The organism is Bradyrhizobium sp. 23AC (assembly GCF_054863025.1).
In genome coordinates, this window is sequence record NZ_JAVAYN010000013.1 from 1 (window position 1) to 55299 (window position 55299).

Sequence of the window (55299 nt, forward strand, 5' to 3'; positions counted from 1 at the left end):
GCCGACGGCAAGTGGAGCTTCCAGACGTCCGACCTGTCGGGCAAGAGCCACGCCTTTACCGCGGAGCAGGTTGACACCACGGGTCACGTGGTCGGAACCAGTTCGGGCGCGGCGATGATCGGCTCGGGCCGCAGCGACACGCTGACCGGCAGCACCGGCAACGACGTCATGGTGGGCAAGACGGGCGCGGATACGTTCACGTTTGCGTCCAACTTCGGCCAGGACGTCATCAAGGACTTCGCTGCCCGCGGACCCACGCACGACACGATCGAGTTCAGCAAGAGCGTGTTCGACAGCTTTGCGAGCGTTCTCTCCCACGCGGCCCAGTCAGGCCATGACGTCGTGATCGCGACGGGGAGCGACACCCTCACGCTGAAGAACACGCAGCTCGACAAGCTGAACAGCCACGACTTCCACTTCGCGTAGGAGACGGATCAGCCGCACAAGCTGGTACTCGACAAACTGCCTCGGAGGATCCCTTGGGGGATCCTCCGACAAGGCCACGACTGAAGTTCGATGGCGGGGTGATCCCCCGCCCACGGCTTCCTAAACCGTAGGTCGGAAGTTCGAATCTTCCCGGGATCCCCATTTTTCATGGGCCACCGTTACGGTTTGCCGCGCCATTCGGCGTGAAAATTGCTAGAAGCGAACGGCTTCCTTCCTCGCTGGCCCGGCTGCCATGCCGCCGCACCTCACTGCCTCATCCGGAGACGACGATGCCTTTCGACTTGATCCTGCGCGGGGGGCGGGTGATCGACCCCTCCCAGAAGCTCGATGCCGTGACCGACGTCGCCTTTGCCGGCGGCAAGGTGGCGGCGATCGGCGGCGCCCTCAAGGCCGATCCGGGCACGGAGGTGCGCGACGCCTCGCAGCTCATCGTGACACCGGGACTGATTGATCTGCACACCCATGTCTATTGGGGCGGCACCTCGCTCGGCATCGATGCCGAAGAATTCTGCCGGCTCTCCGGCGTCACCACAGCGGTCGACACCGGCAGCGCCGGGCCCGGTAATTTCGCCGGCTTCCGCAAGCATGTGATCGAGCCGAGCCAGGTCCGCATCCTCGCTTATTTGCACGTTTCCCATGCCGGCATCTTCGGCTTCTCGCACCGGATCATGGTCGGCGAGAGCGAGGAGTTGCGGCTGATGAATCCGATCGAGGCGGCCAAGGTGGCCGATGCCAACCGCGATCTCATCGTCGGCATCAAGGTGCGCGTCGGCTTGCACTCCTCGGGCACGTCGGGGGCGGTGCCGCTCGACATCGCGCTCGAGGTTGCCAACGAGGTCGGCATGCCCCTGATGGCGCATATCGACCATCCGCCGCCGAGCTATGAGGAGGTGCTGGCTCGTCTGCGTCCCGGCGACGTGCTGACCCATGCGTTCCGGCCCTTCCCGAACACGCCGGCGACCGCGCAAGGCACGGTGAAGAAGGCGGTGCTGGACGCGCGCGAACGCGGCGTGCTGTTCGACATCGGCCACGGCAAGGGCTCATTCGCGTTCAAAACCGCGCGCGCGATGCTCGCCAACGGCTTTTATCCGGACACCATCTCCTCCGACATCCACCAGCTCTGCATCGACGGCCCCGCCTTCGACCAGGTCACGACCATGTCGAAATTTCTGTGCATGGGCATGGAGCTATCCGACGTGATCGCGGCCTCGACGGTAAATGCGGCGATGGCGCTGCGGCGTCCTGAGCTCGGCAGCCTCAAGCCCGGCTGCGTCGGCGACGCCACGTTGATCTCGGTCGGCCGCGGCCAGTTCGACTACGAGGACGTCGTCGGCGAGCACCTGATCGGCGACCGCAAGATCGTGTCCGAGGGTGTCGTCATCGGCGGTCGCTGGTGGCATCCGAATTGAGGCGGCGTGCGTGCTCAATCGAAAGCTCGCCGTCTTCCGTGGCGCACGTTCAATGCGATGACTGACCAGACATCGTGGCGGTCGAGGCAGGCTTTTTTGATCCTCTAGAGCGCTATTTGAGCTTGTTCGCTATGCTGTCAAAGGTTGCGAATACAGGTTCGATAGCGTACCCGGCGAGAAATGACAGAGCAAAGGCAGACACCGAACTCTGCGATAAGACGCCGCCGAAGCCGATGGCAACGCCCGCCAAGGCTCCTAATGTCACCCGAACCAGATTACGAATTCCAGACGTGCTGGAATATGAGCTGCTTCTAATCTGTTCCGAGAGCATCCTCACGACGTAGGCACAGGAGCCGGTCAGTCCCAATAGGATCGGCAGGATAGTTGCTCTAATCATGCTTCCAACGTCTTGCGCGCGCTGTGTTATGGGTTGGGCTCGACGCGATAACAAGCGATAGTTGTCGACTGTCTCTTGTACGATGGAGAGTTTGGTAGGAATGCCGCCGTCGCCTTTCTCGTAACAGAATGACTTGCTCGAGTATTCGTTGTTCCCGCAGACGGGATAACGCTTCCAGTTCAAGTATGCGACCGAGTCCGTCTTGGAATAAAGTGTGTCTGCGTTGGAATACAATTTCGGCAATAGACTCGCTAGTTTGTCGGTAGCGGTTCGATACTCTGCATCCTTCTGCACTCCGGCATTTCCAGGAGCAGCAAAATCATCCTCTTTTGTAAGTCCTTTGCTCCTCAAAACGGAAAGCTGCCCCACGACATCGTCTGCTATCGGATCCGTAACCTTCACCAAGTTTATCACATCGTCGTTTATGGTCGTGGTGTTTGACGTGAGAAACATCAGCGTTGCCGAAACGATCAACAGCATGAAGAGAAGCGACATGTACCAAAACGCCGCGCGCTGCGGTGCCGTCGTCACCGTCCCGGCCGGGGCCAGCCAAAATCTCGACGGGATTTGGTCGGTGCTGGTAATGAGCGTGTCAGTGTTGACCGGACTTATAAGCGAGCAAAGCGAATTGAAACTGATCCAGAACTTCGCAGCTATCGCCGGCGTCCAACCATTGGCCGTTTGCGCGTCCACGCTTTCTTGAACCGTGGTTATAACTTCGGCCAGGGCTTTCTTTTTTTCGCTATCCGTTATCGTTTGGGCGGCAAACTTAATCAACGGACCACATTGTTTAAGAGTAGAGATCTCCAAGTCACTGGCATTCGCCATTGATGAAATCCTTTGATGTCGATGATCGCGTCATCCAAATGCGGTTTGGTACCAAGAATATCGATATGCGAGTATTTTACAAAAAGTAACCTTAGGTGCAAGTAGGGCGGCAGCTCGCGAGCGTTCGCAAACTTTGCATTGACCATACTGCCTGTTCGGCAGCGCCCGGCGGCTCCGCACGATCGCTGGGAGCGAGGCGTCATCGGCTGCCGCTGGTGGCGTCCGAATTGAGCGGCAACAGGATCACAGCGACCTCGCGATCAACAGCTTCATGATCTCGTTGGTGCCGCCATAGATCTTCTGGATGCGGGAATCGATGAAGATGCGCGAGATCGGGTATTCCTGCATGTAGCCGTAGCCGCCGAACAGCTGGAGGCATTCGTCGGCGGTCTCGACCTGCTTCTCCGAGCACCAGTATTTCGCCATCGACGCCGTCACGGTGTCGAGATCCCCGGCGACCAGGCGCTCGATGCACCAGTCGACGAAGACGCGCGCGATCATCGCTTCGGTCTTGCGCTCGGCGAGCTTGAAGGCGGTGTTCTGGAAATCCATCAGCGGCTTGCCGAACGCCTTCCGCTCCTTGGTGTAGTCGGTGGTGAGCTTGACCGCGCGCTCCATCGAGGCGACGGCGCCGACCGCGAGCGCAAGGCGCTCCTGCGGCAATTGCTGCATCAGCTGGACAAAACCTTGGCCTTCCTCCTTGCCGAGCAGGTTCTCGGGCGGCACGGTGACGTTGTCGAAGAACAGCTCGGAGGTGTCGGAGGCATGCAGGCCGATCTTGTCGAGATTGCGCCCGCGCTTGTAACCGCCCGCGCCCGCGGTCTCCACCACGATCAGCGAGATGCCCTTGGCGCCGACGTCGCCGGTGCGCGCGACCACGATGACGAGATCAGCGGCCTGGCCGTTGGTGATGAACGTCTTCTGGCCGTTGATGACGTAGGAATTGCCCTGTTTCTTGGCGGTGGTCTTGACGGCCTGCAGATCCGAGCCGGTGCCGGGCTCGGTCATGGCGATGGCGCCGACCATCTCGCCCGAGGCCATTTTGGGCAGCCAGCGCTTCTTCTGGTCCTCCGAGCCGTAATTGAGGATGTAATGCGCGACGATGGCGCTGTGCACGGAGACGCCGGTCGTCATCTCCGGCACCGTGCTTTCGAGGTCTTCCAGCACCGCTGCGTCATAGGCGAAGGTGGCGCCCAGGCCGCCATATTCCTCAGGCACGCTCGCCAGCAGCGCGCCCATCTCGCCGAGGCCGCGCCAGGCGAAGCGGTCGACCATCTTCTGCTCGCGCCATTTCTCGGCATGCGGGGCCAGGTCCTTGGCGAGGTATTTCCGGAACTGGTCGCGAAAGACGTCGAGCTCTTCGGTCATCCAGGAGGAGCGGTAGGACATGGTTACCTCGGTTGATGCGCAGTTCCGGCTTGGTAGGCTAGTCTGCGGCGGCAATTATTGTGTTTTCAGGCTGCGCCGGTGACGCTACCAAGGCGGCCGGAAACGCGTCTGTCGGGATGATCGATTGTGGCTGTCAAAACTCAAGAGCTCAAGCTCGACATCGAGCGCATCGGCACTGTCTCAGCGATCCTGACGCAGCCGGACCATGCGCGCGCCTGCTACGTGATGGCGCATGGCGCAGGCGCCGACATGCGTCATTCCTTCATGGAGAAAGTCGCGGAGGGTCTCGCGGGCCGCGGCATCGCGACGTTCCGCTTCAATTTCCTGTACATGGAGAAGAAGCTGGGGCGTCCGGACCAGCCGGCAGTCGCGCATGCCGCCATCCGCGCGGCCGTCGCGGAGGCGGCGCGGCTTTGTCCCGGGCTAAAGCTCGTCGCCGGCGGAAAGTCGTTCGGCGGCCGCATGACCTCGCAGGCGCAAGCGAAGGCGCCGCTGGCTGACGTGAAGGGGCTCGCCTTCCTCGGCTTTCCCCTGCATGCCGACAAGAAGCCGTCGTCCGAGCGTGCCGAACACCTCACCGGCATCGCGATCCCCATGCTGTTCCTGCAGGGAACGCGCGACGGGCTTGCCGATCTCGGCTACCTCAAGCCTGTCGTCGAGAAGCTTGGCGCGAAGGCGACTCTGCATGAGGTTGAAGGCGGCGATCATTCCTTCGCGGTGCTGAAGAAGTCCGGCCGGACGAATGAAGAGGCGCTCACAGAAGTGCTCGACACGCTCGCGGCCTGGATTGACCAACTTGCCTGAGCTTCACGCCGAGTAAAGCCCCTTGTCGCGCGCCTTCTGGATCGCGAGCGCGGCGATCAGGTCGAGCGTCGGCGTGGACAGGCCGGCGGTGCGCGCGAAGGCGGCGGGCGCCTTCACCAGCACGTCGATCTCCATGGCGCGGCCAAGCTCGTAATCCTGCAGCAGCGAGGGTTTGTGATTGGGGGCGGGTCCGCTCCGCGTCACGCGCTTGACCTCGGGGATGAAGTGCTGGGCGATGTCGTTGGCCTCGTTCAGCATGCGCGGAATGAGTTCGGTGAAAGCGGGGTCGTCGCGCACGCCGCGTGCGGTCTGGCCGGTCAGCAGGCACAGCACCGACAGCGACATGTTGGTCAGCAGCTTTGACCAGATCGCCTCGCGGATTTCCGCCACCGGCGGTGATTCCAGCCGGGCGTCGTTGAAGACGCCGCGCAGCTTGGTGATGCGCTCGCAATTGCGGTCGTCGCATTCGCCGATCAGCAGGCGGTTGCGGTCCGGCGTCAGGTTCTGCACCACTCCGGGCGCGGTCACCTCGTTGGAGGAGAAGACGACGCCGCCGATGATCCGCTCCTTCGGGATGCAAGCGCGCAGGCGTCCGCCGGGGTCGAGGAAGGAAATGTCCGGCGGTGTCGGGTGCCGCGGCGGCAGGCCGATTCCGTACCACCAGGGAATACCGTTCTGGGCAAAGACGATGGCGGTGTCGTCCTGAAGCAGCGGCTTGATGCTGGCGACCAGCCCCGGCAGCGCGGTGGCCTTCAACGTCGAGATCACGACGTCCTGCGGGCCGAGCTGGGCCGGATCGCCTGATGCGTTCACCTTGGCGGAAACCTCGGAATCGCCGACCCGCAGCTTAAGTCCGCCCGCGCGCACCGCCTCCAGATGCGCGCCCCGCATCACGCAAGAGACCTCATGGCCGGCGCGCGCCAGCCGTACCGCAATGTGGCTGCCGACGGCGCCCGCGCCGAAAATGCAGATGCGCATGTTGATCCCGTCCCTGATCCCTTGGTGCCATCAGGCGGCAGCATGACACAAGCCGCCATGCGATGGACGCGGCTGCCCTACGCCGGAAAGATATGGATCAAGGCGCGCGGCCTCGGCCATAGTGCGCGGCAAACAACCGGAGGATCGCCGATGACCGCCAACCCCGTCCTGTGGACCCTCGATGAGCGTGGGGTTGCGACCGTCACGTTGAACCGGCCGGAGGTCAACAACGCCTATGACGGCGCGCTAATCGCGGGCGTGCTGGCGGCGATGGACGATCTCGGCAAAAAGCCAAACCTTCGCGTCGTCGTGCTGAGGGGTAACGGCAAGCATTTCCAGGCCGGCGCCGACCTGAAATGGATCAATGGCGTGCGGCCGCAATCGGCTGATGCCAACGAGGCGGCCTCGCGCGCGACCTTCGAGGCCGTGCAACGGCTCAACACGCTGCCGATCCCGACCGTCGCGCTGGTGCAGGGCGGCTGCTTCGGCGGCGGCACCGGCGTGATCGCAGGCTGCGACGTCGTGATTGCCGCGGACAACGCCCTGTTCTCGATCACCGAGGTGCGCTGGGGCCTGACGGCGGCGATCATCATCCCGCAGCTTTGCGACGCCATCGGCGTGCGCCAGGTCCGCCGCTACGCGCTGACCGGCGAGCGTTTCGGCGCCGAGGACGCCCGCCGCATCGGCCTCGTCCACGAGGTGGTGCCGCTCGCGGATCTCGAAGCCGCCGGAGCCAAGGTGGTCGAGCAGCTGCTCGCCAACGGGCCGGAGGCAATGGCTGAAACCAAGAAGCTCGCGCTGGAGAGCTCGTTCGGCGGCATGGCGGTGGACGATGCCGCCTACACGCGGCTCGTGCAGCTGCATTCACTCAAGCGCCAGAGCGCGGAGGCTGCAGAAGGGCTGGCCTCGTTCGCCGAGAAGCGGGCGGGGAATTGGGGTGGGGGGAAAGGTTGAGCGTCAGCAGCCGCGGCAGATGTTGTTGATGCTGCGATAGACGGCGTCGTCGTCCTGCCGCATCTGGCGCAGCGTTTCGAGCGTCTGGCCGTCATGGGCGGGCGTAACGGGCTTGCGCTTCGCGGCGAGTTCGTCCTCCTGCCGCTTGTAGCAGGCCTCGCGCTCGGGCTTGGCCTGGATGAAGCGGCAGTTCTGCTCCACGGCTGCGGCGGGAGGCGCCGAGAGCGTGAGGGCGAGCAGCGCGGGGAGAGTGAATTTCAAAGCGATCGCATCCATTTATTGAACCAAGGTGCTTGTCGTCGCCCGGCTTGACCGGGCGACCCAGTACGCCGCGCCTTCTCCGCATACGTTTAGCGTCTCTGGAATACTGGATCGCCCGGTCAAGCCGGGCGACCAGCGGAGCTTGACGGCTCTTCGCTCAGGTCCGCCCTGCGAGAGCAACCGCCATCTTGTGACAGCGGCACGACCAGGCTCACAGCGACGGTGCGAGCGACGTTTTCAGCAGTGTCAGCAGCGCCTGCACTGCCGCCGCATTGCGCCGGCGCTCGGGGACCGCGGCTTTCACCCACAGCTCCGGAATCGGAAAGTCGCGCAGCACCGGCTTGAGCGTGCCGGCGCGCAAGGCATCGGCCACGAGATAATGCGAGAGCAGCGCGATGCCGTTGCCGGCGATCGCGCTGCGCGCCAGCACGTGTCCCTCGTTGGAGGAGAGCAGCGGGCTGACCTGGATGCTGATGCGGCCGCGCGGTCCGTCGAAGATCCATTCCGGGCCGGTCGGCAGAAAGCTGAGGCAGCGATGCTCGACGAGATCGCGCGGGTGCTTTGGCGTGCCGTGCTTCTTCAAATAAGCGGGCGAGGCGCAGAGCAGCCGCTTCAGCGCGCAAAGCGGCTCGTCGACCACGCCGCCGAACGAATGCGGGAAGGCGCCGATGGCAATGTCGAAGCCTTCGGTGACCGGATCGACCGGGCGATCGATCAGCACGATATCGAGCTTCAGCTTCGGGTTCTGAGTCTGGAACGAACTGAAGGCGTCGGCGAGCCGAGCGACGGTCAGCGAAGTCGGTGCCTTGATGCGCAGATGATCGACGAGATCGTGGCCTTTCTCGCCCATGCGTGAGAGCAGATCGGTCGCATCGGTCACCACGCCGCGTGCGCGATGCACATAGCGCTGTCCGGCCTCGGTCAGTCGCAATTGCCGGGTCGAGCGGTGAAACAGCGCCGTGCCGATCCGCGCCTCCAGCTGCGTGACGCGTTTTGCCACCACCGAGGTCGAGACGCCGAGCTTTCGCGCGGCGGCCGAGAAGCCGGCGGCGTCGGCGGTCGCCAGGAACGCTTGCAGGTTCACCAGGATATCCATGCCGACCTTTCTCGATTCGCGAAAGCTGATCGCGTATTCTGGTGGATTGTAGCTCGGTGCGCGCTAATTCATAGTCGCTCCCAAGCAAAGGTATTTGGGAAGGGACGCGCCATGCGGGCCATGACGATCGAAGAACCGGCACGGCAGGTGCCGCTTTATGGCGAATACGAAGTCGTCGTGCTCGGCGGCGGCCCCGCCGGCATCGTCGCCGCGGCCTCAGCCGCGCGCGCCGGGCGGAAGACGCTTCTGATCGAGCGCTACGGCTTCCTCGGCGGCATGGGCACCGCGGCCGGCGTCACAAATTTCTGCGGTCTGCATGGCAATGTCTACGGCCAGGCCCATCGCCTCGTGCAGGGCATGGCGTCCGAGCTACTGGCGCGGATCGATCGGCTCAATGGCCTGAACACGCCGCATTTGATCCTCGGCAAGGTTTTTGCGCAGGCCTACGACACTGCGGCCTACAAGATCGCGGCCGATCAACTTCTCGCAAGCCACAAGGTGCACATCCTCTTCCACGCGCTCGGCGCCGGCGTCGTGATGGGCGACAACAGCCGCATCGACGCGCTGATGGTCGAGACCAAGGCCGGCCGGCAGGCGGTGCGATCAGAGATTTTCATCGACTGCTCCGGCGACGGTGACCTCGCCGTCTGGGCCGGCGCGCCATTCGAGCTTGGCGATGAGCATGGCCATCCCATGTACCCCTCGATGATGCTCCGCCTCAACGGCATCGACCCTGACAAGGCCGGCGACGCCTGGCGCACTATCCCGCAATTGATGGAAGAGGCCATCGCGACCGGCACGCATAAATTTCCGCGGAAAAGCGCGATCGTGCGGCCGCAGAAATCCGGCATCGAATGGCGGGTGAACTTTACGCAAGTGGCGCGCGAGGACGGCCATGCCATCAACGGCGTCGAGCCCGACGATCTCACCCGCGGCGAGATCGAGGGCCGCAAGCAGGCGCTCGCCGCGTTCGAATTCCTGCGCACCGTGCCGGGCTTTGAAAAATCCTACATCGTCGATTTGCCGCCGCAGCTCGGCATCCGCGAGACCCGCCGCATCAGGGGTGGCTACCAGCTCAGCGGCGAGGACGTGCTCGGCTGCGCCTCCTTCGAGGATTCCATCGGCGTCAACGGCTGGCCGATCGAGGCCCATGTGCCCGGCGACGTCGTCTTCACCTTCCCGCCGATCCCGGAATCGCGCGGCTACAACGAGCTGCCCTACCGGATGTTGGTGCCCGAAGGCGTCGACAACCTCCTGGTCGCCGGCCGCTGCGCCTCCATGACCCATGAGGGCCAGTCCGCGGCACGGGTCTCCGGTGCCTGTTTCGTGATGGGCGAGGCGGCCGGTTCCGCCGCCGCGCTGGCGCTCTCCGGAAACCGGATCCCGCGTGACATCCCGGTTGAAAAATTGCAGGAAACGTTGAAACAACAGGGCGCCTTCATCGGACGGGACCAGCCGGTGCCCGAGGGCCTGTAACGGACTGCAAGATAAACGACGGCGGAGGAAACGGGATGATCGGAATTGCGCGGCTCGCGGCAGCCAGTCTTTTGGCGATCATGGCCATGGGTGCAGCCCACGCCGAGGATGCGCTGAAGGCCAGGATCGGCGTGCTCCGTCTGTCGTCCTCCGCGCCGGTTTTCATCGCGCAGGACAAGGGCTATTTCCGCGAGGCCGGCCTGGAGGTCGAGCTGAAATTCTTCGACGCGGCGCAGCCGATCGCGGTCGCCACCACCTCGGGCGACGTCGATTTCGGCATCACCGCTTTTACCGCCGGTCTCTATAATCTCGCCGGCAAGGGCGTGCTGAAGGTGATCGGCGGGATGAGCCGCGAGAAGGCCGGCTATCCCCTGATCGGCTATTTCGCCAGCAACAACGCCTACGCCGCCGGGCTGAAGACGCCGAAGGACCTCGCCGGCAAGCGCGTAGCGATGACGCAGGTCGGCTCCTCCTTCCACTATTCGCTCGGCTTGCTCGCCGACAAATACGGCTTCAAGCTTGCGGACGTGAAGATCGTACCGCTGCAATCGCTGTCGAACGCCGCCGCCGCGCTCAAGGGCGAGACCGTCGATGCGGCGCTGCTGCCGATCTCGACCGCGCGAAAGCTCACGGACGAAGGCGGCGCGAAATTCTTAGGCTGGGTCGGCGACGAGACGCCGTGGCAGCTGGGTGCGGTGTTCGCTTCGCCGAAGACACTGACCAACAAGGCGCTGGTGACAAAGCTGCTGGGCGCGCTCGCCAAGGCCGACCGCGAATATCACGACGTCATCCTCGCCGCGATGAAGGACGGCGTCGCCCCGATCAACGACAAGACCAAGCCACTGCTGGAGATCATCGCAAAATACACCAATCTCCCGGTCGAGCAGGTGGTCGGCAATTGCGCCTATATCGATCCCGACGGCAAGCTGGACGTGAAGAACGTCGACAACCAGATCAAATGGCTGCAGGAACAGGGCTTCGCCGACAAGGGCTTTGACGCGAATGCGATCATCGCCAAGGACTATGTGAAGGCGGATTGATGCTTCCGTCATTCCGGGGCTCGCGAAGCGAGAACTATGGTGCGCAGTTGCGCACCATAGAATCTCGAGGTTCCGGGTCTGATCCTTCGGATCATCCCGGAACGACGGAGAACGGGATAGACGAGACAGAATGGACCTGATCGCCAACCACATCTCCCACCGCTTCGGCGACCTCGCCGTGCTCGACGACGTCTCCTTCACCGTCAGCGCCGGCGAGGTGGTGGCGATCGTCGGGCCGTCCGGCTGCGGCAAGAGCACGCTGCTGTCCATCCTCGGCGGACTGCTGCAGCCGACCTCGGGCGCGCCCGAGCTGCGTGGCGCGCCGCCGGCGGACAGCCTCAATCCGCTCACCTTCGTGTTCCAGGATTTTGCGCTGCTGCCTTGGGCGAGCGTGGAGGAGAACGTCGAATTCCCGCTGCTGCACACCCAGCTCTCGGCCACGCAGCGCCGCGCGCTGGTCGACGATGCCTTGCGCCGCACGGGCCTGACCGATTTCCGCACAACCTACCCAAAGCAGCTGTCCGGCGGCATGCGCCAGCGCGTCGGAATTTCGCGCGCGCTCGCGGTGAAGCCCGCCATCCTGCTGATGGACGAGCCGCTGTCGGCACTGGATTCGCAGACCCGCGAACTCCTGATGGAGGATTTCGTCCGCCTGCTCGCCGATGGCGGCATGGGCGCGGTCTATGTCACCCATAATCTCGAAGAGGCCGCCCGGCTCGCCGATCGCATCGTGGTGTTGTCGCGGCGGCCCGGCCGCATCCGCGAGGTCGTGACGGTGCCGATGACGCGCACCGAACGCGGCGAAGCGGCGGCGCGCGAAAAGCTGCTGGCGCTGCAGAACGAGATCTGGTCGCTGATCCGCAACGAGGCCATCGATGCCGAGCGCGAGGTCCAGCATGCTTGATCGCGCGGCGGCTGACACTGCGAAGGATAGCGCGACGCGGCGCGTCCGCTTCCGCGGCGCCGGCTTCGTGCCTGCGTCGAGCCGTTTCGGCGGCTGGGTCGCGCTCGCCCTCGTCATCGCGATCTGGCAGGCGGCGGGCAGCACCGGCCTCGTCAATGCACTGTTTCTGCCGACGCCCGCTGCAATTGTACGCGCGATCTATCAGCTCGCGATCTCAGGCGCGCTCTGGCAGCACCTTTCCGCATCGCTGCTGCGCATCGGCGTCGGCTGGCTGTTGGGGACGGTGGCCGGCGTCGCCGTCGGCTTTGCCATCGGCCTGTCGCGGCTGGCGCGTAGCGTCGGCATCACCTTCATCTCGGCGCTGTTCCCGATCCCGAAGATCGCGCTGCTGCCGCTGTTGATCCTCTGGCTCGGCATCGGCGAAGAGCCGAAGATCGCGACCATTGCTTTGGGCGTGTTCTTCTCGACCGCGATCTCGGTCTATAGCGGCGTCGACGCGGTGCCGCGCAATCTCATCCGCATGGCGCAGAGTTTCAACGTTCCCTTCGCCACCATCGTGCGCAAGGTGGTCTGGCCGGGGGCGCTGCCCGCGATCCTCGCGGGCTTCCGCATCACCGCATCAGTGGCGCTGCTCCTCGTCGTCAGCGCCGAGATGATCGGCGCTCAATACGGCATCGGCGCCTTCGTGCTCCAGGCCGGCAATCTGATGCAGACCGATCAGCTGCTCGCGGGCGTGGTGATTTTGTCGGTGTTCGGGCTGGCGGTGGGGAAGGTGATCAATTGGCTGGAGCTTAGGCTGCTGCACTGGCGGTAGCCGCAGTCCGCGCTGCCGTAGGGTGGGCAAAGCGCAAGCGTGCCCACCATTCCGTCATGAGTCGCGAAGACGTGGGCACGGCGCTTCGCGCCTTTGCCCACCCTACGAGACCTGTGCCCTCACGCATTTCCGCGATCTTCCCGGAACAAATCCAGCTTCTGCTGCACGGGGCGATCCGAGAAGCTGAACAGCACGGCATCCTCATCCGCTTCGTGCGTCACCCATTGCCAGCTCGGCACCACGAACAGATCGCGCGGCCCCCATTCGAAAACGGCATCGCCGATCCGGCTGCGGCCCTTGCCTTCGATCGGGCAGAACACCGTCGCATCGGTCGCGCGATAACGCGCAGTCTTGAAACCCTTCGGCAGCAGCTGGATGAAGGTGCCGATGGTCGGCATCGCGAAATCGCCGGTCTCGGGGTTGCTGAACTTCAGCTTCAGTCCGTGGCAGGCATCCCACTCCTGGCTCGTCCTAGCTTTCTCCAGCGCCTCGCGCGTGTAGGCATAGGGATAGCTGAAGATCGGCGAGGTCTTCGAGCTCCGCTTGACGTCGACCGGCAGCAGGTTGTGGCCGTAGCGGGCAAAGCTGTCGCCGGCCGGTCTCGTAATCTTCTGCTGGTCTTCCTTGGAGCCTTCGGCAAAGGAGCAGTCGAAGAACTGCACCAGCGGAATGTCGAGGCCATCGAGCCAGAACATCGGCTGATCGCTCTCGTTGGAATGGTCGTGCCAGGTCATCGACGGCGTGATGATGAAGTCGCCGGGCTCCATCGCGGTGCGCTCGCCGTCAACGGCGGTATGCGCACCCTTGCCTTCGAGCACGAAGCGCAGCGCCGACTGGCTATGCCGGTGCGCAGGCGCGACGTCGCCGGGCACCACCATCTGCACGCCGGCATAGAGCGAGGTCGTGATCTTGGACTGGCCGCGCAGGCCGGGATTCTCCAGCACCAGCACGCGCCGCTCGGCTTCCTTGGCGGTGATCAGCTTGCCGGCCTCCGTCATGTAGTCGCGGATGATTTCGAATTTCCAGAGGTGCGGCCGGCAGGCGCTCTTCGGCTCCGGCGTGATCAGGTCGCTCATCACCGTCCAAAGCGCGGTGAGATTCTCGCCGTCGATCTTCTTGTAGAACGCCTCGCGTTCCGGCGTCTTGGTCACCGCTTCCATGGCGCGCCTCCTGCTCGTTTCTAAATTGACAGTATACTGCCAATCTGGCTAGCGTCAACGTGACGAACGACGTACAAGCAACGAGAAAACGGGAGGGTTCCGATGAAGCTGCACGGCTATTTCCGCTCCAGCGCCGCCTATCGGGTGCGGATTGCGCTGAACCTCAAGGGCCTCGGTGCCGAGCACCTGCCGCATCATTTGCGCAAGGGCGAGCAATGCGCGCCCGCCTATCTCGCCATCAACCCGCAAGGCCTGGTGCCGGCGCTGGAGGACGGCGGCGCGGTGCTGACGCAATCGGTCGCGATCATCGAATGGCTCGACGAGACCCATCCCAATCCGCCGCTGCTGCCGAAGGATCCGCTGCGGCGCGCCAAGGTGAGGGCGTTCGCGCTGGCGATCGCCTGCGACACCCATCCGGTGCAGAACCTGAAAGTGCTGGCGCGGCTGCGCGAGCTCGGTCTGCCCGAGGAGAAGGTCCAGGACTGGGCGGCGTGGGTCAACCGCGAAGGGCTGTCGGCCTGCGAGACGCTGATCAGGGACGAGCCCGGGCCGTTCTGCTTCGGCGATGCGCCGACGCTCGCCGATCTCTGCCTGGTGCCGCAGCTCGCCAATGCCCGCCGTTTCGGCGTCGACGTGTCGGCCTATCCGCGCCTGCTCGCGGCAGAGGCGGCCGCAAAGGCGCTCGCCGCGTTTGCCAATGCCGCACCGGAGAAGCAGCCCGATGCCGAGTAAGCCGCCTCCTCCGATCACGATCGACGCGGTCTATGCCGCGCCGGGCTATCTGTTCCGGCGCATGCAGCAGATCGCGGTCTCGATCTTCATGGAGGAGTGCAAGACGTTCGACCTCACTCCGGTGCAATATGCGGCGTTGATCGCGATCCACACCCATCCCGGCATCGACGCCACGCGGCTGTCGGCGGTGATCGCCTTCGACCGCTCCACGCTCGGCAGCGTGATCGAGCGTCTCCAGGCCAAGGACTATGTCGAGCGCAAGCCGGCCCCCGAGGACAAGCGGATCAAGCTGCTCCATCTGACCAAGTCGGGCGCCGCGATCCTGCGCGAGATCATCCCCGCCGTCGAACGCGCCCAGGCGCGGATGCTGGAGCCGCTCAAGCCCGCCGACCGCAAGGAGTTGATGGGGCTTTTGGTGCAGCTCGTCGATCTCAACAACGAGGCCTCACGCGTGCCGCTGCGTGCCGAGGATGCGCTGGAGCATCTGGGGAAGGCGGGGTGAGGGGATGTGGGGCGATGGTCGCGCCCGACACTCAGATTTCGTAGGGTAGGCAAAGGCGCCCTTGCGCCGTGCCCACCACCTCTCTCAAACGATCGGAAGTCGTGGGCACGCTTCCGCCTTCGCTCTTCGAGCTACGGCGGACAAGTCGCTTTGCCCACCCTACGATTGCGGTGGTATGGGCCCCGCGTTCGCGGGGACGACAGCGAGAGTGTGGCGGCGCTGTCGCCTTCATCTCCGCTGTCATTCCCCGCGAAGGCGGGGAATCCAGTACGCCGCGGCTTCTCGGTTCAATCACCAACGTCTCTGGAATACTGGATCGCCCGGTCAAGCCGGGCGATGACAGTGGTGGTCACATCCGCAGCAACGCCTGCCGGTCGATCTTCCCCGTGCCCGTCTTTGGCAGCTCGTCGGTGAAGATCACCTCGCGCGGATATTTGTAGGGAAGCAGCTTGCCCTTGACGTAATCCTGCAGCCGCCGCGTCGTCTCGCCCGGGTTGGCTGCGCGGCTGTTCATCACCACCACCGCCTTCAGCGTCATGCGCCGGTCCGGCAGTTCGGCGGCGAACACCGCGCATTCGCGGATATCGGGATGGTCGGCGAGGCACAGCTCGACCTCGAGCGGGTAGACCCACTGTCCCGAGATCTTGATGAGATCGTCGGCGCGGCCGCGGAAGAAGTGGAAGCCGTCGGCGTCGCGCACGAAGCGGTCGCCGGTGTAGATCCAGCCGCCCTGCCGAATCGTCTCGGCGGATTTGTCCGGCCGGTTCCAATACAGCGGCGTGTTGGAATCGCCACGCACCCACAAAATGCCTTCCTCGTTATCGGCGACGCCGCGCCCATCCTTGTCGCGCAGCGCGACCTCGTAGCCGGGTACGCGCAGGCCCGCGGCACCGAGCTTCTTCTGCTCGGGGCGGTTGGAGAGATAGATATGCAGCACCTCGGTCGAGCCGAGGCCCTCGACGATCTCCAGGCCCGTGAGCGTCTTCCAGCCGTTGAAGACCTCCGCCGACAGCACCTCCGCAGCCGAAAGCGACATGCGCAGCGACGAGAAGTTGGTCTTGTCAGCGCCTTCGGCTTTGGTCAGCGACGTATAGAGCGTCGGCAGGCCGAAGAAGACCGTTGGGTTGTACTGCTCGATCGCTGCGAAGATCGCGGCGGGTTTCGGTTGCCCCGGCAGCAGTAGCGTTGCCGCGCCTGCCGAGAAGGGGAAGGTGACGGAATTGCCGAAGCCATAGGCGAAGAAGATCTTTGGCACCGAGAAGCAGATGTCGTCGGGCGTCAGCTTCAGCACGTTCTGCGCAAAGGCGAGCTCGCTATAGGCCATGTCGTGCTGGAGATGCACGATGCCCTTGGGCCGGCCGGTCGAGCCGGACGAGTACATCCAGAACGCCATCTCGTTGCGGTGCGTCTCCGCTTCCGCCAGCTTGGCCGGGAATTGCTTGAGCCAGCCCGTCGCCGCGAGCGCGCTCGGCGCGGTGTGATCGCCCGCCTCGCCGTTGGCGACGATCAGCGTGCGCAGGAGCGTGTCCTTGCAGGCCTCGGCATTGAAGCGTGGCGCGAATTCGGCATCCGCCACCGCAACGCTGGCGCCGGAATCGGCGAGGTAGAATTGCAGCAAATCCGGCGGCGTCAGCGTGTTGATCAGGAGCGGCACGAAGCCGGCCCGCACCGCGCCGAAGAACGCGGCCGGGTAGGCGGGCGTGTCGTCGAGAAACAGCAGCACGCGGTCGCCGCGCCTCAGACCGAGCGATGCAAACCCGTTGCCCCAGCGGCAAGCCTCGTCGCAGAGCTCGGCATAGGTCCGTGTGCCTGCCGGACCCATGAGCGCGACCCTGTCGCCACGGCCTTTGGCGAGATTGTCGAACAGCACGCGGCTGGCATTGTAGATTTGCGGAACGGCAAAGCCGATCTCGCGCGCTCCCTCGCTGTCGGCGGGAACCTGGTCGAAGATCTCGTTGCTCATGCCTCGTCTCCGCCGTTCTTGGCAGCCTCGTAACGCGCCATGAAGGCCGGCGACATATGGCGCAGGCGTGCATCGTCGATGCGGCCGGAGCGGGTGATGTAACTATAGGCAAAGTCCATCAGGTCCTGCTGCATGTGCTGGGCAAAATGCTCGTACCAGAAGGCGCTGGTGCGCGCGGCGTTGACGAGCTTCTGCACCACCGGCTTTCGCGCGGCCTGATAGCGGTGCAGGGCGGTCGCAAGATGCGCATCCGATTCCAGCGCCTTGACCAGCGCAATGGCGTCCTCGATCGCAAGCCGCGTGCCCGAGCCGATCGAGAAGTGCGCCGAATGCAGGGCATCGCCGATCAGCACCATGTTCTTGAACGACCAGTGCTCGTTCCAGACCCAGGGAAAGTTGCGCCAGACCGATTTGTTGGAGACGAGGCAATGGCCGCCTAGCGTGTCCGCGAACACCTCTTCGCAGACGCCCTTGGACTGCTCGACGTCCTTGTAGGCGAAGCCATAGGCCTGCCAGGTCGCGTGGTCGCATTCGACCAGGAAGGTGCTCATGGCCGGCGAGTAGCGGTAGTGATGGGCGTTGAAGGCGCCGCGATCTGTTTTCACGAAGGTCTGCGACAGCGTGTCGAAGCGCTTCGAGGTGCCGTACCAGACGAACTTGTTGGAAGAGTAGGACAGCGAGGTGCCGAAATCTCCCTCGAAGGCGCGGCGCACCAGCGAGTTCAAGCCGTCGGCGGCGACGATCAGATCATGGCCGTTGAGCTGGTCGATGGCATGAATCTGGGTGTCGAAGCGCGGCGTGACGCCAACGTCGAGCGCGCGCTGCTGCAGGAACCTGAGCAGCTCGAGCCGCCCGATCGAGGAGAAGCCGACCCCGTCGATGGCGACGCTGTCGCTGCCGAGGTTCAGCGTGATGTTCTGCCAGCTTTCCATGTGCGGCGCGATCGCATCGACCGTCTCGGGGTCGTCGGCACGCAGGAATTCCAGCGCCTGGTCGGAGAACACGACGCCAAAGCCCCAGGTCGCGTCGGCCGGGTTCTGTTCGAACAGGTCGACTTGATCCTCGGGATGACGCTTCTTCCAGAGATAGGCGAAGTAGAGCCCACCGGGCCCTCCGCCGATCACGGCGATCCGCAACGTCTGCCTCCCTAATTGACAGTATACTTACTATCTAGGGGTAGACTAATGTGCTCCGGCGTCCCGCGCCAGCGGAATTATCGGCCAGCGCAGGCGCGCCAAAGCGCATCTCCGGACACAATTTTTACGCGTGTCCGAAACCGTCAGGTCCGAATCATAGCCAAACCGCGCCGGCTTGGCCATCCGCACCGTCAGACGCAGCGCTTCACGTAAACCCCGTTCACCAGGACCCTGGTGCAGCGGACGACCGGAACCGGCTTGCGGACCACGACGGCGGCGTTCGGCCCGGCGCAACCGGCGCGATAGACGCCGCGTGCGCACACCACCGCATTCGCGTCGGTGGCCTCGAACGTCATCGTTGCTCCGAAGGCGAGGAGCGCAGAAGCAACGAGCAGCAATGAACGCATGTTGTCCTCCCGGTCTTGTCGTGATCGAAATCGGATATCTGCAAAAGATTTGTCGTTGCAGGCGTGCGGAAATTCATGCGCACGCCGTTCGTCATTGTCGCGCGCTTTGGCGCGTGTGCCGCGTTATCTCGCCGCGAACGGCGCGAGCACGTCCCTGCAGGCCGGCGAGAGCGATGCCGCCCTGTTGGAAATGCATTGAATGATGCGGCCGCCGCCCGGCGCGACGCCGGCGCAGAGCGTGCGGATGTCGGCGCCGCAGGCGGAGCGCGCGATGAACAGCTCCTCGCGCGGCAATAACGGGCGCAGGACGATCACGGCTGGCGCGGCCGCCGGTGCTGCTGCTGCAGGCGCTGCGCCCGCGGGTGCCGCCGTTGCTGCGCCGCCCCCGGCTGCAGCGCTGACGGCCTTCTCGCAGGCCGGCGAAACCCTGGCCTTGTTCTTCTCCAGGCATTCGAGCGCTGCCGCGCCGCCCGGCGGCACGCTGGCGCACACCTTGGGATAATCGCCGCGGCAAGCACTCTTGACCGCCGCAATCTCCGCGCTGCTCGGTTGCCTCGCTGCAGCCGCCTTCGGCGCCGGTGCGGCGGCGGGCTTCGCAGCGGGGGCGGATTCAGCCTTCGGAGTGGCAGGAGCCGCCTCGGTTTTGGGAGCCGCCTCGGTCTTCGGCGCGGCCGGAGCGGCTTCGGTCTTCGGAGCCGCAGCGGGCTCGACCGCGCGAACCGCGGTCTGGCATCCCGACGACAGGCTCGACATGTTCTTCGCCAGGCATTGATACGCTTCCACGCCGCCGGGCGTGACGCTCGCGCAATGGGCCATGAAGTCCGAGCGGCATGCGGACCGGATGGCGCCCTTCTGAGCCTCGGTCGGCGCTTGCGCGAACGCGCCTGTTGCAGTTGCGAAGAGCGCTGCCGCGAGCAACGCCGCGCGCGTTGATGCATGCTTCAACGTATTGAACATCTGAACGCTTCCCTGCCTCGTCGGCAGTGCCGACGATTCCCAAAATATGATGAAATCGCAATCGCCGCGGGTAATGCCCCGCGTGCGATATCATTGGCCGCTTTGACCTCTACCGCAAGTAGATAATACCTGCGCAATTGCGAACTAATCAGGGCGGCTGACCCGAAGGGCTGCGCTCGCGCAAAGTGAGCAACGGCTTTCCCTCGCGACAAACGCGGAGCGCGGTTGCGCGGAGATCGCCTTCAAACAACAGGCTGTCAGAGCCTGACCATGCGCTTGCCGCGGTTCTCGCCCGCGAGCAATCCGATCAGCGCCTTCGGCGTGTTCTTGAGGCCATCGATGATGTCCTCCTGCACCTTCAGCTTGCCGGATTTGACCCAGCCCTGGAGCTCGGCGAGCGCGCGCTGGCTCTCCTTCATGTAATCCATCACGATGAAGCCCTGCATGACCAGCCGCTTCACCACGATCAGGCCCGGCACGCCGCGCGGGCCGTGCGCGGAGGGCGCGCCGTCATATTGCGAGATCGCGCCGCAGCAGGCGATGCGGCCGTAATTGTTCATCTGCGGCAGGCAGGCTTCCAGAATGTCGCCGCCGACATTGTCGAAATAGACGTCGATGCCCTTGGGTGCAACTGCACGTAGCGCCTTGAAGACCGCGCCGTCCTTGTAGTCCACGGCGGCATCGAAGCCGAGCTCGGAGGTCAGCCAGCTGCACTTGTCCGCGCCGCCGGCGATGCCGATCACGCGGCATCCTTTGATCTTGGCGATCTGGCCGACGATCGAGCCGACCGAGCCCGCGGCCGCGGAGACCACGACGGTCTCGCCCTCTTTGGGCTTGCCGATCTCCAGCAGGCCGAAATAGGCGGTGAGTCCGGCGATGCCGAACACGCTGAGCAGGTGCGTCATCGGCTCGAGCTTCGGCATCTTGGTGAGATGCTTTGCCGGCACCGCAGCAAACTCCTGCCAGCCGGTGTCACCGAACACGATGTCGCCTGCCGCAAGCCCCTCGGCCTTCGAGCTGACGACCTCGGCAATGGCGCCGCCAGCCATCACGCTGTTGGCTTCGACGGCGGAGCGATAGGTCGCGCCGTGCATCCAGGCGCGGTTGGCGGCGTCGAGCGAAATGTATCGCACACGCAGCAGGACTTCGCCGTCCTTCGGCTCCGGCACTTTGCTCTCCACCATCTTGAAATGTTCGGGGCCGAGCTTGCCGCTGGGTTTTTCGACCAGCAGAATCTGATGATTGGTGTTGCCGCTCATGGCGTTTCCCTCTTTGATTGTCTTGACGATTATTGATGCAGCCGCCGCAAACAAAACGTGCAGGCCGCATGCGTTGTGCGCTGCATGAAGGCTAGATCGCGGCGTTCCATTTCACAACGGGAACATCCTGAAAACGCGGTCACACGCAAAGCGTGTTGCGTCGTTGTAATATCTGCGACATCATGAAGCGCCGGTGTACGTGGGGGTAAGCGATGTCGAACAGGTTCACGCAATACATTCTGGCGGCGATGGTGCTCGGCATCATCATGGGGTCGGCGATCTACAACTTCCTGCCCGACACCCGCGCCGACTGGGCCTCCTCCATCAACCTGATCGCCATGATGTTCCTGCGCCTGATCAAGATGATCATCGCGCCGCTGGTGTTCGCGACCCTGGTCGGCGGCATCGCCCATATGGGCTCGGGCTCCAAGCTCGGCCGCATCTTCGCCAAGACCATGGGCTGGTTCATCAGCGCCTCCTTCGTCTCGCTGCTGCTCGGCCTCGTGATGGTGAACCTGCTGCAGCCCGGTGCGAACTTCCCGGGCACGCTGCCCCAGGCGGGGCAATCGACCGGCCTGCCGGTGTCGGCATTCTCGATCGAGAAATTCCTGACCCATCTGATCCCGACCTCGATCGCGGACGCGATGGCGCAGAACGAGATCCTGCAGATCGTGATCTTCGCGGTGTTCTTCTCGGTGGCGATGGGCTCCATGCCCGAACGTTCGAAGCCGATCCTCGCGATGATCGACGACGTCGGCCACATCATGCTCAAGGTCACGAGCTACGTGATGCTGTTCGCGCCGCTCGCGGTGTGGGCCGCCATCACCGCGACGGTGGCGAAGAACGGCCTGCTGGTGCTCTGGAAGCTCGTCGTCTTCATGGGCGGCTTCTATCTCTCGCTGGCGATCCTGTGGACCATCCTGGTCATCGTCGGCTTCATCGTGATCGGCCCGCGCTACAGCCATCTGTTGAAGCTGGTCCGCGAGCCTCTGATGATCGCATTCTCGACCGCGAGCTCGGAGGCGGCCTATCCGAAGACGCTCGAGGCGCTCAACCGCTTCGGCGCCTCGTCGCGGATATCGAGCTTCGTGCTGCCGCTCGGCTATTCCTTCAATCTCGACGGCACGATGATGTACTGCACGTTCGCGGCCGTCTTCATCGCGCAGAGCTATCACATCGACATGCCGCTCGGCACCCAGCTTGCGATGCTGGCGACGCTGATGATCACCTCGAAAGGCGTCGCCGGCGTGCCGCGCGCCTCGCTCGTCGTGATCGCCTCGACGCTGGCGCAGTTCAACATCCCCGAGGCGGGCCTCTTGATGATCATGGGCATCGACACCTTCCTCGACATGGGTCGCAGCGCCACCAACGTGATCGGCAACACGCTCGCGACCTCGGTCGTGGCCAAATGGGAAGGCGAGCTCGGGCCCGAGCACGAGCTCGGACCCGGCGACGTCGTGCCTGAGGACATGGTGCCGGGCGAAGTGCCCGCGATGGCCGGCCATGGATAGGAGCGAACCATGGGCCAGACACTGGCGAGGTCACTGACCTCAGGCGGCTTGTTGCTTGCGGCATCGTTGCTCGCGACCTCCTTGTTCGCGACCTCGGCATCCGCGCAGACCGGCGGCGAAGGGCTCAGCCCGGCGCTGTCGGCCATCAAGAAGGCGCACACCGTGCGGCTCGGCTATCGCGAGAGCTCGCCGCCGTTCTCGTTCCTCGACCAGTCGGGCCGTCCGATCGGCTATAGCCTCGAGCTCTGCGAGGCCATCGTCGAGGAGATCGGCGTCGAGGTCGACGATCCCAATCTCAGAATCGACTACGTCAAGGTCACCTCGGACGACCGCATCGATGCCGTGCTGCAGAACAAGATCGACCTGGAATGCGGCTCGACAACCGCCAATGCCGAGCGCGGCAAGCGCGTCGCCTTCTCGCCGCTGATGTTCGTCGCCGGCACCAAGCTGATGGTGCCGAAGGGAGCGGCAATTTCCGGTATCGCTGACCTGAAGGGCAGGACCGTCGTGGTGACCAAGGGTACGACGAACGAGCAGGCGATACACGCCGTCGACAAGAAGCTCTCGCTCGGCCTCAACATCGTGACCGCGCCGGATCACGAGCAGTCGTTCCAGATGGTGAACGACGGCAAGGCTGATGCATTCGCGACCGACGACATCCTGCTCCACGGCTTGATCGCGCGCCACAAGGCGCAGGAGTATTTTCGGGTGGTCGGGGACTATTTGTCCTACGACCCCTACGGCATCATGTTCAGGAAGGGCGAGCCGCAGCTATCGGCCGTGGTCGAGCGCGCCTTCCGCAAGCTCGGCTCCAACCGCGACCTCGTCCCGCTCTACAACAAATGGTTCACCGCAAGGCTTCCCACCGGCGAACGTCTGAACGTGCCGATCTCGCTGCAGCTGGAGGAGGCGTTCAAGGCGATGGACGATTCAGCGAGCGCGAATAATTAGAGCGGCGGTCTTTCTTACCTCCCCTGGAGGGGGAGGGTCGATCGCGCGCGGCGCGAGCGGGGTGGGGTGATCTCTCCGCACGGGCAGTGTTCATGTGGAGAGATCACTCCACCCCGCTGCGCATTCCGCTTCGCTCCATGCACAGCGACCCTCCCCCTCCAGGGGAGGGTGAGAACTTCCGGCCCGGCTAGTACGCTTTTCCCCCAAATACCCGATCCAGCGCCGCGTCATACGCCGCTTGCACCAGCTCCGGATGCAGCTTGCCGAGCGCTTCCATCATCACGCCGGAATTGATCTCGAGCACTTTCCATTCGCCCTCGACACGGACCACGTCGATCGACGCAAAGGCGATACCGATGGCGCGCGCGGCATCGCTCGCGAGCTTCACGCAGGCCGTTCGAACCTCGCCCTCCTCCAGCAGCACCGGCTTTGCGCCGGCATCGAGATTGTGCCGCCAATCCGTGCCGCGCTGCTTGCTGTAGACGACGAGGGGCGCCTCATCGAGCAGCACCACGCGGACCTCGTCCTCGATCGCGACATAGGGCGAGATCACGAGCCCGGCGCTCATCGAAAAAACCTCGCTGGCCGCGCGGTCGAGTTCCGTCGCCGTCGTCACCTTGAACACCGACCGCCCCGATGTCCCCTCGTTCGGCTTCACCACCACGCCTTGCGGATTCTGAGCCAGCAGCGCGAGCATCCGCTGGCGCCAATCGGTACCGGCGACGTGCACGCCCAGCTTTGGGTTGAGGAAGAGGTGATGGCAAATGCAGGGCACGCCCTCCAGCGCCAGCGCATCGGCGGTCGCCGATTTGTCGTTGGCGAGGCGATGGGCGATGGCGCTGTTGAGACCGATGTCGTAGCCGAAGGCGAAGCGCCGCTCACCGCCCCGGCGCATCGCGATCAGCCAGCCATCGGCGCGGACATCGACCGCGATGCCATGCGCCGCGCAATAGCGCCTGATCGCCTGGACGAAGATTCGCTCGTCGCTTGCCGCCATGTGCTTCTGTCGCTTTTCAGACGTTCCTGGCGCCAAAAGCCGCAAAAATGCGGGAAACGGCGCCGAACCAGGGTGAAAGTCAGAGCTATTCTTAATGAAATTCTCGCGAGCGCGATGGAAATTAAGTGCTGCATTCGAACGCTGCAGGGAAAAGAAATTGCCCGCGGCGCGTGCCCGGCAGCAGATTCATTAACAATATGGCCAATTCCGCCGCAAATGCCGGTTTGACCGGCATCAATTGCATCCGGAACGAGGTTGATTATTGGTCTCAATGGCGTAGATCACACACGCGAAATCCTCCGCCATGGCAATGGTGTCCGCCCCGTTTCAGGGCCGGGCAACGCTTTTGCCCTAAAACCGCAATTATTCGGAATATCGAAAATCATGAGCGCGTTTTACCGAGAGAAGGTTCTTTCCGTCCAGCACTGGACCGACACGCTGTTCAGCTTCCGCGCCACGCGCGATACCGGCTTCCGTTTCCAGAACGGCCAGTTCGCGATGATCGGCCTCGAGATCGACGGCCGTCCGCTGCTGCGCGCCTACAGCATGGCGAGCGCCAACCACGAGGAAGAGCTCGAATTCTTCTCGATCAAGGTTCAGGACGGCCCGCTGACCTCGCGTCTGCAGAAGATCAAGGAAGGTGACACCATCCTGGTCGGCCGCAAGGCGACCGGCACGCTGATCACCGATAACCTCCTTCCCGGCAAGCGGCTGATGCTGCTGTCGACCGGAACCGGCCTCGCGCCGTTCGCGAGCCTGATCAAGGACCCCGAGGTCTATGACCAGTTCGAGTCGATCGTGCTGGTGCATGGCTGCCGCCAGGTCTCCGAGCTCGCCTATGGCGAGAAGCTGGTTGCTTCCTTGCGCGAGGACGAGCTGTTCGGCGAGCTGCTCGCGGACAAGCTGATCTACTACCCGACCGTGACCCGCGAGCCGTTCAGGAACCGCGGCCGCATCACCGACCTCATCAACTCCGAGCAGATCTTCAACGATATCGGGCAGTCGCCCCTCGACATCGCCACCGACCGCATCATGATGTGCGGCAGCCCGGGGATGCTCGAAGAGCTGAAGGTGATGTTCGAAGGCCGCGACTTCATCGAAGGCAGCGGCAACAAGCCCGGCCATTTCGTGATCGAGAAGGCGTTCGTCGAGCGCTAAGCGCCGTCGTCCTCATGGTGTCGTCCTGGCCTAGTGCGCAATTGCGCACGGGGGCCAGGACCCATACCCACCGAGTGAAGTTTGGCGAAGACTGGCCGTCGTCAGTCTTCGCATGAACCCCGCTCGGGGGTTGACGGTTGCCGGTATGCGGCAGCGAGCTCAGAACATACCGTTCGGATTGGCCGCGTGCTCGGGAATGACCTGCAGCACATCCCAATGTTCAACGATCATCCCCCGGTCATCGAGCCGGAAGATATCGATTCCCGCGTAATCGTGGTCTCCGGGCCAGTGCTGGAAGCAATGAAGAACGACGTACTCGTTCTCTGCCACGACCCGCTTTATCTCGACTCGCTTGCCCGGCCACTCGCGAGCCATGCGCTCGAAATAATCAATGAAGCCCTTCTTTCCGGTCTCAACGTGCGGATTGTGCTGGATGTACTCGTCGCCAACGAAACGCGCGACGGCTTCGGCAGGCCGGCACGCGTTGAACATCAATTCGTAGAAGGCGATCACATTCGCCTTGTTGCGTTCCAGATCATGCACGACACGCTCCCTTGCGAGATCATTGCGACTAGGCGCGAGTGCTGTCAAAACGATGACGGGTGTAACCCGCCGAAATTCAGCCCGGGATGCGAGCAATGACCTTGATCTCGAAGTCGAACCCCGCGAGCCAATTGACGCCGATCGCCGTCCAATTCGGATAAGGCTCTTCTGGAAAGACCTCGCCCTTAACGGTCATGATCGTAGCGAACTGATTTTCCGGATCGGTGTGAAAGCTCGTCACGTCGACGATATCGTCGAATCCGCATCCACCCGCTTTCAGGGTCGCCTCAAGATTCGCAAACGCCAGACGGACCTGAGCCTCGAAATCCGGCTCGGGCGAGCCATCGCTGCGACTGCCGACCTGGCCGGAGACGAACAGGAGATCACCCGATCTGATCGCTGCGGAATAGGCGTGCGACTTGTAGAGGTCATGCCGACCGGCCGGGAAAACAGCATTGCGCTGGGTCATAAGAAGTTCTCCTGTTGTGGATGCCTTGAAGCGGCCGACGAGTTGAAGGCTGATGTTATGGCCTTTCTCTGGCGGCCCACCGAGTGCTGTGCCATCTCCGGGGGATCCGTCGCTGATGTTCGATCGGCTAGGGGCGTCAGGCCGTCGCTGGGGCATCTCTATTGGCGCTGGAAGCCGGAACGGGCTACTTCAGCCTCCGGGCGGAAAGCCTTCCATCCAGCCCCCCCCCTGCTGCACTGCAAAACCCGCCCATCGGGCTGATTGATTTATTTCGGCCGAATTCGCTAGCCTGAAACAAGGGCCGCGTCATATCCGTATGACAGGCAAGGGCGTATCGTACCGCCTCATGCTGGCGAGAGGATGGGAATCGTGGCCGACGACACCAAGACGCAGGACTTCTCCCAACACTCATCCCACAAACGCCTGCCGCTGGCGGAGGAGGGGATCATGGAGACCCTGCTGCTGCCATTCTCGCCGCGCTTCATCGTGCTGACGATCTGCGCGGTCGTCACCGCGCTCCTGATCGGTATCGGTATCGCCGACCGCAAGATCTTCGACATCCTGCTGGTGCCGATCCTGATCTTCGGCGCGCTGACGCTGCTCGGCGTCCGCGATCTCCTGCAGAAGAGCCACGCGGTGCTGCGCAACTATCCGATTTCGGCGCATATCCGCTTCCTGCTCGAAGAGATCCGCCCGGAGATGCGGCAATATTTCTTCGAGAGCGAGAAGGACGGCATGCCGTTCTCGCGCGACACCCGCGCGGTGGTCTATCAGCGCGCCAAGATGGAGCTCGACAAGCGTCCGTTCGGCACCCAGGAGGACGTCTACCGCCAGGGCTACGAGTGGATGCATCACTCGGTGTCGCCGAAGGCGCACGCGGAGGAGAAGTTCCGCATCAGCATCGGCGGGCCCGACTGCCAGAAGCCCTATTCGGCCTCGGTGTTCAACATTTCCGCGATGAGCTTTGGCGCGCTCAGCCCCAACGCAGTGCGCGCGCTCAATGCCGGCGCCAGGAAGGGCGGCTTCGCGCACGACACCGGCGAGGGCGGCGTCAGCCCCTATCACCGCGAGATGGGCGGCGACATCATCTGGGAGATCGGCTCCGGCTATTTCGGCTGCCGTCATCTCGACGGCACCTTCGATCCCGAGGCGTTCGCGCGCGTCGCCTGCGACGACCAGATCAAGATGGTCGAGCTCAAGGTCAGCCAGGGCGCCAAGCCCGGCCACGGCGGCGTGCTGCCGGCGGCAAAGGTCTCGGAGGAGATATCCAAGATCCGCGGCGTCGCGATGGGAGAGGACTGCATCTCGCCGGCTTCGCATCGCGCCTTCTCCACCCCGGCCGGCATGATGCAGTTCATCGCCGAGATGCGCCGCCTGTCGGGCGGCAAGCCGGCCGGCTTCAAGCTGTGCATCGGGCACCCCTGGGAATTCCTGGCGATCTGCAAGGCGATGCTTCAGACCGGCATCTATCCGGATTTCATCGTCGTCGACGGCAACGAAGGCGGCACCGGTGCGGCGCCGCTGGAATTCATGGACCATCTGGGCATGCCGATGCGCGAGGGCGTCAGTTTCGTCCACAACGCGCTGATCGGCATCAATGCGCGCGACCGCATCAAGATCGGTGCGTCCGGCAAGATCGCTACCGCCTTCGACATGGCGCGCGCGATGGCGATCGGCGCCGACTATTGCAACTCGGCGCGCGGCTTCATGTTCTCGCTCGGCTGCATCCAGTCGCTGAGCTGCCATACCGACCGCTGCCCGACCGGGGTGGCGACGCAGGACCCGACGCGCGCGCGTGCGCTTTACGTGCCGCTCAAGATCGACCGCGTGCACAATTATCACCACGCGACGCTGCATTCGCTGACCGAGCTGATCGCCGCGGCAGGCCTGGAGCATCCGCAGCAGCTGCGCCCGATTCACTTCACCCAGCGCACCTCGACCACCGATGTGAGATCCTTTGCGCAGCTCTATCCGGCGCTGCGTCCTGGCGAGCTGCTCGAAGGCACTGAAGACCCACGCTTCCGCGACGCCTGGCGGATGGCGCAGGCGGAAACGTTCCAGCCGGCGCTGTAAGGCATCGCTCGGCCCGTGGCGGCACCGGCCCGGCCCGCGCACATTCGCCGCGAGCGGAGCTGGCATTTAGGATTTTGTTCAACTTTGGGTGTAGATTGTGCCCATGGACGAACGGCGCGACAAGGCGAGACATCGCGTGCTGAAGGCCGGAACGATCGAGTTCGGCGGCGGCGCGATCGACTGCACCGTCCGCAACCTGTCCGACACCGGCGCCGCGCTCGACGTCACCAGCCCGGTCGGCATCCCCGATCATTTCACCCTGTTCGTCCAGGCCGAAGGAAAGCATCTCGCCTGCACCGTGGTCTGGCGCAAGGAGAAGCGGATCGGCGTGAGGTTCGGGTGAGGGTGAGAGCGAGTTGGCGCTATCGCTCAATTCACCCCGTCTCGACCTCACTCAACCGGCTCGCCAGGATCTTGTCGATCCGACGCCCGTCGAGATCGACCACCTCGATGTGCCAGCCGCCGAAGTCAAAGGCATCGCCGGTGTCGGGCAGCACGTTGAACTGTTGCAGCACCAGGCCCGCCACCGTGTTGTAGCGGTGCGGCGGCAATTCGACGCCGAGCAATTCGCCGAATTCGTCCACCGGCATCCAGCCCGAGATCAGCAGCGAATCGTCGGCGCGCCTGACAAAGGCGGGCTCCGGCGGTCCGGCCTCCGAATGGAAGGCGCCGACGATCGATTCGAGGATGTCGGCGGCCGTCACCATGCCTTCGAAGCCGCCATATTCGTCGTAGACGAAACCGACGTGGACCGGCGCAGCTTTCAGGATGGTCAGCACGTCGCGCGCGTCTGCCGACGCCGGGATGCCGGGCGCCTCGCGCACCAGCGCGCGCAGGTCCGGCGTGCGTTCGTTCATATAGGCGATCAGCAGGTCCTTGGCCTGGAGCACGCCGATCGGCTTGTCGCGGTCGCCGTCGGAGACGGGAAAGCGCGAATGCGGGCTCTTGGCGATGATTTCCCGGATGGCCGCCGGATCGTCGTTGAGGTCGATCTCGTCGACCTCCGTGCGCGGCGTCATCACTGCGCCGACCGGCCGGTCGCCGAGCCGCATCACGCCGGCGATCATCTCCTTCTCACCGGGCTCGAGCACGCCCGCGCTCTCGGCCTCGCTGACGAGGTGGTGGATCTCGTCCTCCGAGACCTTCTCCTCGGCCTTGCCGCCGCGGCCGAGCAGCGTGAGGATCAGCCTGCCCGAGAGATCGAGCAGAAAGACCAGCGGCAGCGAGACCTTCGCAAGCACGTGCATGGCGGGCGCGACCCTGACCGCGATGCTTTCGGGGTCGCGCAGCGCCACCTGCTTCGGCACCAGCTCACCGACGATCAGGGTGGCGTAGGTGATCAGCGTCACGACGATGCCGACGCCGACGATGTCGGCAATTCCCGCGGATAGACCGAGCTCGAGCAGCCATTGCGTCAGCCGCTGTCCGAGCGTCGCGCCGGAGAACGCGCCGGAGAGCACGCCGACCAGCGTGATGCCGATCTGCACCGTCGAGAGGAACTTGCCGGGATTGGCTGCCAGCGTCAGCGCCCGCTCGGCGCCGCGCACGCCCTTGGCGGCGAGCATCGACAACCGGGCCGGGCGGGACGAGACCACGGCCAGCTCCGACATGGACAAGAGGCCGTTGATGACGATCAGGACGACGACGATGACGAGTTCGACCGAGAGCATTGACGTTCCGAGGTAAGGGAGTGTGGCCGAATAGGACGGCACACGCCTTGATATAGGTATTCGGCGAAGAAATGCCGGCAATTTTGCCGCATTTGGCGCCCCGAGGGAACCGTGTGGGCGCTGGCTTCGATACGCTTGCGCGAGCTCCCGTGGAACTACGGGAATGCCGTTGCTTAACGGGCTCTTAGTGGCCGGCCGGCTAGGTTTTCGACATTGCAGAAATGTATTCGGGGGACCCCAGGGATGCGGATCGGGAAGCTTTTCGCGCTGTCGATGCTGACGGTGACGGTATTTGCAGTCATCCTCGGCGCCGAGGTGCTGATACCCCAGACGCGCATCTTCACGAACCGCTCCGACGCGATCAAGACTGTCGATGCCTTTGGTGCGACCCTGATGGTCAGTCAGCACGTCGCCGGCCTTCGCGCCCCCTATATCGGTCCGATCTTCCAGGAAGCGGCGGCGACGCCAGCCCAGATCGAAGCGGCCGGGAAGGCCGCGAAAGCCGCCGAGGCCGGCTTCGAGGCTGCAAGGCGCGCCATCCTGGTGCTGGATGACGGCGGAGCGATTGTCGAGAATCTCGACCGTGCCGCACGGCGGCTGAAGGAGGTCACCGCGGCGGCAGATCGCGCGATGAGCGTCCCCCTGGCGGCGCGCGATGGTGCTGTGATCAAGGGCTTTCTACCCGGTGTTGCCGAGGTCATCGGCAACATCGAACCGGTCATGAACCGGCTCGAAGCGACAGTCATCAACGCCGATTCCTCGCTCGCGGCGCTGTTGAGCCTGGCGCGGACGGCCCAGGACCTGCGCGTCGCGGCCGGCAGCCGAGCCGCCACGCTGTCCCCGGCGCTGTCCGCGAGCCGCCCGCTCACGGCGACCGAATTGTCGCTGATGGATCGCATGCAAGGCCGCGTGGAGGCCGACCGCGAGCGCATCGAGGCAGGCATCGACCAACTCGGAAATCCCTCCCGCGTCGCGACCGCGCTGAAGGCGGCAACGGAATCGTATTTTGGAAGAGCTGCGGCTGCCGTCGACAAGGAGATTCCCGCAGCCCGGAGTGACGGCAAGTACAGCAGCAATGCCGACGAACTGGCGAAGGTCATCGTGCCGGCCATCCAGATGTTCTACGGCGTGCGCGATGCCGCATTGGCCGAAGCTTCCGAGCGTGCCTCGGCCTCGCGCGATGGCGCACTGGCGATGCTCGCGCTCGCAGGCGTGGTGGTGCTGGCGCTGCTCGGGACTCTCGGTGGCGTGACCATGATGCTGCGCAGGCGCGTGGTGACGCCGCTCAGCCGGCTCGCGGACGTGATCGCAACGCTCGCTGCCGGACAGCACGACGTCGAGATTCCCGCGACGGGCCGCAATGACGAGATCGGCCAGGTGGCGGGCTCGCTGCAGCACTTCAAGGATTCACTGCTCGCCAAGAAGGCCGCCGACGAGGCGGCCGCGGTCGAGGCCGACGCGAAGCTGCGGCGCAGCCAGCGTATGGACCAGATCGCGCGCGATTTCGAAGCCATGATTGGCGACGTGATCAACACGGTGTCGTCGGCTTCCTCGGAGCTGGAAGTGTCCGCGGGAACGCTGACGAGCACGGCCGATCAATCGGAAAAGGTCACCGCGACCGTCGCGGCCGCTTCCGAACAGGCCTCCACCAACGTGCAGACCGTTGCCGCGGCGGCTGAGGAGATGGCCTCGTCGGTCGATGAGATCAGCCGGCAGGTGCAGGATTCCGCGCGCATCGCCGGCGAGGCGGTGCAGCAGGCCGGCCGGACCAACGATTATGTCGGCGAGCTCGCCAAGGCCGCGGGGCGGATCGGCGACGTCGTCGAGCTCATCAGCCAGATCGCGGGCCAGACCAATCTTCTGGCTCTCAACGCCACCATCGAGGCGGCGCGCGCCGGCGAGGCCGGCCGCGGCTTTGCGGTGGTCGCCTCCGAGGTCAAGGCGCTGGCCGAGCAGACCGCCAAGGCCACCGGCGAGATCAGCCAGCAGATCACGGGAATCCAGACCGCGACAGAGGACTCCGTCGGCGCCATCAGGTCGATCAGTGACACCATCTCCCGCATGTCCGAGATTGCATCCGCAATCGCCGCGGCGGTGGAGGAGCAGGGCGCAGCGACGCGGGAGATTTCCCGCAACGTGCAGCAGGCGGCCCGCGGCACCCAGCAGGTCTCCGCCAGCATCGTCGATGTGCAGCGCGGCGCAAGCCAGACCGGATCGGCCTCCTCCAACGTGCTCGCATCGGCCAGATCGCTGTCCGGCGATAGCAGCCGTCTCAAGGTCGAGGTCGGAAAGTTCCTGGATGCGATCCGGGCGGCGTAACAAGGTCGTTGTGGAAGGAAGCGGCGTCACCTAAGCTTGTAGCCCGGGGATGTCGCGGCCTCCCCGTGAAGTGGTGATCCCACGCAAGCGCTGCTCGCTGATTCATGGAGCGAGCAATGGACGGGATCGCAATCGAGCTTCCGCTTTTCCTGTTGGCCACCTTTGCCGGCGCGTTCGTCGCCGGCCTCTCCGGCTTTGCCTTCGGCCTGGTGGCGGCGTCGCTGTGGCTCTACGTGCTGACGCCGCTTCAGAGCGCGAGCCTCATCGTCGGCTTCGGCCTTCTGGTGCAGGGGTACTCGGTCTGGAAGCTGCGCGCGGCACTCAACTGGCGTCGGCTATGGCCGTTCATGGCCGGCGCCGTCTTTGGCGTGCCGGCCGGCGTGTCGCTTCTGACCTGGGCGGACCCCGGACGCGTCCGCATCGCGGTCGGAGCGATCCTGATCGGCTACAGCCTTTATGCGTTGCTCCGGCCGCAGCTCAAGGTCGCGACCAATGTGCCGCCGGCCGCCGACATCACGATCGGTTTCGTCAACGGCCTGCTCGGCGGGCTGACCGGCCTTGCCGGCATCATCATCACCATCTGGTGCAATCTGCGCGGCCTGCCCAAGGACGTCCAACGCGCGACGTTCCAGCCGGTCGCGGTCGCGGTGTTCGCCGTGGCGGCGCTGCTGCTGGGCGCCAAGGGAGCGCTCACGTTCGAGACGGCAAAGCTGTTCGCGCTCGGCCTGCCGTTCCTGTTTGGCGGCACGTGGCTCGGGCTCAAGCTGTTCGGCCGGATCGACGAGACCACGTTCCGCAGGATCGTGCTCGCGCTGCTGCTCGTCTCAGGCATCGCGCTGTTGTTCTGAGCCCCGCTCAGAACTCCCCGTGCAGCCGCCCGGAGATGACCGACACCGGTCCGCGATCGGCGTTATAGGCGGGGTTGACGATGAGCTGGTAGTCGGCGGTGAGGGTGAGATTCTTGTTCAGCGCATAGGCGTAATAGGTTTCGAGGATGCGCTCCTTGCGATAGTTGAGCGCACCGTCGCCGACCAGCACGCCGAGGCCGCCGGCGGCGAGGAAGTCCCGATAGTCCTGCGAAATCGCGTTGATCGCGCCGCCGACGCCGATCACGTCGTCAGGCCGGCCCCATTTCGTGCCCTTGATCGAAAGACCAGCCGACAGGCTGCGGTTGATGTCGGTGAAGGCGAGCGTTTCGCTCTTGCCGTCGTTCCAGCTCCAGCGGCCGAACAGTCCGACATCCTCGGTGATCGCCTGCTCGAGGTTGACGACATAGCCGACCTTGGTGCGGCCGCGCCGGGTCTGCGCAATGTCGAGATTGAGCGCGGGATTGTTCAACGTCTCGCGGAAGCTGCCCATGTTGGCGCTGTCGAGCCAGCCCATGGTCCTGAGCTTGCCGGGTTGGCCGAACAGCGAGAAGCGCGTCTCGAGCTCGATCACGTACTGGCCGCGTTCCCCGACCTTGGTGTCGAAATGATTTGAGTTGGGCTCTGCGACCATCAGGAAATAGCCGCCGCGCAGCGCCCATTGCTTCTGATTGAGCTCGGCGGTGACGCCGTAGGTGAGGCCGACCTTGTCGGCAGAATAGTCGAAGGCGCCGGGGGCCCAGATCGACCAGTTCATGAAATCCCTGCGAGTGTCCTTGGCGTAGGCATTGCCGTCGAACACGTCGACCACTGCGAACTTGCCGGCCTGCACCGTGAGACGGGACACGTCGACCTTCTGTCCCAACTGCAACTGGCCGCTGGCGAGTTCTTCCTGCTCGCCGCCGAAGCCGAAAGTCTGACGCACGAACAGTCGCGAAGTGTTGTAATGCGGATAGGGGAAGTTCGACTTCTGCGCTTCGCCGTTCGGGAAGCCGGCCGCGCCGACCGTGTCGTTCAGGCCAAATCCCTGGAGCAGCTCGGGATTGTAATAGACCTCGCCGCCGTCCCACAGCCGCGCGTTCAGGAACAGGCTGTTGCTCCAGGTCGCCTTGGCCTGCCTCGACGGTGAGAGAGAGTTCGTTCCGCTGTAGAGCGCGGGGAACGACGGATAGCCTTGCGGCAGATAGGTGCTCTGGCCGTGAATTTCCCAGCGATCCGATTCGGTGTCGATGAGCGAGCTGTTCGGGTTGTAGCCCGGCATGCCCGGCCAATCGATCTTGCGGTTGAGGCCGAGCCTGACCTGCTGAAAGTCGAGCGACGAAGAGCTGTATTGGGCCCCCGTGGAGAAGGCGACATTGGCGCCGTCGAAGCGGCTGTAGAGATATTCGAGCCGTGCGCTCCAATGCGGCGCGAAACCGTATTCGACGCCGGCACCCGCGATCCAGCCGGGCCGCGTGTTCAGGATTTTCGGGACTTCGGCGCCGGAGGCCGGCGTGTCGAAATAGCGCTCGCCCATCCAGGCAAAGCCGCCGGTGGCGTAAACCAGCCACGGACCGCTGGTATAGCCGACGCGGCCGCGCAGGCTGGCGGTGTAGTCCCATTGCTGCGTGACAGTGTTGGCGGGTGTCGTCAGGAAGGAGACGATCGAATTCGAGGTGATGTAGTTGGGGAACGTGAAATCGCCTTCGACGCCGACCAGCCAGCCGGAGTTGAGGCGGTAGTTGTAGCCCGCCTGCACGCCGCCGATCATGCCGCTGAAGACGCCGCTGTCGTTGATCCCTGTGCCGTCGTTCAGCGCGAACTGCGACGAGCCGCGGCCATAGCCGGCATGCGCACCGATATAGAGGCCGGTCCAGTCATAGACCGCTCTCAGCGCCGGCGCCTTCAGCGGCAGATCGGCCGCGCGCCCCGCGGCGGGAAAAGCCAGCACGCCCGAGGCAATCGCCGCGGCCGTTCGCAAGTATCTGTAACGGTGACTTCTCAACGTCAAAACGCACGCCCCCAAAACGCGAATGTGTCCCACCCGTCGCGATATCCCTGCCGATTCGCGGCGGCCCTGTCATCAGGTCTTGGTTGCTCGCGTCGTCGAGATGATCTCGATTCGACGCGATTTCGTCCCAAGTTCCCGAACCTGTCGCGAACCTTATTGCGATTAATTCGCAATAGCAACTGGTCAAGATTGGCGCACGGGATGGTTCGCACCGCTGTGTGACGGGGCTGCAACAAATTCCCGGCCCCCCAAAATGAATGACCCCGCCCGGGGGGACAGCCGGGCGGGGTCGGGGGCACGACACGGGGTGGATGAGGCGCCCGTGTCGGACGCAGGATCCACGTAAGATCGGCCTCAGGTACTCAGATCAGTAGCAGCTACGAACGCGGCCAACGTACTGGCCGAAAGCGTTGTACTGGGCGACCCAGCCGCAGCGGTGATAGCCGTAGTAATAGGGATCGTTGTTGGCGGCGATCGCGGAGCCGACGACGGCGGCGGTGGCGATGCCGGCACCAACACCCCAGACCCAACCGGGCTGCTTGGCTTCGGCCGAGGAGGTGGTGGACACGATGCTGCCGGTGACGGCGAGGGTCGCGAGAGCGAGAGCGGCAATCTTGGTCTTGATCGACATGTGAAACTCCATCCGGGGTTGAGGCGGTCCGTTGTGGTCCGCGTGCCCAGTTTGACGGAGGCTCCTCGCGTCCGGTTCGAATGCGGCAAATCCGCTCCCGGAGCGAGGAGTATTCGTGAATGATTCCAATAGGATGTTGGCTAGCCGAGAGGCCCCTCGCCGAGCCTGTTCACGTCGAAGTTATCGACCTCGCTCAGCAACTCGCAGAAAGCACGCGCGCCTTGATCGATGAGTTGCTCGCCCTTCGCCGCCACGGCCAATGTCGCATTGCCGACGGCGCCGCTGGCGTTGAGATCCTGCGCCTGCCAGGCGAACGGCGCCGGCCGCTGCGTCGACAGCCAGCGGTACTGCTGCTCCAGTGCGATGCTGCTCGCGGGAAAATCCGCGATGGCATCCTTGCGCACCTGATCGGGATAGCGCGCCAGCATGATCGAGGTCTCGACCGCGCCGCCATGAATGCCGTGGCGCACCTCGTCGGCCGGGAACAATGTGTCGGCGCCTGATAGCCGCGACCATGACGTGGTCACCACGAACAGTCTTTGATACGCGCGCAGATCCTGCGCGATCAGCATCATGGCCGCGCTGTTGCCACCATGGCTGGTGATGATGACGAGCTTCTTCACGCCGCGCCGCGCGACGTCCTCGCCGATCCCGGTCCATCGCTTCAGCGCGGTTTCAGTCGGCAGCGTCTGCGTGCCGGGATAGTCGATATGCTCGGTGGAAATCCCGACCGGTTCGACGGGAAGAAAACTGGCCGGAACGTTGTCGGGCAGAAGCTCGCGCACGCGCGCAAGATACGCGTCCGCGATCAGCACGTCGGTGGTAACAGGCAAATGCGGGCCGTGCTGCTCGGTCGCCGCCAGCGGCAGCACCGCGATCCATCGCGACGTCTCCGCGGGGGGCGCATCGGCCCAGCAGATTTCGGTCCAGTCGCGGGATGGCATCATTGAGTTTTCTTTGGAGGTTTCATTGCCCGAATTTGTCACGTAATTTGGGGTATCAGGGGACGCGGGCCCGGCCGGCTCGTGTCCCCTGACGTCATGCGGTTTTATCGCGTTGGCCTGCCACGAGCTAGACGCGATTATGCTGGAAGCGATCGACGGAGTGCCATTATGACCCCCTCTCATCTGCGCAGAGCGCTAACTGCGGGCCTGATGACCGCTCTGGTCTGGAGCGTCCCGGCGCGGGCCGAAACCCTGGACAAGGTCACCTTCGGCACCAATTGGGTCGCCGAGGCCGAGCACGGCGGCTTCTTCCAGGCGGTCGCCGACGGCACCTACAAGAAATACGGGCTCGACGTCACCATCGTTCCCGGCGGTCCGAACGAGAACAACCGGATGCTGCTGATCGCCGGCAAGATCGATTTCTTCATGGCCGCGAACACGCTGATGTCGTTCGACGCGGTCGCCAACAACGTCCCCGTCGTGACCATCGCCGCGATCTTCCAGAAGGATCCGCAGGTGATGCTGACGCAGCCGGATGCCAAGGTCGCCAAGATCGAGGATCTCAAGCCGCTGACGCTGTTCGTCTCCAAGGAGGGCATGGGCAGCTATTTCCAGTGGCTGAAGTCCGAATACGGCTTCAGCGAGAAGAACGTCCGCCCCTATAATTTCAATCCGCAACCCTTCATCGCCAATCCCAAGAGCGCGATGCAGGGCTACGTCACCTCCGAGCCGTTCGCGGTGGAGAAGGCCGCCGGCTTCAAGCCGAACGTGCTGCTGCTCGCCGATTACGGCTTCAACACCTATTCGACCCTGATCGAGACGCGCCGCGACGTGGTCGAGAAGAAGCCCGACCTGGTGCAGCGTTTCGTCGATGCCTCCATGATCGGCTGGTACAATTACATCTACCGCGACAATTCCGCCGGCAACGCCATGATCAAGAAGCTCAATCCGGAAATGACCGACGACCTGCTCGCCTATTCCGTCGCCAAGATGAAGGAGCATGGCATCGTCGATTCCGGCGACAGCCTGAAGAACGGCATCGGCGCGATGAGCGACGAGCGCTACACCTCCTTCTTCAACAAGATGGTCAAGGCCGGCGTCGTGAAGCCCGAACTCGACTTCCGCAAATCCTACACGCTGCGCTTCGTCAACAAGGGCGTCGGCGTCGAGCTGCGCCCGGGCAAGCCGTAGCGCAAGCTCGATGTCATCAGGCAAAACCTCGTCCGCGGCCGACGCCGGCCTGACGCATCTCGCCGTCAGCCTGCGCGGCGTGACGAAGACCTATGACAATGGCGTCATGGCGCTCGGCCCGTTCGACCTCACTGTCCGCAAGGGCGAGTTCATCTCGCTGCTGGGCCCGTCCGGTTGCGGCAAGTCGACGGTGCTGCGGTTGATCGCGGAGCTCAGCGCGCCGTCGTCAGGCATCGTGCGGGTGGCCCATCACGAGGGCGAGGTGCTGCCGGGGCACGGTATCGGCTTCGTGTTTCAGGAGCCGACCTTGATGCCCTGGACCAGCGTGCGCGAGAATGTGCGGCTGCCGCTGAAGCTCGCCGGCGTGCCGAAGGCGGAGGCGCGCGAGCGTGCCGACGCGGCGCTGGCCAGCGTCGGGCTCGCCGATTTCGCCGATGCCTTTCCGCGCGAGCTCTCCGGCGGCATGAAGATGCGGGTGTCGCTGGCGCGCGCGCTCGTCACCGATCCGGATATCCTTCTAATGGATGAGCCGTTCGCCGCGCTCGACGAGATCACGCGCTTCCGCCTCAACAATGATCTGCTCGCGCTGTGGCGCAGCCTCGGCAAGACCGTCATCTTCGTCACCCATTCGGTGTTCGAATCCGTCTATCTGTCGCAGCGCGTGGTGGTCATGACGGCGCGGCCCGGCCGCATCCAGGCCGACATCCGCATCGAGACGGTCGAGCCGCGCAGCGAGACGTTTCGCACCTCCGCCGCCTATTCCGATTATTGCCGGAAGGTGTCGGCCGCGCTGGCGCCATCCTATTCGGGGCAGTCGACGCTATGAGCGCGCAAGCTGCCGTCACCGCAAAACCGCGAGGCGCGCAACGCGCGATGCGCTTCGTGCTTCCCGTCATCGTGTTCGCGGCCGGCATCCTCGCCTGGGAACTCATGGTCCGCATCAAGGACATCCCGCCTTACGTGCTGCCGGCGCCCTCCGTCATCGTCCTGACGCTGATCAAGGACTGGGCGGTGCTGTCACAATCGCTTGCCACCACGCTTTTGACCACGCTCGAAGGTTTCGCCGCGGCCAGCATCGGCGGCATCGCGCTGGCGCTGTTGTTCAACCAGTCGAAATGGGTGGAGTATTCGCTGTTCCCCTATGCCATCGTCCTCCAGGTCACCCCGGTGATCGCGATCGCGCCATTGCTGCTGATCTACCTGGAGCAGCAGACCGCCGTCGTCGTCTGCGCCTTCATTGTCGCCTTTTTCCCTGTGCTGTCCAACACCACGCTCGGGCTGAATTCGGTCGATCGCAACCTTGCCGGCCTGTTCCAGCTCTATGGCGCCTCAAAGCCGCAGACACTGCGCTTTCTCAAGCTGCCCGCGGCGTTGCCCTACATTCTCGGCGGCCTGCGCATCGCAGGCGGCCTGTCGCTGATCGGCGCGGTCGTGGCCGAGATTGCGGCCGGAACGGCCGGTGCGGGCTCCGGGCTTGCCTACAGGATCGCCGAGTCGGGCTATCGATTGAACATACCCCGCATGTTCGCAGCGCTGCTTTTGTTGTCGCTGGCCGGGATTGTCATCTATGGGGTGCTGGCGGTAGTTTCCCACCTCGTTTTACGGCGCTGGCATGAGAGCGCGCTTGGAAAGGAAAACTGATGGCTGCCGGTTCGATTTCGTCCGAAAAGATCGACCTTCTGATTTATGGGCCGGTGCGGCCGATCCTCGAGAACGGGTTTTCCGACCATTTCGTCGTGCACAAGGCCGAGACGCACGGCGACCTCGAACGGCTGACGCCGGCGATCCGCGAGAAGATCCGCGGCGTGGCCGTGACCTATCACACCGTCCGTGCCGACAAGGGTTCGCTGTCGCAGCTGCCCAAGATCGAGATGGTGGCAAGCTTCGGCGTCGGCTACGACCACGTCGATGCCAAATACGCGGCCGAGCACGGCATCATCGTCACCAACACGCCCGACGTGCTGACCGAGGAGGTCGCCGACGTCGCGATGGGCCTTCTGATCTCCACCTTGCGCGAGTTCGTCAAGGCCGACCGCTATGTGCGCTCCGGGCTCTGGCAGACGCAGAACTATCCGCTCAGCGTCGGCTCGCTGCGCGACCGCAAGGTCGGCATCGTCGGCATGGGCCGGATCGGCCAGGCCATCGCGCGCCGGCTCGATGCCTCGCTGGTGCCGGTGGTTTACCACTCGCGCAATCCGTCCAAGGACGTCTCCTACAAGCACTATCCTGATCTGATCGAGATGGCGAAGGCGGTGGACACGCTGATGGTGATCGTGCCCGGCGGCGCCTCGACCAACAAGATGATCAATGCCGAGGTGCTGAAGGCGCTCGGCCCGCGTGGCGTGCTGGTCAACGTCGCGCGCGGCTCGGTGGTCGACGAACCGGCGCTTGTGCAGGCGCTCAAGTCCGGCACCATCCTGGCCGCCGGCCTCGACGTGTTCGCGGCCGAGCCGACCGTGCCGGATGAGCTCAAGACCATGCAGAACGTCGTGCTGCTGCCGCATATCGGCTCGGCCTCGGTGGTGACGCGCAACGCGATGGACCAGCTCGTGGTCGACAACCTCAAGTCCTGGTTCTCAGGCAAGGCGCCGTTGACGCCGGTTGCCGAAACGCCGTTCAAGGGGCGCTGATGAAAATTCTTCGGATCGTTGCATTCGCCGTCGCGGCCTCCTTGGCCGCGAACGGCGCTGCGCATGCGCAGGATGCAACGAGCCTGAAGAAAGAGATGCTCGGGCAGTGGGAGCTCTCGACCACCGAGCGCAGCAAGACCTGCGTCGTCACGATGAAGGGCGACGTTGCAGGGCAGGGCTTCAAGCTCGAGCTGGAGCCGGCCTGCAAGGCGGCGCTGCCCTTCACCAAGGACATCGTCGCCTGGAGCGTCAGGGGCCTCGACATCGTCCGTCTGCAGGATGCGAGCGGTGAAGCCGTGATTGACTTCACCGAGGTGGAGGCCGGCATCTTCGAAGGCCTGCGCCAGGGGGAGGGCGTCTACATTCTGCAGGATCTCGCCGCGGCGCGCTCGATGGCCAAGTCGATGGACCAGATGATCGGCGACTGGGCGATGGTGCGCGGCAACGGCCAGCCGGTCTGCGGGCTGACGCTGACCAATACGGAAGCCGGGCAGGACAATTTCCAGGTCTTCCTCAAGCCGAAATGCGACGCGGCCATCGCGCAGTTCAACCCGACGCAATGGCGGCTCGAGCGCGGCCAGATCATCCTGATGTCGAAATCGGGCAACGTCTGGCAGTTCGAAGCCGACGACAATGCGCAATGGCGGCGCGTCCCCGATACCGCCGATCCCCTGATCATGCTGCGGCAATAGGCGGCCCGACATTCGTTGCCGCCGAATGGCGCGACGCGAAGGCGGAACCTGCAGACAGGGCATCTCGTTGACGGAAGAGGCGATTTCGTTGGGAGATCCGGTATGGCCAAGCGCGTCCTCGCGATCGGCATCGAACCCGGCAGTGCCGACTACAGCGCATTCCCGCAGCTCACGCCGGAGCTCGTGCGAACCTACATCGAGGCGCAGCTGTTGCGCCTGCGCGATCTCGGCTTCGAGGTCACGAGCTGCCTGATCGATCTCGACGCCACCGCGGAAGCCGGCGTCACGGCGGCGCTGCGTGACGAGCGCTTCGACTGCGTCGTGGTCGGCGCCGGCCTGCGCGAGCCGAAGGAGCGCCTCGTGCTGTTCGAGAAGGTGCTCAACCTCGTCCACCGCCTGGCGCCTGATGCTGCGATCTGCTTCAACACCACGCCCGCCGATACCGTCGAGGCCGTGCAGCGCTGGGTCGAACCGTAACCTTCGGCCTGAGGCATCGCCCTGGCTGCGACAATTGGTCTGGCCCGGCGCCGTCCCGAGCGCTATGACTGGCGGCGTCAATCGGGAGGATTCGGGATGCTGCGAGCTGTTGGAATGGCGGTGTGTCTGACGGTTGCGATGGCGGTGCCGGTGCATGAGGCGGCGGCCCAGGATGCCATCGGCGGCGCGATCATCGGCGGCGTCGGCGGGGCGATCCTCGGTGGCGCGCTCGGCGGAGGCCGCGGTGCTGCCATCGGCGCCGTCGTCGGCGCCGGCACGGGCGCCGCGATCGCCTCCGAAGGCGAGCGCCGCCGCTCCGGCTACTACGCCTATCAGCGCGGCTGCTACATGCAGCGCCCCGATGGCCGCTACGTCCCAGTCGATCCGCGCTATTGCTACTGAGCGATCGGTTGACAGCCGGTCCCGCATGTCCCGCTGGCTGATTTCCTGGATCCTGGCCGTCAGTCTTGCCGTGGCCGGGTCCGCGCGCGCGCAACAGATTCCATCCGACGAACCCGCGTTTACGGCTTTCGTGGCCGAGCGCATTCGGACCGCGGTTCGTGACACGCCGGTCCTGATTAAGGGGCCTCTGACGCTTTCGATCGGCCCCCTGCAAGCCAACCTCGATCGCGTTTACGTCTTCTGCAAGGCAAATACGAACTCCTGTGGCAAGGAGATCGCGACCTATGTCGACGGGGTCGTGGCAACGGCCCGCAATCGGAGTGATCCTCCGACCAGAGCGGCTCTGCGCGTGGTCGTGCGTTCGACTGATTACATGCGCCGGGCGACCGCCGAGTTTGGGTCCCACGGCACGATTCCGACTCGGCCGCTCGTCGAGGAGTTGGTGATCGTTCCCGTGCTCGATTCGCCTCGCGCGATCCGGATGTTCAACGACAAGGATCGTGCCGCGCTCGGCTTGACTCAGGACCAGGCGTTCGAGATTGCAACTGCCAATCTGCGCAACAGTGTGAAGCCCTTGGCGAGCGTTGCGAAGCCGGTCCCGGCTGGCCAGATCGGCACGCTGGGCGGCGACTATTATCAGACCAGCCGCCTTGCCCTGATCGATAGCTGGGCTCCGCTGGCAAAAGCGCAGAACGGCATCCTGATCGTGGCGGCGCCGTCGGCGGATCTCGTCCTCTATATCGGAGATGACACAAGCGCCGGGATCGACGCATTGCGAACACTTGCCAAGAGCGCCATGGCGCGCGCGCCCAAACCGCTCTCCGGCGCGTTGCTCCGCTGGACGCCGAAGGGATGGCAGCCGGTACGGTGACTTGACTGAGCGCGTCCCGATCGGATCAGCAGCCGGTGCGCACCAGATAGAAGTGCTTTTCCAGGCGCGTGCCCGACACGCCACACATCCCGATTTCAGTCTTCGCGACCCTGTTCTTCCAGGATTGAGATTGCTCCGGAAGCAGAATCTCGTCGCTCTCATCGTAGACTACGCCATGCCCGATCGTGAACCCGCCCCAACGCCACATCGCGAAGCGTGGCTCGGCCGAGATTGGCAGCTTCGCCACATCTTCGAAATAGGCTTGGCGCGCAAGCAGGAAATGCAGTCGTTCGCCGGTCTCCATGGCCAACGGCCAGACGAGGCTCGCATTTGCAGTCATGATGATCGTGACGAGCGGCAGAATCGACAGCGAGAGCGTCCGCCGCATGAGACGTGCCTGCGCCGACGGAAACGCCATGATGATGGAGGCCAAGGCGGCCGCCGCCCAGGTCACCAACAGGATAGGAGCTCCCGCAAAGGCCACATCGAACGGGCTGGCCCAGATCAAGACGAGAGCGAGCGGGAAAGCGAGGGCCAGTGCAATCGGCCAGCGCGCAAGCCGATCCCTACAAGGGTCAGCTTCGGTCACGTTTGCAACACAAGCATGGGTGTTTTCGATGCGATCGCATGGTCTAGACGGCCTAAATCAACCGCATCCCGCGCAGGCTGGCATGCCCCCTCTTGCCGACGATGATGTGGTCGTGCACGGCAATCCCCAGCGGTTTTGCGATGTCGATGATCGCTTTGGTCATCTGGATGTCGGCCTGCGAGGGCGAGGGATCGCCGGAGGGATGATTGTGCACGAGGATCAAGGCGGTCGCCGATAATTCCAGCGCGCGCTTGATCACTTCGCGCGGATACACCGGGGTGTGGTCGACCGTGCCGGTCTGCTGCACCTCGTCGGCGATGAGCTGATTGCGCTTGTCGAGAAACAGCAGGCGAAATTGCTCTTTGTCGGCAAAGGCCATGCTGGAGCGGCAATAATCGATCACCTCGTTCCAGGACGACAGCGCGTTGCGGCTGTTGACCTCGCCCTTGGTCACGCGGCTCGCGGCGGCCGCGATCAATTTGAGCTGGTTGATCGCGGCCTCGCCGATGCCGTCAACTTCGCGCAAGCGTGCCACCGGCGCGTGCACGACCTCGGCGAACGAGCCGAAGGTCTTGATCAGCGTCTTTGCCAGAGGTTTCGTGTCGCGCCGCGGCAGTGCCGGAAACAGCGCCATCTCCAGGAGTTCGTAGTCGCTCAGCGCATCCGCGCCGGCGCTGTAGAAGCGCTCGCGCAGCCGCTCGCGATGGCCGAGATAATGCGGCGCGTCCTCAGACTTGCTCTTGTCGTGATCGGCTTTGGCGGGCATCGTCCGCCAGCATCGCCGGGGAACTTCGCTTTTGCAACCGTCAATTGCGCGCCGGCGCGCCGATCGGTTTCCTGAGAGCGGGCGCCGTGACCGTCACTACCCCGGCGAGAATGAGCATCATTCCAGCAAGGCTGGACCAGGCCAAGTGCTCGCCGAGAATGGCCGTGCCGAGCGCCACGGCGAATCCTGCGCGCAGATAGCTGCCGCTGGTCGTGCCGAGCGGGCCGAGCGTGTGGATCAGCCGGAAATAGATCACCATCGCGAAGGCGGTGCAGACCACCGCGAGAGCGACCACCGCCGCGATCGCCAGCGCGGGCGGAGGTGCCAGAATCCACGGCTGCTCGAGAACGGCGGCGGCCGGGAGCATGAGAAGCGCGGCGCAGCTCATCGCCCCGGCCGCCGTGACGATTGCGGGGAGGCCCGCGAACCGCTGTCCCCAGATCGGCGCGAGCGCGTAGCAGAGGCTGGCGCCGAGCACCGCAATCTGCGCCAGCGGGTTGGCCGTGCCGATCCCCGATAGCGTATCGGCGCCCATCGTCACGGCAACGCCCGCAAGTCCGAGCGCAACGCCGAGGATCTTCCGGCCGCTGATCGCCTGACGTCCGCGCCCGGTCATCAACGCGATCATCAGCACGAACATAGGCGGGGTCGCGTTGAGCACTCCGGCAAGACCGCTTGCGATATGCATCTCGCCCCAACTGATCAGGGCGAAGGGCAGCGCGCTTTGCAACAGCCCTTGCACCGTGAACGCCGCCCATATCGATCCGCGGCGGGGCAGGGCGTGTCCCTGCGAGGCTGCGATCACGATCAGGAGAACGGCCGCGATTGTCACCCGCGCGGCAACCATCGTGACGGGTGGGATCGTCGGGACCGCGATCTTGATGAGCGTGAACGAGCTGCCCCAGATCAACGAGAGCAGCAGCAGGAGCCCGATCTCGAATGCGAGACCGGTTTGTGGTGACGTCGTCTGTTGCGGCTGTGCGCTCATGCTTTGCTCCTGAAGCGATCGGCACCATGATCCGGAGCGGCGCTGCAGGCTGGCTGAATTCGGACCTCATCGCCCGGTCGAGTCCGATTTCAGCTACTCGGCGCGCCATGCGAACGTTAGTCTTCCACCATGGCGACAGGCTCGGCACCCCGGCAAACGCTGCCACCGCATCTCGACTGGGACACCTGCGATCGGGCGCGCCTGGCGCGTGCGCGCGCATTCGACGGGCTGTTCTTCTCCGGGGTGCGCTCGACGCGCATCTATTGCCGGCCGGTCTGTCCGGTTCGCCCTGCGCGTTCGGAGAACGTCACCTTCTATGCGACCGCGGCGGCGGCCGAGCGGGCCGGCTTCCGCCCGTGTCTGCGCTGCCGGCCTGAAACGGCACCGGGTTCGCCGGCCTGGATGGGAACGGCTACGACAGTCGCGCGCGGCATGCGGCTGATCGATGATGGTTTTCTGGATCGGGCGTCGACGACGGAGCTTGCGGAAGCCCTTGGCGTCGGGCCGCGTCATCTGCTGCGCCTGTTCATGCGCCACGCCGGCGCCAGCCCCAGCGAGATCGCGGCAACCCGGCGCGTGCAGGAAGCCAAGCGGCTGATCGACCAGACCGGGATGAATTTGGCGGAGATTGCGTTTGCGGCCGGCTTCGGCAGTGTGCGCCGCTTCAACGACGCCTTCGTCGCGACCTACAAGAGAGCGCCATCGTCATTTCGCCGTCGGCGATAGGCGACGCGCCGGGCTTACCCGATCTGCTTCTCGCCGTGCCGCTCCGACAGTGTAAAAATCTCGACGCCATCAGCGGTGACGCCGACGGAGTGCTCGAACTGCGCCGACAGCGAACGGTCGCGGGTGACGGCGGTCCAGCCGTCGGAGAGGATCTTCACATGCGGCTTGCCGAGATTGATCATCGGCTCGATGGTGAAGAACATGCCGGGCTTGAGCTGCACGCCTTCGCCGGGCCGGCCGATATGGATGATGTTCGGCTCGTCGTGGAACATGCGCCCGAGGCCATGGCCGCAGAAATCGCGCACCACGCTCATGCCCTGCGGCTCGACGAAGCTCTGGATGGCGTGGCCGATGTCGCCGGTGGTGGCGCCGGGCTTCACCGCGGCGATACCGCGCATCATCGCTTCATATGTCACCTCGATCAGCCGCTCGGCCTTGCGTGCGATCGGGCCGACCGCATACATCCGGCTGGAATCGCCATACCAGCCGTCAACGATGAAGGTGACGTCGATGTTGACGATGTCGCCTTCCTTCAGCGGACGGTCGCCGGGCATGCCGTGACAGACCACGTGGTTGAGCGAGGTGCAGGTCGAGTAGCGATAGCCGCGATACATCAGCGTTGCCGGATAGGCATTGTTGCTGAAGGCGAAGTCGCGGACGAATTCGTCGATGCGCTCGGTCGGCACGCCGGGCCCGACGATGTCGGTGAGCTCGTCGAGGCACTTCGCCACCAGCGCGCCCGCCTTGCGCATGCCGGCAAAGGCACTCGGCCCATGCAGCTTGATCTGTCCGGTCTTGCGCAGGGAGGTATCGGAGGCTTCGACGTAGCTCATGCGGGCGCAATCTTCTGAGGTGGGCTCGATATCGGCGGAAAGTCTTGATTTCAGGCCCCAATTTAATGATTGCGGGCCTTCGTGCAAGCCAAGGCAGAGCGTTTTCGAGCGAAGTGGCTACCGGTTCGTGTGAAGAAAACGCGTCAAAATAAGGATCTTGCCGCCTCTTGCGCCCGAAAGCGGGCCTAATTCGGGACTTCTACGGTGGTTTCCACCGGCAGCGCGCCGCCGCGGATGCGGATTTCGCGGACGGGGTAGGGAACCCGGATGCCCTCGCGCTTGAAAGCGTCCCACAGCGCCAGCATCACGTCGCTCTTGACGTTGTCCATGCCGTCGGGGTCCGCGATCCAGAAGGTCAACGAGAACTTCATCCCGGCTTCCGCGAACTCGGTCAGGATGGAGTTCGGCGGCTTGCCCTTGGTCGCGCGCGGATGGGCGGCGGCGGTCTCGGCGGCGAGCTTGGTGACCAGGCGGGGGTCGGCGTCGTAATTGGTGCCGAAGGCGATCTTCACCAGCGTGTTCTTGTCGGTATAGGTCCAGTTGACGACCTTCTGCGTCACCAGATCCTCGTTCGGCACCAGGAACTCGCGGCCGTCGCCGGCGGCGACGGAAATATAACGCGTCTTCATCGCGCTGATGCGGCCGGTATTGTCGCCGATGGTGACGAGGTCGCCGGGCTTCACCGATTTGTCGGCGAGCAGGATGATGCCCGAGATGAAGTTGGCCACGATCTTCTGCAGGCCGATACCGATGCCGACGCCGACCGCGCCGGAGAACACCGCGAGCGCCGACAGGTCGATACCGACCGCGCCGAGCGCAATGACGATTGCGATGGCAAGAAGCCCGATGCGGATGATCTTGACCAGCAGCACCTGCACCGACGGCGTCAGATCGGTGGTTGCGTTGATCCGGCTCTCGGCGAAATTGCTCGCGATGTTGGTGAGCCACAGCGCGATCAGCAGGAGCGCGCCGGCCTTGAGGACCAGCAGCGGGGTCAGCCTGAGACCACCGAGCACGATCGCGTAGGAATCGAGCAGGTCGACCGTCGTATCGAGCTGGCCGAGGATCGAGAGCGCGGCGAGAAGCCACGCCGTGATCGACACCAGGCGGACGATGAAGGCATTGCGCAGCACCGACGTCACCAGCCGGATCACGAGCCATGCGAAGCCCAGCTTGGCGGCGACCATCAGCAGATAGGAGCGGCTCGGCCAGGTCGCGTGGTACATCACCACGCGCGAGATGATCACGAGCAGGGTGAACACCGCCGTCGAGGCGCTGGAGACCATCACCCGGGCAAAGTGCCGGAGCGGCAGCGGCCAGCGCATCGTCAGCGCGGTCATGTCGACCCGGTTGCGCACGCCGGTCTCCGCGGCATAGGCGATGCCGGCCGCGGCCAGGATGAGACCGAATTGCAGGTAGAACCAGGGCGAGGAGATTTCCGCCCCGACGCTGCGCGCGGTGGTCTGCACGAACTCCATGAAGTCCTTGAGGTCCATGTCCATCGGTCTCGTCGGCAAGCGGGGAGGAATTGATTCGAGGGAGCCGCAGAATCCCACAAAGGGCGCGGCCGGGCCATCGATACACCGCTAAGTGAAGCGCGTTAAGGCCGCAAAACGCGGGCAGATTGCCGCGAGCGGAAGAAAATGGGTTGGCGCGCGAGTCTGCCGACGATAAGGATGCAATTCCAGCTGTTTTTACCCGGAAGGTGGATGGCTTCCCTCGACTCCGTCAGCATCGCCATATTGCTCGGCGCCGTCCTCGTGATGGCCGGTATCCTGTCGAGCCTGCTTGCGCTGCGCTTCGGCGCGCCCTTGCTGCTCGTCTTCCTTTTGATCGGCATGCTCGCGGGCGATTCCGGCCCCGGCCAGCTCCAGTTCGACGACGTCCGCACCACCTATCTGGTCGGCTCTGTCGCGCTGGCCCTGATTCTGTTCGACGGCGGCCTGAAGACGCGCTTTGCCAGCATCCGTACCGTGCTCGCGCCGTCCGTGGTGCTCGCGACCGTCGGCGTGCTCTTGACCGCGCTGATCACGGCGCCGTTCGCCAAATACGCGCTCGACCTCAACTGGACGGAGTCGCTGCTGGTCGGCGCCGTGGTCGCCTCGACCGACGCCGCCGCGGTGTTCCTGCTGGTGCACACCCAGGGCCTGCGCCTGCGCCCGCGCGTCGGTGCGACGCTGGAAGCTGAATCCGGCACCAACGATCCCTTCGCGATCTTCCTCACTTTGATGCTGGTCGAATACATCTCGCTGGGATCGAGCTCCGCAGGCCATGTGGCGATGGAGTTCATCCAGGAGGCGGTGCTGGGCGCCGTCGTCGGCGTCTTCGGCGGACGGCTCGTGGTCATCGCGCTCAACAAGGTCGCGCTGCCGCAGGGCCTGCATGCGCCGTTCGTCACGACCGCAGCGCTGGTGATCTTCGGCGGCTCGCAGATCATGCACGCCTCCGGCTTTCTCGCGGTCTATCTCGCCGGCATCATCATCGGCAACCGGCCGACCCGCGCGCACAATTCGGTAGTGGCTTTCCTCGATGCGGCGACCTGGCTGGCGCAGATCGTGATGTTCGTGCTGCTCGGCCTCTTGGTCTCGCCGAGCCGGTTAGGGGCCAGCGTGCTGCCGGCGGTCGGGGTCGCCTTCGTGCTGATGCTGGTGGCGCGGCCGATCGCGGTGTTCGTGTGCCTGGCGCCGTTCCGCTTCAACTGGCGCGAAAAGATCTTCATCGCCTGGACCGGCCTGCGCGGTGCGGTCGCGATCTTCCTGGCCTCGATCCCGATGCTGGTCGGCCTGTCCAAGGCCTATCTCTATTTCGACGTCGCCTTCGTCGTCGTCATCATCTCGCTGTTGCTGCAAGGCTGGACGCTGGCGCCCGCCGCGCGCAAGCTGCATGTCGCTCTGCCGCGCGCCGAGCGCGGTCCGCGGCGTGTCGAGCTGGATCTGCCCGGCCAGCTCGAGCAGCAGCTGGTCGGCTATCCGGTGCGGCCCAAGAGCCTGTATTTCCGCCGCGGCCTGATCCCGTCCTGGTCCAAGCCGACGCTGGTGATCCGCAACGAGAACATCCTGACGCCGACGGAAGCCGATCCGATCGCGCCCGGCGACTACATCTACCTGCTGGCGCCGCCGGAAAAGGCCGAGTCGCTGGACCGCTTCTTCGTCGACATGCAGCCGAGCTCGGCGCCGGACCCGCATCTGCTCGGCGACTTCATGGTCTCCGGCGAGCACACGCTCGCCGAACTTGCCGAGATCTACGGCGTCAAGGTCGGCGAGGACGAGAGCAAGCTGACGCTGGCCGATTATTTCGACGTCCATCTCGACCGCGCCCCGAAAGAGGGCGCCGAGCTGCCACTGGACGAGATCGTGCTGGTCGCGCGCAGCATCTCCGGCGGCCGCGTCAACGTCGTCGGCCTGCGCCTGCCGGAAGAAGACGAGACGCCGCCGCCGCTGACGCGCGCGCAGGCGCTGAGGAAGAAGCTCGCGGATGTGTGGACCTCGGTGGCGGGGGTTTAGCGAGGCTCTGTTGCGCGGGGGGCTGTCACACCCTCGCTGTCATCGCCCGGCTTGACCGGGCGATCCAGTACACCGTGACATTTGTGATGAATCGATGGGCCGCGGCGTAATGAATGCCTCGGTCAAGCCGGGGCATGACAGCGGTGGTGAGGCGAAAGCGAGTCAGGCAAGCCGCACGCACGCCCTCACGCGAGCACCTTCACCCCGCCAAAACTCGTCACCCGCCCCTGCTTCAGCATCACGATCTGCGTCGCGAGCTGGCGCAGCTCGGCGGCGTCGTGGCTGACATAGACCATCGGCACGTTCGCCTCGTCGCGCAGCCGCACCAGATAGGGCAGGATCTCGAGCTTGCGGCCCTCGTCGAGCGCGCCGAGCGGCTCGTCGAGCAGCAGCAGGCGTGGTTTTGCCAGCAGCGCGCGTCCGAGCGCGACGCGCTGGCGCTCGCCGCCGGAGAGCTTTCCAGGGCGGCGGCCGAGCAGGGTGCCGATATCGAGCAGATCGATGACGCGCTTGTGCTGCGCCGGATCCGGCGCCAGCCGGTTCATCTGCCGTCCATAGTCGAGATTCTGCGCGACGTTGAGATGCGGGAACAGCCGCGCGTCCTGGAACACATAGCCGATGCGGCGGCGCCAGGCCGGGACATGGATGCCGGCCGCAGTGTCGTCGACGGTTTCGCCGTCGAGCACGATGGTGCCGCGGTCCGGCCGCAGCAGCCCCGCGATCATGTTGACCAGTGACGTCTTGCCGGCGCCCGAGGCCCCGAACAGGCCGATGACGCGGCCCTCGCCGGTGAAGGATGCGGAGAGCGAGAATTCACCGAGTTGCTTCTCGACGTCGACGCGCAGCATGGTCAATTCCCGTGCAGGCGCTGCGTAGCGCGGCGAGCGAACCATTCGGCGGCGATCAGTGCGCCCAGCGCCAGCACGATCGAGACGATCACGAGCCGGCCGGCCGCGGCGTCACCGTCCGGCGTCTGGATCAGCGAATAGATCGCGGACGAGATCGTCTGGGTCTCGCCGGGAATGTTGGAGACGAAGGTGATGGTGGCGCCGAACTCGCCGATCGCCTTGGCAAAGCCGAGCACCATGCCGGCGAGCACGCCCGGCAGCGCCAGCGGCAGCGTCACGGTGAAGAACACTTTCCAGGGCGCGGCACCGAGCGTCTCGGCGGCCTGCTCGAGCCGGCGGTCGATCGCCTCGATCGACAGCCGCATCGGCCGCACCAGCAGCGGAAACGACATCACGCCGCAGGCGAGCGCGGCGCCGGTCCAGCGGAACGAGAAGACGATGCCGAGATGGTCGGCGAGGAATCCGCCGACGAGGCCGCGGCGGCCGAACGTCAGCAAGAGCAGATAGCCGGTGACGACAGGTGGCAGCACCAGCGGCAGATGCACGACGGCGTCGAGCATCGACTTGCCCCAGAAATCGCGCCGCGCCAGCAGCCACGCCAGCGCGATGCCGAATGGCGTCGCCACCAGCGTTGCGATGATCGCGACCCTGAGCGAGAGCAGGATCGCGGTCCATTCGGCGGGAGAGATGTCTGACATCAAGTGGTGATTATCAGATTGTCGGGCTGACCAGGAACTTGAAGCCGTATTTTTCCAAAATGGTCTTGGCGGCGGAGGAGCGCAGGAAGGCGAGATAGTCGCTGGTCCCGTCCTTCGCCGTCGTGGTCGCGGCGACCGGATAGATGATCGCAGGATGCGACTCCGCCGGGAAGATGCCGACGATCTTGACGCCGGGTTCGACCTTGGCGTCGGTGGCATAGACGATGCCGAGGTTGGCCTCGCCGCGCGCCACCAGCGTCAGCGCGGCGCGCACGCTCTCGGCCATCGCGAATTTCGGCTCTGCGGCCTGCCATGCCCCGAGCTTCTCCAGCGCCGCCTTGGCGTATTTGCCGACGGGTACGGACTTGACGTCGCCGGTCGCGATCCTGCCGTCACCGGCGAGCTTGGCGAGATCAAAACCTTGCGCGATGGTGACATTGTCGATCTTGGAATCCTTCGGCGCGATCAGCACGATGCTGTTGCCGAGCAGATTGACTCTGGAAACCTCGTTGATGGTCTTCTTGGAGATGGCGTAATCCATCCAGTCGGTGTCGGCGGAGACGAACACATCGGCCGGCGCGCCCTGCTCGATCTGCCTCGCCAGCACCGAGCTCGCGGCATAGCTGACCGAGAACTTGACGCCGGTCCTGGCGGTGTAGGCGGCGTCGATCTCGTCGAGCGCGTTCTTCATCGACGCCGCGGCGAACACGGTGATGGTCTTGTCCTCGGCGGCGGCCGGCGAAAGGCTCGCGCTTGCGAGGATCACGAGGGCGGTGAAAAGTCCTGAAATGCGTAACATGGGGAGCGCTCCGTGCGAGTCCGCGCGCGCAAGATGCACGCACAGGTCTGGCGTTGGTGGGTCAGGTCGCGACGGGTGGAAGCGCTGCTCCACGGGGCCCGGCTGCGGCTTACGGCCGGCAGGGATATCGCAATTGCGAAGATAGCAGGCTGGCGCCCGAGGTCAAAGGGTGGCCGCTTGTCCGGCCGGGCGGGCCTATTGCGCCGGCAGGATCGCGATCCCGACCGAATTCTCCTTGGCGCCGCTGAGCTGAAGTACGAAAGGCTGCGCCGAAAGCTCGTATTTCACGGTCTTGCGGATGCCGCCGCAATCGGTGGCACCGCTGAAGGCCACGGGCTTGAGAACATGCCCATCCTGGACCACGTCGATCCAGGCGCCGGCGGACAGGCTGATCGTGTAGAGCCCGGCCGTGGCGGACTTGACGCTGGTGAAGCCGGCAAAGCTGCCGTCCTTGGGCGCGCGCTCCGGCGGCGTCGGCAGTTTTGCCTCGCTTGGGGCAACCAGTCCCAGCGTGATGGCCGAGGAGGGCAAGCTCGCCTGCTCGCTGCCCGATGCGAGCGTTGTGCGGTCCGGCGCGGTGAGCGCGGCGCGCTCGCGCTCGATCGGCCATTTGAACTTGTCGCAGCCGCTCGGTTCTTCAGCGGCGAGAGCGGAGGTCGCGCCGAACGAGAGCGCAGCGAGGACGGCGAGAACGCGCATGTGAAATCCCATCGTTGGCCGCGCGAGCGGTGCGAGGCTTGCGGTCAGGCTTGTTCGACGGGATGCGCGTCCCGGAGATGCCGCGGGCTTACGGCTGAGCGGCGAGGTCATCCTAGCGCATTATTATGACGCGAACCAACCAACGAGTTCGTCATCCCGGGACGACAGCGGCAGCGCGGCCCACACACACTACGGCTTTGCATCCGCCCCATGCAGCACCGCTCTGCATGCCGCCGGCATCTGCGCCAGCGTCATCGGCGGTTTCGGCTTTGGCGGCTCCGGCGGCGGCTTGGGGTGCAGCACCGCGTCGGAGAACCAATAGGCGAGATCGGCGGGCTTGCAGCCTTCGTCCTCGGCCTGCGACGGCTGGCCCTCGCATTCGCCGGCGCCCGCTGGGCAGCGCATGCGAATGTGGAAATGGTAATCGTGGCCCCACCAGGGGCGGATCTTCGAGAGCCAGGCGCGGTCGCCCTTGGCCTCGCGGCAGAGCGCCTTCTTGATCGCGGCGTTGACGAAGATGCGCTGCACCGCAGGCTCCCGCGCCGCGTCGCGCAGCACCAGCACATGGCCAGGTGTGAACACTTTTGGATCGATGTCGAGCCGGTCGTGGCGCACCATCATCACCGCCGACATGTCCTCGCGTTCCTCGCGCGAGAGGCGGCGGTCCGGCATCGGCGTCAGCCAGATGTCAGCATCGAGGCCGATCTGGTGGCTGGCATGACCCGACAGCGCCGGCCCGCCGCGCGGCTGAGCGATGTCTCCGACCAGGATGCCCGGCCATCCCGCGTCCTTGCGCGCTTTGGCCGCTAGCCGCTTGATCAGCGCGATCATCTCGGGGTGGCCGTAGCTGCGGTTGCGCGACAGCCGCATCACCTGCCAATTGTCGCCGTTGAGCGGCATCTGCTCGGCGCCGCCGATGCAGCCCTTGGTGTAGGAGCCGATGACATGGGCCGCCCCCTTCGACGGCAGCAGCTTGCGCGCGAACAGCTCCTTGGCGGCGAGATCGGGGTCGTTGGGATTGGCCAGCGGCGGCAGCGGCTTCGGGGTGACGCTACCCTTGTCCTGGGCCAGCGCGCCGCCGGCGGCCAGGAGCGTCATGACGAGCAGGAGAGGGGCGAAATGGCGGGGACTCATGCGCAGCCCTTATAGCCCAACACGGCGTCGGGGTTAAGAATCGGGCTATGCTGCGGCGGACGATCTCACAGCGTCTTGACGGCCGTTGCCCCAGTGCGAAGGCGCGCCCGGCATGTCGATCCCCATATCCAACAAGGTCGTCCAAAAGTCGTAGTTTCTTGCGGGGCCAGCCGGATTCTTAACACTGCGATAACCGTATCCTGCATTGACCAAAATTCACGCGCGGAGCGCGGACCGTTTTCCGGCGGCATGCAAGCCGATGCATTTTCGGAATTGAATCATGAATAGCGCGCATATTTGCGTCACGTCTTTCTCCGCTAGCGGCGAGGCAACAGTTTTGCCGCGCCCCGTGACGCTGTTGCGCCTCTCAAACAGGCAAATCGATCCGGTTTACAGTTGCCGCAAGGCGCGGCCCCGG

The 55299-nt window shown here is 64.6% G+C and carries 54 protein-coding genes and 1 pseudogene; 27 read left to right on the forward strand and 28 right to left on the reverse strand.

The window, feature by feature from the left end; translation table 11 throughout:
* Nucleotides 1–426, forward strand: a pseudogene (locus RAD10_RS26165) (Ig-like domain-containing protein); the annotation flags it as partial.
* A gap of 290 nt (nucleotides 427–716) precedes the next feature.
* On the forward strand, nucleotides 717–1856 hold the full coding sequence (locus RAD10_RS26170; RefSeq protein WP_461619758.1) for an amidohydrolase/deacetylase family metallohydrolase: 1140 nt from the start codon (nucleotides 717–719) through the stop codon (nucleotides 1854–1856).
* 112 nt (nucleotides 1857–1968) lie between these two features.
* Here the strand turns inward: RAD10_RS26170 and RAD10_RS26175 are convergent, their stop codons facing one another.
* Together RAD10_RS26175 and RAD10_RS26180 are read right to left on the reverse strand one after the other, a co-directional pair.
* A complete protein-coding gene (locus tag RAD10_RS26175) occupies nucleotides 1969–3081 on the reverse strand; it encodes a hypothetical protein (protein WP_461619759.1) in 1113 nt (370 codons plus the stop codon).
* 243 nt (nucleotides 3082–3324) lie between these two features.
* A complete protein-coding gene (locus RAD10_RS26180) occupies nucleotides 3325–4470 on the reverse strand; it encodes an acyl-CoA dehydrogenase family protein (protein ID WP_461619760.1) in 1146 nt (381 codons plus the stop codon).
* Nucleotides 4471–4596: 126 nt separating this feature from the next.
* Between RAD10_RS26180 and RAD10_RS26185 the strand changes: the two genes are divergently transcribed.
* Nucleotides 4597–5274 (forward strand): alpha/beta hydrolase family protein, encoded by a 678-nt coding sequence (locus RAD10_RS26185; protein WP_461619761.1) that lies wholly within the window; start codon nucleotides 4597–4599, stop codon nucleotides 5272–5274.
* A gap of 3 nt (nucleotides 5275–5277) precedes the next feature.
* On the opposite strand, the gene RAD10_RS26190 is transcribed toward RAD10_RS26185, so the two are convergent.
* Nucleotides 5278–6252 carry a ketopantoate reductase family protein gene (locus RAD10_RS26190; protein ID WP_461619762.1) on the reverse strand — a complete coding sequence of 325 codons (975 nt, stop codon included), beginning with the start codon at nucleotides 6250–6252 and terminating at the stop codon, nucleotides 5278–5280.
* Nucleotides 6253–6402: 150 nt separating this feature from the next.
* On the opposite strand from RAD10_RS26190, the gene RAD10_RS26195 reads away from it, so the two are divergent.
* A complete protein-coding gene (locus RAD10_RS26195) occupies nucleotides 6403–7206 on the forward strand; it encodes an enoyl-CoA hydratase-related protein (protein ID WP_461619906.1) in 804 nt (267 codons plus the stop codon).
* Between the two features lie 3 nt (nucleotides 7207–7209).
* On the opposite strand, the gene RAD10_RS26200 is transcribed toward RAD10_RS26195, so the two are convergent.
* Nucleotides 7210–7467, reverse strand: coding sequence for a hypothetical protein (locus RAD10_RS26200; protein ID WP_461619763.1), 258 nt, complete (start codon nucleotides 7465–7467; stop codon nucleotides 7210–7212).
* Between the two features lie 211 nt (nucleotides 7468–7678).
* On the reverse strand, nucleotides 7679–8563 hold the full coding sequence (locus tag RAD10_RS26205) for a LysR family transcriptional regulator (protein WP_461619764.1): 885 nt from the start codon (nucleotides 8561–8563) through the stop codon (nucleotides 7679–7681).
* Between the two features lie 111 nt (nucleotides 8564–8674).
* On the opposite strand from RAD10_RS26205, the gene RAD10_RS26210 reads away from it, so the two are divergent.
* From RAD10_RS26210 to RAD10_RS26225, 4 genes are all read left to right on the forward strand, one after another.
* On the forward strand, nucleotides 8675–10039 hold the full coding sequence (locus RAD10_RS26210) for an FAD-dependent oxidoreductase (protein WP_461619765.1): 1365 nt from the start codon (nucleotides 8675–8677) through the stop codon (nucleotides 10037–10039).
* Nucleotides 10040–10074: 35 nt separating this feature from the next.
* On the forward strand, nucleotides 10075–11079 hold the full coding sequence (locus RAD10_RS26215) for an ABC transporter substrate-binding protein (RefSeq protein ID WP_018316440.1): 1005 nt from the start codon (nucleotides 10075–10077) through the stop codon (nucleotides 11077–11079).
* Between the two features lie 130 nt (nucleotides 11080–11209).
* A complete protein-coding gene (locus tag RAD10_RS26220) occupies nucleotides 11210–11983 on the forward strand; it encodes an ABC transporter ATP-binding protein (RefSeq protein WP_461619766.1) in 774 nt (257 codons plus the stop codon).
* On the forward strand, nucleotides 11976–12797 hold the full coding sequence (locus RAD10_RS26225) for an ABC transporter permease (protein WP_461619767.1): 822 nt from the start codon (nucleotides 11976–11978) through the stop codon (nucleotides 12795–12797). Before RAD10_RS26220 ends, RAD10_RS26225 begins: the two co-directional genes overlap by 8 nt.
* Nucleotides 12798–12916: 119 nt before the next feature.
* On the opposite strand, the gene gtdA is transcribed toward RAD10_RS26225, so the two are convergent.
* The gene (gene gtdA, locus RAD10_RS26230) at nucleotides 12917–13957 is read right to left on the reverse strand and encodes a gentisate 1,2-dioxygenase (protein ID WP_461619768.1); all 1041 of its coding nucleotides are present in this window, start codon (nucleotides 13955–13957) and stop codon (nucleotides 12917–12919) included.
* 102 nt (nucleotides 13958–14059) lie between these two features.
* Here gtdA and maiA point away from each other — a divergent pair, with 102 nt between their 5' ends.
* Nucleotides 14060–14689 (forward strand): maleylacetoacetate isomerase, encoded by a 630-nt coding sequence (gene maiA / locus RAD10_RS26235; RefSeq protein WP_461619769.1) that lies wholly within the window; start codon nucleotides 14060–14062, stop codon nucleotides 14687–14689.
* Nucleotides 14679–15191 (forward strand): MarR family winged helix-turn-helix transcriptional regulator, encoded by a 513-nt coding sequence (locus tag RAD10_RS26240; RefSeq protein WP_461619770.1) that lies wholly within the window; start codon nucleotides 14679–14681, stop codon nucleotides 15189–15191. Before maiA ends, RAD10_RS26240 begins: the two co-directional genes overlap by 11 nt.
* Before the next feature lie 349 nt (nucleotides 15192–15540).
* Here RAD10_RS26240 and RAD10_RS26245 read toward each other — a convergent pair whose 3' ends face one another.
* From RAD10_RS26245 to RAD10_RS26265, 5 genes are all read right to left on the reverse strand, one after another.
* Nucleotides 15541–17154, reverse strand: a complete 1614-nt coding sequence (locus RAD10_RS26245; protein WP_461619771.1) for a benzoate-CoA ligase family protein — start codon at nucleotides 17152–17154, stop codon at nucleotides 15541–15543.
* Nucleotides 17151–18290: an FAD-dependent monooxygenase gene (locus RAD10_RS26250; protein WP_461619772.1), complete on the reverse strand. Its 1140-nt coding sequence runs from the start codon at nucleotides 18288–18290 to the stop codon at nucleotides 17151–17153. The genes RAD10_RS26245 and RAD10_RS26250 overlap by 4 nt, the downstream gene beginning before the upstream one ends.
* A 191-nt stretch (nucleotides 18291–18481) precedes the next feature.
* Nucleotides 18482–18697, reverse strand: coding sequence for a hypothetical protein (locus tag RAD10_RS26255; protein ID WP_028175115.1), 216 nt, complete (start codon nucleotides 18695–18697; stop codon nucleotides 18482–18484).
* Between the two features lie 123 nt (nucleotides 18698–18820).
* Complete coding sequence (locus RAD10_RS26260) at nucleotides 18821–19654, reverse strand: cysteine rich repeat-containing protein (RefSeq protein ID WP_461619773.1); 834 nt, start codon at nucleotides 19652–19654, stop codon at nucleotides 18821–18823.
* A 257-nt stretch (nucleotides 19655–19911) separates the two neighbouring features.
* Nucleotides 19912–20913, reverse strand: a complete 1002-nt coding sequence (locus RAD10_RS26265) for an NADP-dependent oxidoreductase (RefSeq protein ID WP_461619774.1) — start codon at nucleotides 20911–20913, stop codon at nucleotides 19912–19914.
* Between the two features lie 212 nt (nucleotides 20914–21125).
* Here RAD10_RS26265 and RAD10_RS26270 point away from each other — a divergent pair, with 212 nt between their 5' ends.
* Both RAD10_RS26270 and RAD10_RS26275 read left to right on the forward strand, forming a co-directional pair.
* Nucleotides 21126–22424 (forward strand): dicarboxylate/amino acid:cation symporter, encoded by a 1299-nt coding sequence (locus RAD10_RS26270; RefSeq protein WP_461619775.1) that lies wholly within the window; start codon nucleotides 21126–21128, stop codon nucleotides 22422–22424.
* Nucleotides 22425–22433: 9 nt separating this feature from the next.
* Nucleotides 22434–23375, forward strand: a complete 942-nt coding sequence (locus RAD10_RS26275; RefSeq protein ID WP_461619776.1) for an amino acid ABC transporter substrate-binding protein — start codon at nucleotides 22434–22436, stop codon at nucleotides 23373–23375.
* A 187-nt stretch (nucleotides 23376–23562) separates the two neighbouring features.
* On the opposite strand, the gene RAD10_RS26280 is transcribed toward RAD10_RS26275, so the two are convergent.
* Nucleotides 23563–24372, reverse strand: a complete 810-nt coding sequence (locus RAD10_RS26280) for an ATP-grasp domain-containing protein (protein ID WP_461619777.1) — start codon at nucleotides 24370–24372, stop codon at nucleotides 23563–23565.
* Between the two features lie 384 nt (nucleotides 24373–24756).
* Here RAD10_RS26280 and RAD10_RS26285 point away from each other — a divergent pair, with 384 nt between their 5' ends.
* Nucleotides 24757–25530, forward strand: coding sequence for a ferredoxin--NADP reductase (locus RAD10_RS26285; RefSeq protein ID WP_091959787.1), 774 nt, complete (start codon nucleotides 24757–24759; stop codon nucleotides 25528–25530).
* Between the two features lie 159 nt (nucleotides 25531–25689).
* Here the strand turns inward: RAD10_RS26285 and RAD10_RS26290 are convergent, their stop codons facing one another.
* Both RAD10_RS26290 and RAD10_RS26295 read right to left on the reverse strand, forming a co-directional pair.
* Nucleotides 25690–26073 carry a nuclear transport factor 2 family protein gene (locus tag RAD10_RS26290; protein WP_461619778.1) on the reverse strand — a complete coding sequence of 128 codons (384 nt, stop codon included), beginning with the start codon at nucleotides 26071–26073 and terminating at the stop codon, nucleotides 25690–25692.
* A 76-nt stretch (nucleotides 26074–26149) separates the two neighbouring features.
* The gene (locus RAD10_RS26295) at nucleotides 26150–26542 is read right to left on the reverse strand and encodes a RidA family protein (RefSeq protein ID WP_461619907.1); all 393 of its coding nucleotides are present in this window, start codon (nucleotides 26540–26542) and stop codon (nucleotides 26150–26152) included.
* A gap of 360 nt (nucleotides 26543–26902) precedes the next feature.
* On the opposite strand from RAD10_RS26295, the gene RAD10_RS26300 reads away from it, so the two are divergent.
* Together RAD10_RS26300 and RAD10_RS26305 are read left to right on the forward strand one after the other, a co-directional pair.
* Nucleotides 26903–28615 carry an FMN-binding glutamate synthase family protein gene (locus RAD10_RS26300; protein WP_461619779.1) on the forward strand — a complete coding sequence of 571 codons (1713 nt, stop codon included), beginning with the start codon at nucleotides 26903–26905 and terminating at the stop codon, nucleotides 28613–28615.
* A gap of 103 nt (nucleotides 28616–28718) precedes the next feature.
* Nucleotides 28719–28958, forward strand: coding sequence for a PilZ domain-containing protein (locus RAD10_RS26305; RefSeq protein WP_461619780.1), 240 nt, complete (start codon nucleotides 28719–28721; stop codon nucleotides 28956–28958).
* Nucleotides 28959–28989: 31 nt separating this feature from the next.
* On the opposite strand, the gene RAD10_RS26310 is transcribed toward RAD10_RS26305, so the two are convergent.
* Nucleotides 28990–30285, reverse strand: a complete 1296-nt coding sequence (locus RAD10_RS26310; protein ID WP_028143820.1) for a hemolysin family protein — start codon at nucleotides 30283–30285, stop codon at nucleotides 28990–28992.
* Between the two features lie 243 nt (nucleotides 30286–30528).
* Here RAD10_RS26310 and RAD10_RS26315 point away from each other — a divergent pair, with 243 nt between their 5' ends.
* Nucleotides 30529–32604 carry a methyl-accepting chemotaxis protein gene (locus RAD10_RS26315; RefSeq protein ID WP_461619781.1) on the forward strand — a complete coding sequence of 692 codons (2076 nt, stop codon included), beginning with the start codon at nucleotides 30529–30531 and terminating at the stop codon, nucleotides 32602–32604.
* A 116-nt stretch (nucleotides 32605–32720) separates the two neighbouring features.
* On the forward strand, nucleotides 32721–33452 hold the full coding sequence (locus tag RAD10_RS26320) for a sulfite exporter TauE/SafE family protein (protein WP_461619782.1): 732 nt from the start codon (nucleotides 32721–32723) through the stop codon (nucleotides 33450–33452).
* 7 nt (nucleotides 33453–33459) lie between these two features.
* Here RAD10_RS26320 and RAD10_RS26325 read toward each other — a convergent pair whose 3' ends face one another.
* The 3 genes from RAD10_RS26325 to RAD10_RS26335 all read right to left on the reverse strand — a co-directional run bounded on the left by RAD10_RS26325 (nucleotide 33460) and on the right by RAD10_RS26335 (nucleotide 37038).
* Nucleotides 33460–35430, reverse strand: coding sequence for a carbohydrate porin (locus RAD10_RS26325; protein ID WP_461619783.1), 1971 nt, complete (start codon nucleotides 35428–35430; stop codon nucleotides 33460–33462).
* A 397-nt stretch (nucleotides 35431–35827) separates the two neighbouring features.
* Nucleotides 35828–36091 carry a hypothetical protein gene (locus RAD10_RS26330; protein WP_028143817.1) on the reverse strand — a complete coding sequence of 88 codons (264 nt, stop codon included), beginning with the start codon at nucleotides 36089–36091 and terminating at the stop codon, nucleotides 35828–35830.
* A 140-nt stretch (nucleotides 36092–36231) separates the two neighbouring features.
* Entirely contained in the window at nucleotides 36232–37038 is an 807-nt protein-coding gene (locus RAD10_RS26335) for a creatininase family protein (protein ID WP_461619784.1), read from the reverse strand.
* 165 nt (nucleotides 37039–37203) lie between these two features.
* On the opposite strand from RAD10_RS26335, the gene RAD10_RS26340 reads away from it, so the two are divergent.
* The 8 genes from RAD10_RS26340 (at nucleotide 37204) to RAD10_RS26375 (ending at nucleotide 43298) form a co-directional block, all read left to right on the forward strand.
* Nucleotides 37204–38226, forward strand: coding sequence for an ABC transporter substrate-binding protein (locus tag RAD10_RS26340; RefSeq protein WP_461619785.1), 1023 nt, complete (start codon nucleotides 37204–37206; stop codon nucleotides 38224–38226).
* Between the two features lie 10 nt (nucleotides 38227–38236).
* Complete coding sequence (locus RAD10_RS26345) at nucleotides 38237–39052, forward strand: ABC transporter ATP-binding protein (protein WP_461619786.1); 816 nt, start codon at nucleotides 38237–38239, stop codon at nucleotides 39050–39052.
* The gene (locus RAD10_RS26350) at nucleotides 39049–39867 is read left to right on the forward strand and encodes an ABC transporter permease (RefSeq protein WP_091959822.1); all 819 of its coding nucleotides are present in this window, start codon (nucleotides 39049–39051) and stop codon (nucleotides 39865–39867) included. The genes RAD10_RS26345 and RAD10_RS26350 overlap by 4 nt, the downstream gene beginning before the upstream one ends.
* Complete coding sequence (locus RAD10_RS26355) at nucleotides 39867–40856, forward strand: 2-hydroxyacid dehydrogenase (protein ID WP_461619787.1); 990 nt, start codon at nucleotides 39867–39869, stop codon at nucleotides 40854–40856. The genes RAD10_RS26350 and RAD10_RS26355 overlap by 1 nt, the downstream gene beginning before the upstream one ends.
* Nucleotides 40856–41548, forward strand: coding sequence for an AprI/Inh family metalloprotease inhibitor (locus RAD10_RS26360; protein WP_461619788.1), 693 nt, complete (start codon nucleotides 40856–40858; stop codon nucleotides 41546–41548). The genes RAD10_RS26355 and RAD10_RS26360 overlap by 1 nt, the downstream gene beginning before the upstream one ends.
* A 102-nt stretch (nucleotides 41549–41650) precedes the next feature.
* Nucleotides 41651–42025, forward strand: coding sequence for a hypothetical protein (locus tag RAD10_RS26365; protein WP_461619789.1), 375 nt, complete (start codon nucleotides 41651–41653; stop codon nucleotides 42023–42025).
* 96 nt (nucleotides 42026–42121) lie between these two features.
* Complete coding sequence (locus tag RAD10_RS26370) at nucleotides 42122–42427, forward strand: hypothetical protein (protein ID WP_212247479.1); 306 nt, start codon at nucleotides 42122–42124, stop codon at nucleotides 42425–42427.
* Nucleotides 42428–42452: 25 nt separating this feature from the next.
* The gene (locus tag RAD10_RS26375; protein ID WP_461619790.1) at nucleotides 42453–43298 is read left to right on the forward strand and encodes a DUF1444 domain-containing protein; all 846 of its coding nucleotides are present in this window, start codon (nucleotides 42453–42455) and stop codon (nucleotides 43296–43298) included.
* Between the two features lie 25 nt (nucleotides 43299–43323).
* On the opposite strand, the gene RAD10_RS26380 is transcribed toward RAD10_RS26375, so the two are convergent.
* The 3 genes from RAD10_RS26380 to RAD10_RS26390 form a co-directional block, all read right to left on the reverse strand.
* Nucleotides 43324–43806, reverse strand: coding sequence for a hypothetical protein (locus tag RAD10_RS26380; RefSeq protein ID WP_461619791.1), 483 nt, complete (start codon nucleotides 43804–43806; stop codon nucleotides 43324–43326).
* 133 nt (nucleotides 43807–43939) lie between these two features.
* Nucleotides 43940–44653, reverse strand: coding sequence for a RadC family protein (gene radC, locus RAD10_RS26385; RefSeq protein WP_461619792.1), 714 nt, complete (start codon nucleotides 44651–44653; stop codon nucleotides 43940–43942).
* Nucleotides 44654–44693: 40 nt separating this feature from the next.
* Complete coding sequence (locus RAD10_RS26390; RefSeq protein ID WP_461619793.1) at nucleotides 44694–45641, reverse strand: DMT family transporter; 948 nt, start codon at nucleotides 45639–45641, stop codon at nucleotides 44694–44696.
* Nucleotides 45642–45770: 129 nt separating this feature from the next.
* Between RAD10_RS26390 and RAD10_RS26395 the strand changes: the two genes are divergently transcribed.
* Entirely contained in the window at nucleotides 45771–46367 is a 597-nt protein-coding gene (locus tag RAD10_RS26395) for a bifunctional transcriptional activator/DNA repair enzyme AdaA (RefSeq protein WP_461619794.1), read from the forward strand.
* Between the two features lie 14 nt (nucleotides 46368–46381).
* Here the strand turns inward: RAD10_RS26395 and map are convergent, their stop codons facing one another.
* Nucleotides 46382–47200, reverse strand: coding sequence for a type I methionyl aminopeptidase (gene map, locus RAD10_RS26400; RefSeq protein ID WP_018316408.1), 819 nt, complete (start codon nucleotides 47198–47200; stop codon nucleotides 46382–46384).
* Between the two features lie 185 nt (nucleotides 47201–47385).
* Nucleotides 47386–48702, reverse strand: coding sequence for a mechanosensitive ion channel family protein (locus RAD10_RS26405; protein WP_461619795.1), 1317 nt, complete (start codon nucleotides 48700–48702; stop codon nucleotides 47386–47388).
* Between the two features lie 207 nt (nucleotides 48703–48909).
* On the opposite strand from RAD10_RS26405, the gene RAD10_RS26410 reads away from it, so the two are divergent.
* Nucleotides 48910–50703 (forward strand): potassium/proton antiporter, encoded by a 1794-nt coding sequence (locus tag RAD10_RS26410; protein WP_461619796.1) that lies wholly within the window; start codon nucleotides 48910–48912, stop codon nucleotides 50701–50703.
* A gap of 185 nt (nucleotides 50704–50888) precedes the next feature.
* Here RAD10_RS26410 and modC read toward each other — a convergent pair whose 3' ends face one another.
* The 5 genes from modC to mepA form a co-directional block, all read right to left on the reverse strand.
* Nucleotides 50889–51551, reverse strand: a complete 663-nt coding sequence (gene modC, locus RAD10_RS26415; protein WP_038973544.1) for a molybdenum ABC transporter ATP-binding protein — start codon at nucleotides 51549–51551, stop codon at nucleotides 50889–50891.
* Nucleotides 51552–51553: 2 nt separating this feature from the next.
* On the reverse strand, nucleotides 51554–52249 hold the full coding sequence (gene modB, locus RAD10_RS26420; RefSeq protein ID WP_461619797.1) for a molybdate ABC transporter permease subunit: 696 nt from the start codon (nucleotides 52247–52249) through the stop codon (nucleotides 51554–51556).
* Between the two features lie 13 nt (nucleotides 52250–52262).
* The gene (gene modA / locus RAD10_RS26425; RefSeq protein WP_461619798.1) at nucleotides 52263–53048 is read right to left on the reverse strand and encodes a molybdate ABC transporter substrate-binding protein; all 786 of its coding nucleotides are present in this window, start codon (nucleotides 53046–53048) and stop codon (nucleotides 52263–52265) included.
* Between the two features lie 195 nt (nucleotides 53049–53243).
* Nucleotides 53244–53747, reverse strand: a complete 504-nt coding sequence (locus RAD10_RS26430) for a hypothetical protein (protein ID WP_461619799.1) — start codon at nucleotides 53745–53747, stop codon at nucleotides 53244–53246.
* A 189-nt stretch (nucleotides 53748–53936) separates the two neighbouring features.
* The gene (gene mepA / locus RAD10_RS26435; protein WP_461619800.1) at nucleotides 53937–54881 is read right to left on the reverse strand and encodes a penicillin-insensitive murein endopeptidase; all 945 of its coding nucleotides are present in this window, start codon (nucleotides 54879–54881) and stop codon (nucleotides 53937–53939) included.
* Nucleotides 54882–55299 lie beyond the last annotated feature (418 nt).

Excerpts from the sequence above, each read along its gene's own strand:
- RAD10_RS26180 (WP_461619760.1), bottom strand. The coding sequence starts at position 4,470 with ATGTCCTACCGCTCCTCCTGGATGACCGAAGAGCTCGACGTCTTTCGC.
- RAD10_RS26360 (WP_461619788.1), top strand. The coding sequence starts at position 40,856 with ATGAAAATTCTTCGGATCGTTGCATTCGCCGTCGCGGCCTCCTTGGCC.
- RAD10_RS26295 (WP_461619907.1), bottom strand. The coding sequence starts at position 26,542 with ATGACCCAGCGCAATGCTGTTTTCCCGGCCGGTCGGCATGACCTCTAC.
- RAD10_RS26265 (WP_461619774.1), bottom strand. The coding sequence starts at position 20,913 with ATGAGCGGCAACACCAATCATCAGATTCTGCTGGTCGAAAAACCCAGC.
- RAD10_RS26315 (WP_461619781.1), top strand. The coding sequence starts at position 30,529 with ATGCGGATCGGGAAGCTTTTCGCGCTGTCGATGCTGACGGTGACGGTA.
- modA (WP_461619798.1), bottom strand. The coding sequence starts at position 53,048 with ATGTTACGCATTTCAGGACTTTTCACCGCCCTCGTGATCCTCGCAAGC.
- RAD10_RS26300 (WP_461619779.1), top strand. The coding sequence starts at position 26,903 with ATGGGAATCGTGGCCGACGACACCAAGACGCAGGACTTCTCCCAACAC.
- RAD10_RS26310 (WP_028143820.1), bottom strand. The coding sequence starts at position 30,285 with ATGCTCTCGGTCGAACTCGTCATCGTCGTCGTCCTGATCGTCATCAAC.
- modB (WP_461619797.1), bottom strand. The coding sequence starts at position 52,249 with ATGTCAGACATCTCTCCCGCCGAATGGACCGCGATCCTGCTCTCGCTC.
- radC (WP_461619792.1), bottom strand. The coding sequence starts at position 44,653 with ATGCCCGCCAAAGCCGATCACGACAAGAGCAAGTCTGAGGACGCGCCG.
- RAD10_RS26270 (WP_461619775.1), top strand. The coding sequence starts at position 21,126 with ATGTCGAACAGGTTCACGCAATACATTCTGGCGGCGATGGTGCTCGGC.
- RAD10_RS26215 (WP_018316440.1), top strand. The coding sequence starts at position 10,075 with ATGATCGGAATTGCGCGGCTCGCGGCAGCCAGTCTTTTGGCGATCATG.
- RAD10_RS26370 (WP_212247479.1), top strand. The coding sequence starts at position 42,122 with ATGCTGCGAGCTGTTGGAATGGCGGTGTGTCTGACGGTTGCGATGGCG.
- RAD10_RS26375 (WP_461619790.1), top strand. The coding sequence starts at position 42,453 with ATGTCCCGCTGGCTGATTTCCTGGATCCTGGCCGTCAGTCTTGCCGTG.
- RAD10_RS26350 (WP_091959822.1), top strand. The coding sequence starts at position 39,049 with ATGAGCGCGCAAGCTGCCGTCACCGCAAAACCGCGAGGCGCGCAACGC.
- RAD10_RS26430 (WP_461619799.1), bottom strand. The coding sequence starts at position 53,747 with ATGCGCGTTCTCGCCGTCCTCGCTGCGCTCTCGTTCGGCGCGACCTCC.
- RAD10_RS26175 (WP_461619759.1), bottom strand. The coding sequence starts at position 3,081 with ATGGCGAATGCCAGTGACTTGGAGATCTCTACTCTTAAACAATGTGGT.
- RAD10_RS26365 (WP_461619789.1), top strand. The coding sequence starts at position 41,651 with ATGGCCAAGCGCGTCCTCGCGATCGGCATCGAACCCGGCAGTGCCGAC.
- RAD10_RS26190 (WP_461619762.1), bottom strand. The coding sequence starts at position 6,252 with ATGCGCATCTGCATTTTCGGCGCGGGCGCCGTCGGCAGCCACATTGCG.
- mepA (WP_461619800.1), bottom strand. The coding sequence starts at position 54,881 with ATGAGTCCCCGCCATTTCGCCCCTCTCCTGCTCGTCATGACGCTCCTG.
- maiA (WP_461619769.1), top strand. The coding sequence starts at position 14,060 with ATGAAGCTGCACGGCTATTTCCGCTCCAGCGCCGCCTATCGGGTGCGG.
- RAD10_RS26390 (WP_461619793.1), bottom strand. The coding sequence starts at position 45,641 with ATGAGCGCACAGCCGCAACAGACGACGTCACCACAAACCGGTCTCGCA.
- RAD10_RS26170 (WP_461619758.1), top strand. The coding sequence starts at position 717 with ATGCCTTTCGACTTGATCCTGCGCGGGGGGCGGGTGATCGACCCCTCC.
- RAD10_RS26255 (WP_028175115.1), bottom strand. The coding sequence starts at position 18,697 with ATGCGTTCATTGCTGCTCGTTGCTTCTGCGCTCCTCGCCTTCGGAGCA.
- RAD10_RS26275 (WP_461619776.1), top strand. The coding sequence starts at position 22,434 with ATGGGCCAGACACTGGCGAGGTCACTGACCTCAGGCGGCTTGTTGCTT.
- RAD10_RS26335 (WP_461619784.1), bottom strand. The coding sequence starts at position 37,038 with ATGATGCCATCCCGCGACTGGACCGAAATCTGCTGGGCCGATGCGCCC.
- RAD10_RS26330 (WP_028143817.1), bottom strand. The coding sequence starts at position 36,091 with ATGTCGATCAAGACCAAGATTGCCGCTCTCGCTCTCGCGACCCTCGCC.
- RAD10_RS26305 (WP_461619780.1), top strand. The coding sequence starts at position 28,719 with ATGGACGAACGGCGCGACAAGGCGAGACATCGCGTGCTGAAGGCCGGA.
- map (WP_018316408.1), bottom strand. The coding sequence starts at position 47,200 with ATGAGCTACGTCGAAGCCTCCGATACCTCCCTGCGCAAGACCGGACAG.
- gtdA (WP_461619768.1), bottom strand. The coding sequence starts at position 13,957 with ATGGAAGCGGTGACCAAGACGCCGGAACGCGAGGCGTTCTACAAGAAG.
- RAD10_RS26405 (WP_461619795.1), bottom strand. The coding sequence starts at position 48,702 with ATGGACATGGACCTCAAGGACTTCATGGAGTTCGTGCAGACCACCGCG.
- RAD10_RS26345 (WP_461619786.1), top strand. The coding sequence starts at position 38,237 with ATGTCATCAGGCAAAACCTCGTCCGCGGCCGACGCCGGCCTGACGCAT.
- RAD10_RS26340 (WP_461619785.1), top strand. The coding sequence starts at position 37,204 with ATGACCCCCTCTCATCTGCGCAGAGCGCTAACTGCGGGCCTGATGACC.
- RAD10_RS26210 (WP_461619765.1), top strand. The coding sequence starts at position 8,675 with ATGCGGGCCATGACGATCGAAGAACCGGCACGGCAGGTGCCGCTTTAT.
- RAD10_RS26355 (WP_461619787.1), top strand. The coding sequence starts at position 39,867 with ATGGCTGCCGGTTCGATTTCGTCCGAAAAGATCGACCTTCTGATTTAT.
- RAD10_RS26285 (WP_091959787.1), top strand. The coding sequence starts at position 24,757 with ATGAGCGCGTTTTACCGAGAGAAGGTTCTTTCCGTCCAGCACTGGACC.
- RAD10_RS26195 (WP_461619906.1), top strand. The coding sequence starts at position 6,403 with ATGACCGCCAACCCCGTCCTGTGGACCCTCGATGAGCGTGGGGTTGCG.
- modC (WP_038973544.1), bottom strand. The coding sequence starts at position 51,551 with ATGCTGCGCGTCGACGTCGAGAAGCAACTCGGTGAATTCTCGCTCTCC.
- RAD10_RS26240 (WP_461619770.1), top strand. The coding sequence starts at position 14,679 with ATGCCGAGTAAGCCGCCTCCTCCGATCACGATCGACGCGGTCTATGCC.
- RAD10_RS26245 (WP_461619771.1), bottom strand. The coding sequence starts at position 17,154 with ATGAGCAACGAGATCTTCGACCAGGTTCCCGCCGACAGCGAGGGAGCG.
- RAD10_RS26320 (WP_461619782.1), top strand. The coding sequence starts at position 32,721 with ATGGACGGGATCGCAATCGAGCTTCCGCTTTTCCTGTTGGCCACCTTT.
- RAD10_RS26225 (WP_461619767.1), top strand. The coding sequence starts at position 11,976 with ATGCTTGATCGCGCGGCGGCTGACACTGCGAAGGATAGCGCGACGCGG.
- RAD10_RS26395 (WP_461619794.1), top strand. The coding sequence starts at position 45,771 with ATGGCGACAGGCTCGGCACCCCGGCAAACGCTGCCACCGCATCTCGAC.
- RAD10_RS26260 (WP_461619773.1), bottom strand. The coding sequence starts at position 19,654 with ATGTTCAATACGTTGAAGCATGCATCAACGCGCGCGGCGTTGCTCGCG.
- RAD10_RS26280 (WP_461619777.1), bottom strand. The coding sequence starts at position 24,372 with ATGGCGGCAAGCGACGAGCGAATCTTCGTCCAGGCGATCAGGCGCTAT.
- RAD10_RS26220 (WP_461619766.1), top strand. The coding sequence starts at position 11,210 with ATGGACCTGATCGCCAACCACATCTCCCACCGCTTCGGCGACCTCGCC.
- RAD10_RS26205 (WP_461619764.1), bottom strand. The coding sequence starts at position 8,563 with ATGGATATCCTGGTGAACCTGCAAGCGTTCCTGGCGACCGCCGACGCC.
- RAD10_RS26410 (WP_461619796.1), top strand. The coding sequence starts at position 48,910 with ATGGCTTCCCTCGACTCCGTCAGCATCGCCATATTGCTCGGCGCCGTC.